Source organism: Stenotrophomonas sp. STEN022 (assembly GCF_056760155.1).
Genome location: NZ_JBRREG010000028.1, coordinates 1 through 49,288, shown reverse-complemented (window position 1 = coordinate 49,288; position 49,288 = coordinate 1). Strand labels below are relative to the sequence as shown.

Genomic DNA, 49,288 nt, shown 5'->3' with positions numbered 1-49,288 from the left:
CCGCCCCCGTGCGTGTTGGTTTTTTTTTTCCCCCCGCCGGCCCCCCCCCCCCCCCCCCCCCCTCCCCCCCCGCCCCCCCCCCCCCCCCCCCCCCCCCCCCCCCACTACATGAGCACATCTGCCGGGCATTGCCCGGCATTGCAGGGTGATCAGCGCACGCCCGTCTCGTTGCGGGCAATGACCAGACGCTGGATCTCCGAAGTGCCTTCGTAGATCTCGGTGATCTTGGCATCACGGAAATAACGCTCCAGCGGCATTTCCTTGGAATAACCCATGCCGCCGTGGATCTGCACCGCCTGGTGCGCGATCCACATCGCCGCTTCCGATGCGGTCAGCTTGGCCACCGCGGCCTCGGTGGAGAAACGCTTGCCCTGGGACTTGGTCCAGGCTGCGCGCAAGGTCAGCAGCATCGCTGCGTCCAGCTTGCACTTCATGTCGGCGATCTTGGCCTGGATCATCTGGAAGCTGCCGATCGGCGCGCCGAACGACTTGCGCTCCTTCACATAGGCAAGCGAGGCTTCATAGGCCGCGCGGGCGATACCCACCGCCTGCGAGGCAATGCCGATGCGGCCTGAATCCAGCAGGCTCATCGCGATCTTGAAGCCCTCGCCTTCCTTGCCGATCACATCTTCCGCTGCAGCGACGTAGTCCTGGAACTCGATCTCACAGGTCGCCGATGCACGCACGCCGAGCTTGGGCTCGGTCTTGCCGCGGCCGAAGCCCGGCTTGCTGGTGTCGATCATGAAAGCGGTGATGCCGCGCGAACGCTGTTCCGGGTCGGTCATCGCGAACAGCACGATATAGCGGGCCACCGGGCCGGAGGTGATCCAGCTTTTCTGGCCGTTGATCACGAACGAACCATCAGCCTGCTTGATCGCGCGGCAACGCATCGCGGTCGCGTCGGAGCCGGACTGCGATTCGGTCAGCGCGAACGCGCCAATCTCTCGGCCTTCGGCAATCGCCCGTACATAGGTCTGCTTCTGCGCCTCGGTGCCGTAACCCAGCAAGGCGTTGCAGAACAGCGAATTGTTGACCGACATGATGGTGGCATGCGCGGCGTCGGCAGCCGACACCTCGACGATGGCCAGCACGCTGGAAATCGGGTCCATGCCGGAGCCGCCGTACTCGACCGGCACTTCAATGCCCATCAAGCCGTTCTCGCCCAGCAGACGGATATTGTCCAGCGGGTACTCACCGGTAGCGTCGAAGTGCTCGGCGCTGGGGGCGATCTTTTCTTTGGCGATGCGACGCGCGACGTCCAGCAGCATCAGCTGCTCGTCGGAATAACTGAAATCCACAACACCCCTCCCAGGGTCTGATCAAGTTGCGATTGTAACCATCGCAACCCCATTCAGCCTATGCATCGCCTTGACCGAAACTGGCAACACAGGGAAAATATCTCTATATCGCGATAGGTAGATATTTATGGATCTGGAAGACTGGTCAACCCGTCTGAAAGTGTTCGCCGATGCGACGCGCGTGCGTCTGCTGACGTTGCTGGAACAGGAAGAATTGACCGTGGCCGAGTTGTCGGCCATCACCACACTGGCGCAGCCGCGCGTGTCCACCCATCTGGCCCGGCTCAAGGAAGCCAGCCTGGTGCGTGATCGCCGCGCAGGCGTCTCGGCGTATTACCGCTTTGACGAGGCTGCACTGGACCCGGCACAACGCGCATTGTGGCATGCCCTGAGCAGTGGCAGCGACGATCCGCTGCTGCGCCAGGACGCCGAACGCGTGCCGGCCGTGCTTGCCATGCGCGCCGCAGACCAGAACTGGGCTGACAGTGTCGCCGGCGACATGGAACGCCATTATTCGCCTGGCCGTACCTGGGAAGCGATGGCGCGCAGCGCCCTGCCCTTGCTGGAAACCGGCGACGTCCTCGACATCGCCTCCGGCGACGGCGTGCTGGCCGAACTGTTGGCTCCGCACGCACAGCGCTATGTCTGCATTGACACCAGCGCCCGCGTCGTCGCTGCTGCCAGCGAGCGCCTGCGCAAGTTGCCCAACGTGGAAGTGCTGGAAGGCGACATGCACAAGCTGCCGTTCGCCGACGGCAGCTTCGATCTGGTAGTGATGATGCACGCCCTCACCTACGCCGCCCAGCCGGCCAAGGCCGTTGCCGAGTGCGCCCGCGTGCTACGCCCGCAAGGCCGGCTGATGCTGTGCAGCCTGGCCCGCCACGAGCACAAGGCCGCCGTCGAGGCCTATGGCCACGTCAACCTCGGCTTCACCGGCAAGGAACTGCGCAAGTTCGTCGAGAAGGCCGGACTTGAGGTTTCCAGCCTGGAGACCGTGACCCGCGAGAAGCGCCCGCCGCATTTCGAAGTGATCTCACTGATCGCGCACCGCCCCTGATACCCCTACCTGGTTGATTGCCCCATGCACGCCCTGCCCTGGCTCCATCCCCAACGCGTCGCCAAGCTGCTCAGTGCGCTTGAACAGCGCATCCTGATCATCGATGGTGCCATGGGCACGATGATCCAGCGCCATCGTCTGGAAGAAGGCGATTATCGCGGTGCGCGTTTCGCTGGCGGCTTCGACAGCCAGCACCTGCATGGCGCAGGCTGCGAGCATGACCTCAAGGGCAATAACGACCTGCTGCTGCTGAGCAAGCCGGAAGTGATCGCCGGCATCCACACCGCCTACCTCGAAGCCGGTGCGGACCTGCTGGAAACCAATACCTTCAACGCCACCTCGGTCAGCCAGGCCGACTACCACCTAGAGCATCTGGTGTACGAGTTGAACAAGGCCGGCGCCCAGGTAGCACGTCAGTGCTGTGATGCGATCGAAGCAATCACACCGGACAAGCCGCGTTTCGTCATTGGCGTGCTTGGCCCGACCAGCCGCACTGCCTCGATCAGCCCTGACGTGAACGACCCAGGCTTCCGCAATACCAGCTTCGACGAGTTGCGCGCCACCTACCGCGAAGCCATCGATGGTCTGATCGACGGTGGCGCCGACACACTGATGGTGGAAACCATCTTCGACACACTCAACGCCAAGGCCGCGCTGTTTGCCATCGAAGAGGTATTCGATGCGCGTGGCGGCCGCCTGCCGATCATGATCTCCGGCACCATCACCGATGCCTCCGGGCGCACCTTGTCCGGGCAGACCGCCGAAGCCTTCTATGCCTCGGTTTCGCACAGCCAACCATTGTCGATCGGCTTCAACTGCGCACTGGGCGCCACCGATATGCGTCCGCATGTTGAAACGCTGTCGCAGGTATCCAGCGGCTATGTCAGTGCCCACCCGAACGCCGGCCTGCCCAACGCCTTTGGCGAGTATGACGAGACGCCCGAGGAAATGGCGACCACGCTGAAAGAGTTCGCCCAGTCTGGACTATTGAATCTGGTCGGCGGCTGTTGCGGCACCTCGCCCGATCACATCCGCGCCATTGCCGAAGCCGTTGCGGGGTTGCCACCGCGTGCGCTGCCGCTTGCTGCAGACAAAGCTGCCTGAGGACCACACAATGAAGAAGATCCTGCTGGTCGGTGCCAGTGGCACCCTGGGTTCGGCGGTTGCGCAGCATCTGCGACAACAGCACCAAGTCATCACCGCCTCGCGCTCGGACCCGCTGCACAGCGTTGATCTGCGCAGCGATGACAGCGTGACTGCGCTGCTGCAGGCGGTCGGTCCGCTCGATGCCATCGTCGCAACCACCGGCAGCGTCCACTTCGGGCCGTTGACGGAAATGAGCCCGGCGCAGTTCGCGCAAGGACTGCAGGACAAGCTGCTGGGTCAGGTACGTTTGGCCTTGCTGGGCCAACATCATCTGCGCGATGGCGGCAGCATCACCTTGACCACCGGCATCCTCACCGAACAACCGATTGCCCAAGGCGCCAGCGCCACCAGCGTCAATGCCGCCATTGAAGGTTTCGTTCGCGCTGCCGCGCTCGAACTTCCGCGCGGCCTGCGCATCAATGCAGTAAGCCCCAGCGTGCTGAGCGAAGCGCTGGACGCCTACGGCGACTTCTTCCCCGGCTTTGAACCGGTCACCGCCGCCCGCGCCGCGCTCGCTTACCAGCGCAGCGTCGACGGCATCGCCAATGGACAGGTTTTCAAGGTCTGGTAATGAGCAACGACACCGCAACCCACTACACTCGCCTGTCTGGCCTGGAACCGCTGGTCATCACTCCTGACCTGCTGTTCATCAACGTCGGCGAGCGTACCAATGTCACCGGCAGCGCGCAGTTCCGCAAGCTGGTCAAGGAAGAGCGCTACGAAGAGGCCGTCGACGTTGCCCGCCAGCAGGTCGCCAGCGGCGCGCAGATCCTCGACGTCAACATGGACGAAGGCCTGATCGATTCCGAAAAAGCGATGGCGCGCTTCCTCAACCTGATCATGTCCGAGCCGGATATCGCCCGCATCCCGGTGATGGTCGATTCGTCCAAGTGGAGCGTGATCGAGGCCGGCCTGAAGTGCCTGCAGGGCAAGAGCGTAGTCAACTCGATCTCGCTGAAGGAAGGCGAAGAACTGTTCATCGAACACGCTCGCCTGGTGCGCCGCTACGGCGCCGCTGCGGTGGTGATGGCGTTCGATGAAGTCGGCCAGGCCGATACCTGCGAGCGCAAGGTGGAGATCTGCACCCGCGCCTATCGCATCCTGACCGAGCAGGTCGGCTTTCCGCCGGAAGACATCATCTTCGACCCGAACATCTTTGCTGTCGCGACCGGCATCGAGGAACACGACAACTACGCGGTCGACTTCATCGAAGCCACTCGCATCATCAAGCGCACGCTGCCGCATTGCCATGTGTCCGGCGGCGTCTCGAACGTCTCGTTCTCGTTCCGCGGCAATGAGACCGTGCGGCAGGCGATCCACTCGGTGTTCCTGTACCACGCCATCAAGGCCGGTATGGACATGGGTATCGTCAACGCCGGCGCGATGCCGATCTACGATCAGCTCGACCCGGAACTGCGCGAGCGCGTGGAGGACGTGATCCTCAACCGCCGCCGCGACGGCACCGAGCGTCTGCTGGAGATCGCCGAACGTTACAAGGGCAAGAAAGGCGAAAAGAAGGTCGAAGACCTGGCCTGGCGTGATCGGCCGGTGCGCGACCGTCTTGCCCATGCACTGGTGCAGGGCCTGGATGCCTGGGTGGAGGAAGATACCGAGGAGGCCCGGCAACAAGCCTCACGCCCTCTGGACGTGATCGAAGGCGCGCTGATGGATGGCATGAACGTGGTCGGGGACCTGTTTGGCGCCGGCAAGATGTTCCTGCCGCAGGTGGTGAAATCAGCACGCGTGATGAAGAAGGCCGTGGCCTACCTGTTGCCCTTCATCGAAGAAGAGAAGGCGCGTACCGGCGATGTCGGCAAGTCCAACGGCAAGATCATCATGGCCACGGTCAAGGGCGACGTGCACGACATCGGCAAGAACATCGTCGGCGTGGTGCTTGCCTGCAACAACTTCGAGGTGGTCGACCTTGGCGTGATGGTGCCGGCACAGAAGATCCTGGACGCCGCCCGCGCGGAGAATGCCGACATCATCGGCCTGTCCGGCCTGATCACTCCCTCGCTGGAGGAAATGAGCCATGTCGCCAAGGAAATGCAGCGGCAGGGCTTCGAGATGCCGCTGATGATCGGCGGTGCCACCACCTCGCGCGCGCACACCGCGCTGAAGATCGACCCGTTCTACAGCGCACCAACGGTGTGGGTGAAGGACGCCTCGCGCGCCGTCGGCGTGGCCCAGTCGCTGATCTCGCGCGAGCTACGTGCCAGCTTCGTCGCCGCCAACGATGCCGACTACGCCGACATCCGCCAGCGCCATCGCAACCGCGGTGACGCCAAGCGCCTGGTCTCGCTGGAGCATGCGCGCGGCCAACGCTTTACCTGCGACTGGAGCCAGTACACCCCGCCGACGCCGAACCAGCCGGGCGTGCATGTGTTCGACAACTATCCGTTGGAAGATCTGCTGCCTGTCATCGACTGGACGCCGTTCTTCCAGGCCTGGGAACTGGCTGGCAAGTACCCGGCGATCCTGACGGATGAGATCGTGGGTCCGCAGGCCAGTGATCTGTTTGCCGATGCACAGGCGATGCTGAAGCGGATTGTTGATGAGAAGTGGCTGACGGCGCGGGCTGTGTTTGGGATCTGGCCGGCGAACGGTAACGGCGACGATGTGCACATCTCCCTTCTCCCTCCGGGAGAAGGTGCCCGAAGGGCGGATGAGGGTGCGACATGCCAGCCATCCCTCACTCCTCGTACCCTCACCCCAACCCCTCTCCCGAAGGGAGAGGGGCTTGAACAGCAAACCCTGCACTTCCTCCGCCAGCAGGTCGACAAGCCGGTCGAACGGCCCGACTTCTGCCTGGCCGACTTCATCGCGCCAGCAGACAGCGGCAAGCAGGATTGGATCGGTGCCTTCGCGGTCACCGCCGGCATCGGTATCGATGAACACGTTGCCCGTTTCGAGGCCGACCACGACGACTACAACGCCATCCTGCTCAAAGCCTTGGCCGATCGTTTGGCCGAAGCCATGGCCGAGCGCCTGCACCAGCGTGTGCGCACCGAGTTCTGGGGCTACGCCAAGGATGAGCAGCTCGACAACGAGGCGTTGATCGCCGAAAAGTACAGCGGCATCCGCCCAGCGCCGGGCTATCCGGCCTGCCCCGAACACAGTGAAAAGCAGACCATCTTCCAGCTGCTGGACGCGCAAGGGATCGGCATGTCGCTGACCGAGAGCTTCGCCATGCTGCCTACCGCGGCGGTGTCCGGTTACTACTTCAGCCATCCGCAAAGCCAGTACTTCGTGGTTGGCCGGGTGTCGCGCGAGCAGGTCACCGACTACGCCAAACGCAAGGGCGTGGATCGCGCGCAGGTGGAGCGCTGGCTGGCCTCCAACCTCGATTACGACCCGGAATAAGCCGCAACTGCTGGCGGCGACAACCGCGCCGCCAGCGCCTATCCTGCCAGCTGCCCTCCAAGCCCATACCCCATGCAAAGCCGCAATGCAGAGCTGATTCGCAAGCACGCCGCACCCGGCCGTATCGGCCTGTGTGGCACGGATGACTGGGTCGGCAAGGCGATCCGCAAGGCGCAAGCGCCGCTGACCCAGGACGGTCACCGCAGCCTGTGGTCGCACGCGTTTCTGTTCAGTGAGCAACGGCTGGACGGTCATTGGTGGGTGTTGGAGTCGGACCTGGACCTGCGCAATCGTCAGCTGCGGCTGGGCGCGCAGGAAAACCGCGCTGATCGTTACTTCGACGACGAAGCCTTCCCGAACCTGGCCATCCTCGATTTCGGCCTGGATGCCGCACAGACCCACAAGGTACAGATTGCCGCGCTGGACCTGCTGTCAGGGCTGTCCAGCTACTCGCTGAGCGAGCTGGTCGGCACCTTGTTTGCGATGCACAGCACCCGCCTGCGTCGGCGCAGCAACCTGCTGTCCAAGGAAGGCGCCCTCTACTGCTCGGCGATGGTGCAGCACTGCTATGCCGCGGCCGGCATCGATCTGCTGCCGGGCGTTCACGGCAAGAACGTCGCACCGCAGGACATCTACGACGCCGCCCTGCCCCACACCACCCACTCGTTGATCCGCGACCTGGGCATTTCCAGCCTGCGCCGCTTCACCCATGGCGCCAAAGAGCTGCTGGATACGCCGGTCGAAGACCTGTTCTGACGTAGTTGGCAGTCGCCAGCTACCCAGCTGGCGCAGATCTCAGCCCATTTCCTGCTCAAGCATCTGGATCAGCAACGCGGCCAAGGCCTTGGCTTCCGGGTCCGCGGACGGGCGGTGCAGGACCGCCAGCTCGACGCTGTCGATACGCGGCAAGCCGGACTCCACCCCCAACACCACGTGCCCGGCCGTCATCGCCCGCGCCGGCAACAGGCTGATGCCCAAACCATCGGCAACCGCTGACTGGATGCCACCAAGGCTGGAGCTGGTGAAGCTGATGCGCCACCGCCGCCCCAGGCTTTCAATCGCGTCGATCATGTCTTCGCGGTACATGCCACGCGGCGGGAACGCCACCAGCTGCACCGGCTCCGTCCCGAACGAGGGACTGCTGGCACTGTCCACCCAACACATCGGTTCCGGCCAGCACGCCACGCCCTCGCGGCTGCCACGCCGTTGCTTGACCAGGATCAGGTCGAGTTCGCCGCGGTCGTAACCCTCGGCCAAGGCGCGACTCAAGCCGCTGCTGACCTCCAGCTTCACCCGCGGATAGGCCCTGGTGAACTCAGCCAACACCGGCGTGGTACGTCCTGCAGCGAAATCTTCCGGCACCCCCAGCCTTATCACCACCGCCGCACCATCGCCCGACAAGGCTTCTGCCAGTTGCTCGTTGAGCGACAACATCCGCCGGGCGTAGCCCAGCACGGTCTCACCGATGTCCGTCGGCCGCACATCGCGCACCCCGCGATCAAGCAGGCGGTGCCCGGCAAGGTCCTCCAGCCGGCGGACTTTCTGGCTGATGGTCGATTGGGTGGAATGCAGACGCGCGGCGGCTGCGGTGAAACTGCCGCAGTCGGCCACCATCACCAGCGCCCGCAGCAGGTCCAGCTCGAAGTACACCCTATTTGTTTTTGAACTGGACTCGACCATGACATTTAATTTCACGATGACTCGCCGCACTTGTAGCATCGCCTGCAGGTTTGGGCAAACGCCCTACCTAGCTGCAAGCGCACAGAAACCCGGAAAGAGGCAGGCAATGACCGTAAAGAACTGGATGGCCGTACCGGTATTGGCCGCCGCGCTGCTGACATCAGGCGGCGTCGGCGCGAGCACGGCCAGCGCAGAGCAGTTGCAACGCGCCGCCGAAGCCGGCGACAGCCAGCGCATCGCGGTATTGCTCAGCCAGGGCAATGCCATCGACAGCCGCGATGCCAGCGGACGCACCCCCTTGTTGCTCGCAATCCGTGCGCGGCAGGCCGAAGCAGCACGCGTACTGATCGCTGCAGGGGCTGATGTCAACGCGAAAGACCAGCTCCAGGACAGCCCCTATCTGTATGCCGGCGCCAGCGGGCAGACCGAAATCCTGCAAATGACACTCGCGCACGGCGCCGACCTGCGCAGCACCAACCGCTATGGCGGCACCGCCTTGATTCCGGCAGCCGAACGCGGCCATGTCAGTACGGTGCAGCTACTGATCGAGGCCGGCGTTGACGTCGACCACATCAACAACCTGGGTTGGACCGCGCTGCTGGAGACCGTCATCCTGGGTGACGGCAGCCAACGCTACGCGCAGATCACCCAATTGCTCATTGCCGCCGGCGCCGACGTCAACCTTGCTGATGAGCAGGGCATGACCCCTCTGGCACATGCACGCCAACGTCGGCAAACCGCTATTGAACAGCTGCTACGCGCAGCAGGTGCTCGTTGAAACACTCCACGCACCCGTACTGACCGGCAACCGCCTACTACTGGAACCACCGATGAAGACCACGCTCGGCCTGCTGCTGACCACACTCGCAGCATCCATCTCGCCCGCAATCGCCGCCCAATCCCAGGCCGACGTAGTGATCCGCCATGCAACCGTGATCGATGTCGAACACGGTCGCGCGATCCCCAACCAGACCGTCGCCATCCGCGACGGCAGCATTGTCGCCGTCGGCAATGATGCACAGCTGGGCACCCAATGGCGTGCGACCACCGCTATCGATGGCCGCGGCCGCTATCTGATTCCCGGGCTGTGGGACATGCACGTCCACTTTGGCGGCGGACCGGCGCTGATCGAAGAGAACAAGGCCCTGCTGCCGCTGTACGTCGCACATGGCATCACCACCGTGCGTGATGCCTCGGGTGATCTGGCCGAGCAGGTCCTGTCGTGGCGCGGGCAGATTGCCAGTGGCCAATTGTTCGGGCCGCAGCTGTTCACCTCCGGCGCCAAGATCGAAGGTCTGGCGCCGGTGTGGAAAGGCACGATCGAGGCCGGCGACAAGGCCGGTGTGGACGCCGCGCTGGACCGCGAGCAGCGCGACCAGGTGGATTTCGTCAAGATCACCGACAGCACGTTGAAGCCGGAGCTGTTTCTGTACGCCGTCAGCCAGGCCAAGGCGCGCGGCATGCGCAGTTCCGGCCATGTACCGATGGCGTTGACCGTGGGCCAGGCCATCGAGGCCGGCATGAGTTCGATCGAGCATCTGGACTACGCCTTCAAGGCCGGGGTCAAGGATGAGGCTGCGATCGCTGCCGACTTCGCCGCCGGCAACATCGACCGGGCCGAAGCCAACCGCAGGCTGCATGCCGGCTTCGACCGCGCCACCGCGATGGCGGCGTACCGCCGTTTTGCCGAACTCGGCGTCGCCGTGACCCCGACCCTGGACGGTGGCCGGATCATCGACTTCCTCGATGTGGAGCCGCGCGACAACGATCCCTATCTGGCTTACATCGGCCCGGGGCTGCGCGACACCTACAAATGGCGCGTCGAGCGCGCCGCTAAAGCCTCGCCCGCTCAGATCGAGGCACGCCACACCCAGTACGCACAGGTGGCTGCGGTGCTGCCGATGCTGCAGGAAGCCGGCGTGCGGATCATGGCCGGCACCGATGCAGGTTTTCTGAACTCCTATAACTTCCCTGGAATCGGTCTGCACAACGAGATGGCACTGTATGTCCGCGAAGGGATGACGCCGTTGCAGGTGCTACAGTCGGCCACCCGTGCCGGCCCAGCCTGGTTCGGCAAGTTGGACCGCTATGGCGCGGTCGCCGAAGGCAAGGCGGCGGATCTGGTGCTGCTGGATCGCAATCCGCTGCAGGACATCGCGGCCACCCGCGCGATCAATACCGTGGTGATGCGCGGCAAGGTCCATGACCGTGCCGCATTGGACGCGATGCTGGCGCGGACCAAGGCGCAGGTCGCCGCATGGGACGAGCAGGCAAAGCCCTGATACCTGCACTTCAAGCCCCAGCCGATGGGACCCCGAGCAGGACCATAGCCCGGGCAAGTGCAGCCCGGGCTACATTGACCACACGCAAACCCGCAATTTGTGGGAGCGGTGTAAGCCGCGAAGCAGTAACACCATCAGGTCGCACAGGCATCTGGAACTGCAGCAAAGCCAGCTTCGCGGCTTACGCCGCTCCCACAGTCAACCGCAAGCTGGCGGACGCTGCTTGGCGAAAGTTGCCAACATTCCACCTACGAACGTTCGGTTCACCTGAAACAACGGGAATCAGCCGGATCGCGACTCTGCGAACTGCCATCCAAAGACGGCAAAGGGCACAATAGCGGCAGCGGTGCATGCCACCGCCCCCCTTTGCCTGCCCAGCGCATCCAGCGCCTCCCCATGACGTCCGTTGCCTTGCCATCACAGGCCGTGCCGACCGCACGCCTGTCGAGCTTCTACTTCTTCTACTACGCCGCGCTTGGCGCGTTCACGCCGTATTGGAGCCTGTACCTGCAGTCGCGCGGCATGACCGTCACCGCCATCAGCGTGATGATGAGCCTGTGGTACGCCACCCGCGTGATCGCGCCCAGCACCTGGACGTCGCTGGCGGCTGCTTCGCCGCATCCGATCCGCTGGCTGCGCGTGGGCTGTGTATTGACCATCGTCTGTTTCGCAGGCTTCCTGGTGCCCGCGCCGCCGTGGACGCTGTACGCGGTGATGATCGCGTTCTGCTTCTTCTACAACGCGGTGATGCCACAGTTCGAATCGATCACCCTCACCCACCTGGGTGCGGACAGCCATCGCTACGGCATGATCCGGGTCTGGGGCTCGCTGGGCTTCATCATCGTCGTCACCCTGTTCGGCTGGCTGATCGAAAAGCACGGTGCCGGCAAGCTGCCCTGGCTGATGCTGCCGCTGTTTGTACTGATGGTCGGTTCGGCCTTCCTCAACCGTTATGCGCGCAATATCAGCGCGCGCAGCCAGCACGAAGCAGGCTTCTGGAGCATCGTGCGGCAGAAACCGGTCCTGGCCTTCTTCACTGCCGCCTTCCTAGAACAGCTGTCGTTCGGCCCCTACTACACCTTCTTCTCGCTCTACATGGACCAGCACGGCTACAGCACCTCGCTGCTTGGGCTGATGTGGACTGTCGGCGTGGTGTTCGAAGTGGCGGTGTTTTTCCTGATCGCGCGCTTCTTCCGTCGCTGGGATGCCAGCTGGTTGCTGATCATCTCCATGGGAAGCGCCGTGTTGCGCTGGTGGGCCACCGCGCTGTGGCCGGAGAACCTGCCGGTGATGCTGGTCGCGCAGACCACCCATTGCCTGGGCTTCGCCGCATTCTTCGCCTCGGCCATGCAGTTGCTGGCGCGCTACTTCCCGGGCAACCTCAATGGCCATGGCCAAGGCCTGTTCTATGGTTTTTCGTCCGGTCTGGGCGGCGTACTTGGCGCCCTGATCGCTGGCCAGCTCTGGCAGTTCGGCGACGGCAAGCTCGCCTTCATCGTCGGCGGCTGTTTCGCCCTGCTCGGCACCCTGATCGCCTGGTACTGGCTACCGCCTTCGCGCCAGGCCCGGCGCATGCGATGAATCCTGCAGGCAGGCCAAACCCCTGCTATAACTGCGCCATCTCACGGCACAGGGGGCTCTGTCATGAAGTACCGTTCCTGCTTGTACGCCCTGCTGGCGGCACTGCCTTTGCTTGCAACTGGCAATGCGCGCGCCAACGAGGCCTCAACCGCACCGATCGGCATATTTGCCGTTGCCTGTGTCGATCTGCTCGACAAGCCCGATACCTTCGCCGAGGTAATGAGCAATCGGGGCGACCGCGTCCAGGACCCTGAGGCGAGAGAGTTTCTTCGCGACAGGCCTGGCAAGGCCTGGCTTGTCAACTTCGAAGGCATCCCCTATGGATTCTCCTGGGCCGACGATGGAACCTGCCGGGTCACGATCATGAGCGGCGAGCCCAAGGAGATTGCAAACGAGTTCGGAAGGCTTGGCCAAATGGCCCCGGATGGCTATACCTCGACCATGGACCTGACCTCCATCGACGAAAGGGGCTGGACGGTCCACACCTATACCTGGCGCGGCAGCGGTGAAGACCGCGCCATCCAGATGCGGCTGTCACTCAACCCGAAGACCGGGACGGGCTTACGCGGGAACGCCAGCGCCCGCTACGTTGCAGCACCACGTTGAGCCAGTCACCTGACGGGGTCTTGGAATCGCCTCGATCACACCACCTTTCATATATGCATAGCACCTGATTTTGCTGCGCTGACAAACACAGCACCGTCAACCCCGATTCCGGGCCGTGGGAGCGATCGCACTCTCCATGCCGAGCACAAGACCCGTACGACTCAATGTACTTCTGTCGCCTGATGACTGCGGAACGAGGGCAGCAACGTTCGATTGCCGTGACCACTCAAATGGTCACCGTCGAAATAGAGTGGCTTGCCCGCTTGCTCAGGCTGGCAGGTCGCCCCTGGACACAATACCGGCAATGGGTCCCAGACACTCGCGCCAGGCAGTGCCTGCGCGACCTGTTTCAAGCTGGTCATCGCGGGTGTCCGTAGTGCCTCCATTCGCTCGCGCGAAACCGCCATGCCGTTCACGCAGATCGGATTGCCGCGATTGAACGCATCCGAACAACGGAACGGGGGCGCAGCCAGAACCGGCTTTGGTGCTTCCAGTACGATCCGGATGCCGCGATCGGCCAAGGGCTTCAGTGCAGCAATTGCGAGGCGCACATCCTCCTCCCGCTTTACCGCAGCCTCCCCACTCTGCACCGCTGAAAGTGCGTGCTGCTGATCCAGCAACTCATACTGCTCAACCAGTCTTGGCACCCGAAGGCCTGGGAGGAACAGCACATCGCCGGCGCGGGCCTGCATGGCTACATCTGCGAGGATGTGGGTAACGTAGGAGGCGCAGCCCGGATCGGCCTGTTGTCGGCCTTGCAGCCCAACCAGCGCACAGCCCGCGCTCGCATACAGACGGACCTGCCCACCGTCGAGCAGAACCGAACGACGCAGCATCTCCCTGTAAGCCAGCGCATGCGAATCACCCGCCACGAACAAACGCCGCTCACCACCTTTTCCCGCTGCGCACTTGCCACGCTCGAACTGCTGCACCTGACCACCCGCAACCGGCAGACGCGACACCACCAACTCGCAATCAGGGAACTCCTTCTTCAAATCCTTTGCATACGGGTACCAGTCCAGCGGGTGGCGACTGACCGTACTCAAGGAGATGTGCTGGGCAGCGCGTTCCAGTTGCTTCTGCAAGCCCATGCCCAGCAGCAACACAATCAAGCCGCCTGCCACCCAGCGCAGATCCGAGGCACGCCAGCGCCTGCCAAAGCGCAGCGGCTGTTCCACCCATCGCCAAGACAGCCAGGCCAGCAGTGCGGTGCAGAACAATGCCAATACATCGGTACCCAGCGAGTCCAGACCAAGCGTCCAGCGGAACAGAACGAATACCGGCCAATGCCATAGATAGAGCGAATAGGACATCCGCCCTATCACCAGCACCGGCTGCGCCGACAGACTGCTACCGATCCAGCCGGCGGCGGAACGGTGCAACAGCCCCAGCAAACCCAGCGTACCAAGCACCGGCCACAAACCATCGATCCATGGCGAGTGGCCGGGACGCGCGCTCCATAGTCCGTACGCCAGCAAACTGGCACTGCCCAATTGCAGCAACATGGACCAAGGCCCTGTCGCTCGCCCTCCACTGGTCACAGGCCCGCGCATATCGAGCACTTGGAACAGCAGTACGCCAGCACCCAACTGCCAGAATCGCGTGGTGGTTTGATAGAAGGACGCGATCTCCTGCCCGCCCTGCAGCGCGCGACTGATCGCAAACAGCGCCGACCCAGCCGTGGCCAAGCCAAACAGCAGCATCGACAAGCCCCGACCCCGGCCGCCCTTGGACCAGGCCATGAACAACAAGGGGAACAGCAGATAGAACTGCTCCTCCACACCGAGCGACCAGGTATGGGTGTAAGGATTGAACTCACTACGTGGCGAGAAGTAGTCGTTGCCCGTCCGGGCCAACACCCAGTTGCTCAGCCCGATAAACGCCATGCGCCCGGTCTTGCCACTGGTTTCGCTGAGCCAGGATTCGGGAATGAACAAGGTGCTCAGCAGACCCGTGGCCAACAGGCACACCACCAACGCCGGCATGATCCGACGCATGCGCCGCGCATAGAAGCCCAGCACTCCCTTCCAGCCACCGAAGCTGGAGGAGCGCGCCACAGAGGCACTGACCACATAGCCGGAAATGACAAAGAACACATCCACGCCGGTAAATCCGCCCGGCAACCAATTCGGATTGAGGTGGTAAAAGATGACCGCGAGCACGGCAATGGCACGCAGGCCGTCAACGTGGGGGAGATAGCCTTCCTGCTTCAACTGTCCCTGCATTGTTTTCCCCATAAAAAAAACGGGCGCCAGCGGCGCCCGTTATCTGCATCATAGCCAATCGCTTACCAGACCAGATCGTCCGGCACCTGGTACTGCGGGTCCGCGTAGGGATCAGCATCTGCCGGGGCGTTCGGATCAACCTTCAGCGCCACGGCCTGGGCAAATATCTCCTCGGCCTGCGCCAACACTTCGGCAGTCACCAACAGGTAGCGACCGTTCTGCTGCAGCACGCCCAGCTCGCCGGCGTTGAGCGCCTTGAGTTGTTCGGCATTGACGTAGACGCGCTTGATCTTGCCGCCGTACGGGAAGTGACGGGCAATATCGGCGTTCGGATCATTCAGACCCTTGTCCTTGATCAACTCATCGAGCTTGGCGCGCGCTTCGCGACGCAGGCGTGCTTCTTCCTGCTTGGCCTGTTCGGCCTGGATGCGTTCGTCCTTTTCCTTCTGCGCACGGATCGCATAGGCCTTGGCCAGATCAATGTCTTCCTGCGAGCGCGGCTTGCGCGGACCCTGCTGCGGCCGCGCTTGCCCGGGCTTGCCCGGATGGGACGGCTTGCCGTGCTGTGCAGGCTTGCCTGCATGCGCGGGCTTGTTGCCCGCTTGCTGCGGCCGGCCTTGGCCAGGCTTGCCCTGCGGACGGCCGTCACGGCGCGGTTCCGGCTTGCGCTCCGGTTTGGGAGCAGGCTTGAAACCCAGCCCTAGCAGCTGGTCACGAATATTGTCACTCATGGGAAATATCAGTAGTGCGGGGGCGGTGGTTCATCGGCGGCATCGGCGTACAAGGCCGTGCGCACCTTGCCCAGGTCATCAAGTAAGTGGCGCAACAGATCAGCATTGCGCGAGCCCTGCATGCGCGCATCAGCCAATGCTTCGCTCATCTCCGCAAGCGCGTGCTCCTGGAAAGAAACACGCATCTCCAGTTCAACCAAACGTGCTTCCAGCGCCTGTTCGCGCTGCTCGGGAGTTGATTCATGCATGTACGGAACGTCCTCGACCTATGCCGTAATACGCCAGGCCTGCGGCTTCGATCTCAGCCGGGTCGTAGAGGTTACGGCCATCAAATACCACCGCATCACCAAGCGCTTCGCGCATGCGCGCAAAGTCAGGGCTGCGGAACTGCTTCCACTCGGTGACTACTACCAGAGCGTCCGCATCATGCAGTGCTGCAAAGGCGGAGTCACAGAACACCAGGTCTTCGCGCTCGCCAAAAACACGACGGGCTTCATCCATCGCTTCCGGATCGAACACCTGCACCTTGGCACCGGCTTCCCACAACTGCGCCAATACACGCCGGCTCGGCGCCTCACGCATATCGTCGGTATTTGGCTTGAATGCCAAGCCCCATACAGCGAAGGTCTTGCCGCGCACGCCCTCGTCTTCACCGCGGTCGTAATGACGCTGGATCAGCTCGAAGAGATGGCCTTTCTGAGCAGCGTTTACCGCCTCCACCGCATTGAGCAGTTGCGGCTGGTGACCATGTTGAGCGGCAGTGCGCGCCAGCGCCTGCACGTCCTTGGGGAAGCAGGAGCCGCCGTAGCCGGCACCCGGATAAATGAAATGCCAGCCGATGCGCGGATCAGAACCTATGCCCTGACGGACCTGCTCGATATCGGCGCCTACGCGCTCGGCGATATTCGCGATTTCATTCATGAAACTAATCTTGGTCGCCAACATCGCATTGGCGGCATACTTGGTCAGCTCGGCCGACCGCACGTCCATTTCCACAACGCGGTCGCGGTTGCGGTTGAACGGCGCATATAGCCTCCGCAATACCGCCACCGCATGGGCGTTGTTGGCGCCAATGACGATGCGGTCCGGGCGCATGCAATCCGCGACCGCATCACCTTCCTTCAGGAATTCGGGGTTGGAGACCACATCGAAGGCGATCTCCTGACCACGCGCGGCCAGCTCTTCAGCGATGGCGGCACGGACCTTGTCAGCGGTACCTACCGGCACCGTCGACTTGTTCACCACCACAGCGGGCCGTGAGAGATGGCGGCCGATGGTGCGGGCCACCGCCAGCACATACTGCAGATCAGCACTGCCGTCTTCGTCCGGCGGCGTACCGACCGCGATGAAGATCACCTCACCGTGGTCGATCGCCTTCGCCGCTTCCGTGGTGAAGGCCAAACGCCCGGAGGCGTGATTGGCCTTCACCATCGGCTCCAGGCCTGGTTCGTAGATCGGGATGATGCCCCGCTCCAGACCATCGACCTTGGCCTGGTCGATATCGACGCAGACCACATCGTGCCCTACTTCCGCCAAGCAGGTCCCGGTAACGAGACCCACATAGCCGGTTCCGAAAATAGCTACACGCATGGTTGCGCCTACTCCGTAACTCAGCCTTACGGCATGATGCCCAGCAACTCGACGTCGAAGCTCAACGTCGCATTCGGACCGATCGGGCCGCCCTGGGTGCCGGCTTCGCCATAAGCAAGTTCGCCCGGAATCCAGAAGCGGTACTTGGAACCGACCGGCATCAGCGCCACGCCTTCGGTCCAGCCCTTGATGACCTGGTCCAGACCAAAATCAACCGGCTGGCCGCGCTGGTAGCTGCTGTCGAACACTTCGCCGTTGAGCAGCTTGCCTTCGTAGTTCACGCGCACGCGGCTGCTGGCCATCGGGCGCTCGCCGCTGCCGGCGCGGATCACCTGATACTGCAGGCCCGAAGCGGTGGTCACCACGCCCGGCTGGGTCTTGTTCTTGGCGAGGAAAGCATTGCCTTCTTCGCGGTTGGTCTGGGCGGCCTTACCGGCCGCAGCCTTCATTTCAGCTTCCTTGGTGGCGCTGAATGCCTGCAGCACGCCCTGCGCCTGCTCGCGGGTCATCAACGGGGTGCCCTTGGCGAACACGGTGCTGATCGCCTGGAACACCGAATCGAGATCAATCTCATCCTTGATGCGTGCCAGCGACGGGCCGACAGCGAAGCTGCCCAACATCAGGCCGACCTTTTCACGGTCAACCGACGGCGGTGCGCTGCCCGGCGCCACGCCCGGAACCTGCTGGCCGGAACGGGCCATCATCACGGTGCGCAGTGCCTGGTCGGTCTTCTGTGCATCTTCCTGCGACAACAGCGGCTGGCCGCCAGCAAAGGCGTTCTCGACAGCGCGGCGCATTGCAGCCACGTCTACTTCCGAGGCAACCGGCTCAAACGAGCTGGCCACGTCGATACCGATGGCGTAGCCAATCTTTTCACGATCCGAGGTCAAAACAGACTTCTCCTTGGTCGCCGCGGCAGCGGCAGGTTGTTGCGAAAAAACGACCCCGGGGGCCGCCATCGCCAAAATCAGAAGCGACGCAACCGCGCCACGCTTTCCCATCTTCATTCGCTGCATTCCTGGAAGTGAACAAACGCCACCGGCGGCGCGAGGGGCGATATTGTCGCACGCGCACCGCAGATGTCGAGGCACGTCAACGCTGCGGCGCTGCGGCGGCCAGCGCACGATCAATCGCCGCGCGCAGTTCCGGATCATCCGGTTTCACCTTGCTCGGGAACTGCGCCAGCACGCGCCCATCGCGTGATATCAGATATTTATGAAAGTTCCAGCCTGGTGCCACGCCGCTGAGGCGGGTCAGATCCTGATACAGCGGTGTCGCTTCCGGCCCGACCACATGCACTTTCTCGAACATGGGGAACTTCACCCCATAGGTAAGCGTGCAGAACTCCTGAATCTGCGCCTCGCTACCGGGCTCCTGGCCTTTGAAATCATTGGACGGAAAGCCCAACACGGCAAAGCCGCGTGGTGACAGTTCCTGCTGCAATGCCTCCAGCCCCTCGTATTGCGGGGTGAATCCGCACTTGGAGGCGGTATTGACCACCAACAGCACCTTGCCACCGTACGCGCGATTCAGGTTCACCTCGTCTTTTCCGGCCAGCGAGCGGTAGTTGCGGTCCAGCAACGGACCCGCAACCACATCCAACGCACCACCAGCGCCCGCCACAAAGGCAATTGAAATCAATAAATTACGAATGTTCACTGGTTTCTCCTGAGCACAACAAGCAAGTTTTGAGCGGCATAGGCCATTAGTTTGGTCAGAACCAGTTGCATGTCGGCGTGTCGGTGTTATAGTTTCATACAACACCAGCCACCCTACACAGGGGCCTTATGAACACCAAGCACGGCAGACACGCTCTCCACGCACTGATGGTCACAGGCACCTTGCTGTTGCTGGGCTGCTCAACCTCCCTCGGCAACGGCCTTGCCGGTGCCAGGGATTATGCAGCCCAGGTGGGCGGTGATGGGCAGGACGCCGACGAAACTCCCAAAGCGAAACGACCGGCCCGCCGTATGCGGACCAGCCTTTCGATGCCTTACTTTTCTTTCGCACAGCTGAATTCGCGGAGCTGACCCATGAGCGATATACAGTGGAGCGATGGCGCTCCCATTTACCGCCAGCTGAAGGATCGCGTGATCGCGATGATGCTGGACGGGATCCTGAAGCCGGGCGACGCCCTGCCCTCGGTACGTCAGGTCGCGGCCGAGTACCAATTGAATCCGATCACCGTCTCGCGCGCCTATCAGGAATTGGCCGACGAGAACCTGGTCGAGAAACGTCGTGGCCTTGGTATGTTCATGACCGAGGAGGCCGCCCAGAAGCTGCGCGGCAACGAGCGTGATCGTTTTCTCAATGACGAATGGCCGGCCGTGCTGGAGCGTATCCAGCGCCTTGGCCTGACCATGAAAGATTTGCTGCCACCGGGGACCACTCTATGAACGCCGCCGTCGAAGCCGTCGTTTCCGCCAAGGGCCTGCGCAAGGCCTACAAGCAGAAGCCAGCGCTGGACAACACCAGCTTCACCATCGAACCGGGCCGCATAGTCGGCCTGATCGGCCCCAACGGCGCCGGCAAGACCACGGCGCTCAAGGCCCTGCTCGGCCTGACCTCGTTTGACGGCGACCTGCAGGTGCTGGGCATGGACCCGCGCAGCCAGCGCGATGACCTGATGAATGATGTCTGCTTCATCGCCGACGTGGCGGTGCTGCCGCGCTGGTTGCGGGTCAAGGAGGCCATCGACTTTGTGGCCGGCGTGCATCCACGCTTTGACCGCGCCCGCTGCGAGCGCTTCCTGGCCAACACCAAGCTCAGCCCCAAGCAACGCGTGCGGGAGATGTCCAAGGGCATGGTGGTACAGCTGCACCTTGCCCTGGTGATGGCCATCGACGCCAAGATCCTGGTGCTGGACGAGCCCACTCTGGGCCTGGACATCATGTACCGCAAGGAGTTCTACCAGCGCTTGCTGGAGGATTACTTCGATGAGCAGAAGACCATCATCATCACCACCCACCAGGTGGAGGAGATCGAGCACATCCTGACCGACGTGCTGTTCATCCGCGATGGCTCGATCGTGCTTTCCTCCGATATGGAGGCGCTGGCCGAGCGCTACACCGAACTGCTGGCCTCGGCCGACACGCTGCAGGCCGCCCGCTCCCTTGGTCCGATTGAAGAACGCGCCCTGCCATTCGGCAAGACCGTACTGCTGTTCGATGGCGCCAACCGCAACCAACTCGCCGCCATGGGCGAAATCCGCACCCCCGGCCTGGCCGACCTGTTCGTGGCCACCATGAAGGGAACCTACGCATGAACGCCGCTCACCACATCACCCCGCTCGGCAAGTTCAAATGGCTGCTCAAGCGTGAGTACTGGGAAAACCGGGGCGGCTTCGTCTGGGCCCAGGTCATCACCGGCGGCATCGCCATCCTGTTCGCCAGCATCGGCGCACTGATTGGCGTGTTTGCCGCCCGCAACTCCGATGGCATCAACCACATGGGCGATGTCAGCGAGTACCTCAAGGTCATGGGCGCATTCGGCGATGGCCTGCTGCTGGCAGGCATCTTCCTGGCCTCGTTGATCCTTGCCTTCGTGGTGTTCTTCTACGCACTGGGCAGTCTCTATGACGATCGCCGCGACCGCAGCGTGCTGTTCTGGAAGTCGTTGCCGGTCTCCGACACACAGACCGTGCTGTCCAAGGCACTGTGGGCGCTGGTGCTCGCACCGCTGATCGCGATGATCATCGGTCTGGCTGTTGGCCTGGTGCTGTGGGTGGTTGCCATGTTGGGCGCGGCCGGTGCCGGCGCCACCAGTCCCTGGGCGATTGCCACCCACTCGCACCCGTTCCGCATCCTCGGTCTGGTCCTGAGCACTCTTCCAGTAAGCCTGCTCTGGGCGCTGCCAACCGTGGGCTGGCTGATGTTCTGCTCGGCGCTGGTGCGTACCAAACCGTTCCTGTGGGCGGTGCTGATACCGCTACTGGCCTGCACCATGATCAGCATCCTCGGCGCGATGCCGGGCGTGAAGCTGCCGCTGGGCTGGATCTGGTACACCGTTGCCTACCGCGGCCTGCTCAGCGTGTTCCCCTCATCCTGGCTGCCACGCGGTTTGACCGACACCAACATCAGTGACAATGATCTGCAGACGCCTGCCGATCTGGTGCAGTGGTTGCTGCAGCATCACAGCCTCAGCAAAGTACTGTCCAATCCCGATATCTGGATTGGCGCGGCTATCGGCATCGCCCTCATCGTTGCAGCTGTTTACCTGCGCCGCCGTCGCGACGACATCTGAAGTTCGATCAGGAGAATGTTCATGCACAAGACGTTTGTACTGGCCGCATTGCTGGCTGTACCTGGCGCAGCCTTCGCCAGCCAGCCCTGCGCTTTCACCGCACCGCAGTCGCTGAACCTGGACCTGGGCGGCAGCAAGACCGTGATGTTCGAAGTGAACAGCCACGACCTGCGCCTGCAGGCCAGCCCAGGCGCAAGGGCCGCGCTCAGCGGGCGTAGCTGCGCTTCCAGCCAGGAACTGCTGGACCAGCTTTCGCTGAGCCAGCGCAAGGTTGGCGACAAGCTGGTGGTGACGCTGGAACGCCGCAGCCAAGGGCTGAACATCAACATGGGCCACACCTACGCCTATCTGGACCTGACCGGCAGCCTGCCGGACGACGTTCTGGTGCAGCTCAAGGTCGGCTCCGGTGATGCCTCCCTGGCCGGCGCGCAGAGCATGAGCGCCGATGTGGGTTCGGGCGATGTCAGTGCACGTGACATCAAGGGCCTGGCCACGGCAGCAGTGGGGTCAGGCGATGTCGAGTTCCACAACATCGGCTCGCTTCACGTGCTCTCGGTAGGTTCGGGTGATGCCAAGGCCAATGGCGTGCGCGGCGACGTGCGGGTGGGCAGCGTTGGCTCCGGTGATATCGAACTGCAGGGCGTACAAGGCGCGGTGACGATTGAAAGCATCGGCTCGGGTGACGTCGACATTCGCGACAGCCGCGGCGCGGTGCGCCTGGGCTCGCTGGGCTCGGGTGATCTGGATGTCCGCGGCGCGGCCAGCCTCAAGGTTGACCGGCTCGGCAGCGGCTCGGTGAATCATTCCGGCATCAGCGGCAGCGTCGATCTGCCCAAAAAGCGCTAATTCCTTCCAATCGCAACGGAACGCACACCATGAAGATCCTCAACGCATCCCTGCTCGCCTTGGCCTTGGCAATCCCGCTGGCCGCCTGCGGTGAAAAGCCGGCGGCCAATGCACCGGTTACCGACACCACCGTTGGTGCCAAGGTCCGCGAAGCCACCGACAAAGCCCGCAAGGAGATGGCCGAAGGCAATATCAGCATCGGCTCCGATGGCGCCAAGGTGGAGCTCACCCCAAGCGGCGACCTGCTGATCAACGGCGCATCCATCCCGCTCAACGACAGCCAACGCGCGATCACCCTGCGTTATCGCACGCAGATGATCGGCATCGCCGAAGCCGGCATCGACATCGGCGTGCAGGGTGCCAACCTGGGTGCGAAGGCCGCTGGCGAGGCGATCAAAGGCATCTTCTCTGGCAACTCCGAACAGATCGAAGCACGCATCAATGCCGAGGCAGACAAGATCAAGGCCAGCGCCGCCAAGATCTGCGACCAGTTGCCTGCGCTGATGGCCACCCAGCAGCAACTGGCTGCGGCGGTGCCCGAGTTCAAGCCGTACGCAAAGATGGACCAGAGCGACATCGACGATTGCCGCAACGGCAACGGCAACGTCCAGATCCCCTGATAGGGGAGCCTGACCTGCACTCTGGCGGGGGCGGTAGAATGCCCGCCCCCGTCGTTGCTGCCCTGCTGCCATGAAAAGACTGTTGTTGTTGATCCTCGTTGCCTTCGCCACCCTGGCCACCGGCTGTGACCGCGAGAAGTACGCCGAGCACCGCAGCGAGCGCAGCAAGCCCAAGGCCGAGGTCACCCTGGAGCGCATCGCCATCCGCCGCGCACCCTACCCCAACCTGGATATCCTGCCGGATGGCCGCCTGCGCGTTGATGACATCGTCATCCCCTTGAACGCCGAGCAGCAGGCAATGCTGCAGACCAGCTTCGTCAAGCTGCAGATCCTGCGCCAGAACACCTTGGTGGACGCCGATCCGGCAACAGCACAGGAGCGCACACTGCCGCTGCAGATCCCCGAAGGCCAATCGCCGTTCCCGCCGGACCTGGCCAAGCACATTCCCGAGTTCGAAAAGTACGACGAAGCCTTGGCCAATCTGCGCGCCGTGCGCTGAGCCCGTCGTAGCCAATAACGCCAATGTAGGGCCGAGCCATGCTCGGCAGAGGCCGGCCCAGCAACCTCTCCCGCAGGGGAGGCGTAGACCGCGACGCGAACAGCCCCCGAAGGCCGAAAGCCACCCCCTCCCCAGCCCTCCCCTTCGCTACGCGAAAGGGAGGGGGCAAACCCATCAATGGTCGTGGATACCGCCCAGGGTCAGCGCTGCCGGATCCAGCAGGCGCTTCAACTCGGCCTCGGACAAGCCACTGTCCTCCAGCGCCACTTCCAGCACCGGACGCTGCTCCTTGTAGGCGCGCTTGGCAATCGACGCGGCCTTCTCGTAGCCGATGATCGGGTTCAACGCAGTCACCAGGATGGGATTGCGGGCCAAAGCCACGCGCACCCGCTCCTGCTTGACCACCAGACCCACGAAGACCTTGTCGGCCAGCAGGTTCATCACATTCGACAGCAGCTGGATCGAATCCAGCAGGTTGGCCGCGATCAACGGCAGCGCCACGTTCAACTGGAAGCTGCCGGTCTGCCCGGCCACGGTGATCGCCGCATGGTGACCAATCACCTGCGCTGCCACCATCACGGTTGCCTCCGGGATCACCGGATTGACCTTGCCCGGCATGATCGAGCTGCCCGGCTGCAAGGCTGGCAGCTCCACTTCGCCCAGGCCGGCCAGCGGACCGGAGTTCATCCAGCGCAGGTCATTGGCGATCTTGATCAAGGCCACCGCCAGCGCATTGAGCTGGCCTGACAGTTCCACCGCGTCATCCTGCGCAGCCAGCCCTTCAAACTTGTTGGCGGCACTCTCGAACTTGACCCCGGTGCTGAGCGACAGCGCCCGCGCCACCTTGCCACCAAAACGCGGATCGGCGTTGATGCCGGTGCCGATCGCGGTACCGCCCAGCGGCAAACGACGCAGGCGCTTCAAGGCATCCTCGATGCGCCCTTCGGCCGAGGCCAACTGTGCCGACCAGGCACCGAATTCCTGGGCAAAGGTCAGCGGCATCGCGTCCATCAGGTGGGTGCGGCCGGTCTTGACGATCTTGCCCAGCGTGCGGGCGCGCTTGTCGATGGTCTTGCGCAGGTGCTTGAGCGCCGGCAGCAGCGATTCCATCACCTCGAGCTGGGCCGAGACGCGGATGGCGGTCGGGATGACGTCATTGGAGCTCTGCCCCAGATTGACGTGATCGTTGGGATGCACCGCGGTCTTGCCGGCCTTGCCACCGTGGTTGGCCAGTGTGGCGATGACCTCGTTGGCATTCATGTTCGACGAAGTGCCCGAGCCGGTCTGGTAGACATCGATCGGGAATTGGGCGTCATGCGCGCCGATGGCCACTTCGGTGGCCGCCGACTGGATCGCCTTGCCAACACCCTTGGGCAACAGCCCCAGGCCGGTGTTGACCTCGGCCGCGGCACCCTTGATCAGGCCCAGCGCTCGGATGAAGGCGCGCGGCATGCGCTGCCCGGAAATCGGGAAATTCTCCACCGCGCGCTGGGTCTGCGCGCCCCACAGGGCCTCGGCGGGCACCTGCAGTTCGCCCATGCTGTCGTGTTCGGTCCGGAAACCACTCTTGGAAACCTTGCTCATCATCAACTCCGCACATCTTCGTTGGGGTAAAAGGAAGCTGCTGCGGCTGGCAATGGGCAGGCTTCCCTGGCTGGCGGCTGCGCACACCATACCCGTCATGTGCGGCAATGGCACCTGCGGCCGACGGGATTCAATGGCCCGCCAGCGGTCGTTGCCCTGGCAGCGTAGAATATGCGCCCCCGCTACTGCCCAACGCCTGCCGCCATGACGGATACGTCCCGCCAAGAAGCCGCCCTGCTAGCCCTGTCCCCGCTTGATGGCCGTTATGCCGGCAAGGTCGACGCCCTGCGCCCGATCTTCTCCGAGTACGGCCTGATCAAGGCCCGCGTCAAGGTCGAGATCGAATGGCTGCTGGCGCTGGGCGCCGAACCGGGGATCACCGAGCTGGCCGACTTCTCGGCGGCCGGCAAGGCCAAGCTGCGTGCACTGGCCGATGGGTTCTCGGTCGAGAACGCTGCCCGCGTCAAGGAAATCGAGCGCACCACCAACCACGACGTCAAGGCCGTTGAGTACTTCATCAAGGAGCAGCTCAAGGACGACGCCGAGCTGGCACCGGCGCTGGAGTTCGTGCATTTCGCCTGCACCAGCGAGGACATCAACAACCTGTCCTATGGCCTGATGCTGGCTGAAGCCCGCAACAAGGTGATTCTGCCCGGTTACAGCGGCATCGCCGCCTCGCTGCGCCAGCTGGCCCACGCCCAGGCAGAACAGCCCATGCTGTCGCGCACCCACGGCCAGACCGCCTCGCCGACCACCCTAGGCAAGGAACTGGCCAACGTCGTCGCCCGCCTGGAACGGCAGATCCGCCAGATCGGCGCGGTCGAGCTGACCGGCAAGATCAACGGCGCCGTCGGCAACTACAACGCCCATGTCGTGTCCTACCCGAACATCGACTGGCCCGCCTTCGCCGAGCGTTTCGTGACCTCGCTGGGCCTGGTGTTCAACCCCTACACCACCCAGATCGAGCCGCATGACAACGTCGCCGAGATCGGCGATGCCGCACGCCGCGCCAACACCATCCTGATCGACCTGTCGCGCGACATCTGGGGCTACATCTCGCTGGGCTACTTCAAGCAGAAGCTCAAGGAAGGCGAAGTCGGCTCCTCGACCATGCCGCACAAGGTCAACCCGATCGACTTCGAGAATGCCGAAGGCAACTTCGGTATCGCCAACGCCCTGTTCGAGCACTTCAGTGCCAAGCTGCCGATCAGTCGCTGGCAGCGCGACCTGACCGATTCCACTGTACTGCGCGCCGTCGGCACCGCCTTCGGCCACAGCCAGGTGGGCCTGGAGTCGCTGGCCAAGGGTCTGGGCAAGCTGACCGTGAACCCGGAGCGCCTGGACGCCGATCTGGACGCTGCCTGGGAAGTGCTGGCCGAAGCCGTGCAGACGGTGATGCGCCGCCACGGCCTGCCGAACCCCTACGAGCAGCTCAAGGCCCTGACCCGCGGCCACGGCATCACCGCCGATTCGATGCGCGAATTCATCGAGACCCTGGAGCTGCCGGCTGACGCCAAGCAGCGCCTGCGCGAGTTGACTCCGGGTGGGTATGCCGGTTTGGCGGCGCAGTTGGCCAAGGCGATCTGAGCCCAACGCCCTCAGCAGCGCAGGTTCCTCTCTCCCAGCATCGGGTGAGAGGAACTGAAACACTCTTCACTACCTATCCGCCGCCAGACGGAAACGTTCGAATCCACCGCCAGCCAAAACCCGGTAACCGCGAAGCGCGGGCCGATCGTGGATGACAACGCTATTGCTGACCGACAAGTCGCGAGTGCCCGTGCTTGCCTCAGGGCTCTGGAAGATTGGAAACCAATAGTGTAGAAAAGGCGATTAGCGGTGCCGCAATTGGCGGCGACCGGCTTTGCCGGGCAGGACACACAGGGCCTGCAAGACGAAGCGCCACCACATCCACTCGTAATGGAGAGGATGTGGTGGCGCTTTTTTTTTGCCCGAATTTTCAACAGGGGGGAAATTCATGGCTACTGTCCAGACATTGGCTCCATCTGCCCCGGTCATTCACGCTGACCGGTTACTCAGGTTGTCGCTTGGCGCTATCTGCCTCGCCTCGTTGCTGCTGGCTTTACGATCCGGCGCATGGCTACCGTTTCTGGGCGCAACCGTGCCAGCTACGCTGATAGGCGCCTGGTTCAGCCGCGCGCAAGCCAGCGGCGGCATACGCAGTCGTGTGATCCTGGCCCTGTCGTTGAGCGTTGTAGTCGTTGCCGTTTCCATACAGATGCCGACGCTGCACGATGAAGCGTGGGCAGCCGAACTCGTCCTGCTCTGCCTGCTTGCCCACTACCGTGAACGCGCACCCGTCATCAGCGCGGCGATCGTCATGGTCGTCCACCATCTGGCCGCGCATTGGCCAAGTGCCAATGACACCTGGCTGGAAGCCAACGCTGCAACGCCACTACACATAAGCAGCCTATTGCTGGTTGCAGGCATTTCCTGCGTGCTCTCCACGCCGCATCCCGCCACTGCAGACAGCCAGACCGACAACTCCAACGGTACTCAGGATGCAAATTCCAGCACCCTGGAACCGCCACCCTCATCCACCCAACTGGCCAGCCAAGATCACATGGCACGTGCGCTGAGCTTCTCCTGTGCCGGCATGATGATTGCGAATACCAGCCATGAGATCGTCTACGCCAATCCCGCGGTGATTGCCATTCTGCGCAATCAACAGCAGGAACTGCGCAAGGCATTTTCCGACTTTGATCCCGACAGACTGGTCGGCACCAACATCCATATATTCCACCGCAACCCGGTGCACGTGCGTGCACTACTGGACACACTTGCTGCCCCGCATTCCAGCCGCATCCAGATCGGTGACGCACACTTCCACCTCAACGTCACTCCGATGCACTGCACTGACGGAAAGCCAATGGGCTTCGTAGTTGAGTGGCACGACCGTACCACCGAGTTCCGCATGGAACAGGACATCGCCGCAATCATCGATGCCGCCGCTCAAGGCCACTTGGATCAACGCCTGCATAGCCACACCGACGACGGCCTGATGGGGCGCCTCTCCGACGGAATCAACCGTCTTCTGGAAGCCACCTCGGAGAGCACCAATGAAATGCGCCAGATTCTCTCCGCCCTATCCCGTGGCGACCTGAGCCATCGCATCAAACGCGATTTCCAAGGGGTGTTCGGCGAGATGAAAGGGGATGCCAATGCCACCGCCGCACACTTGGCTGCCATCGTCGCCCGCATCCAGCAGACCGCCAATGACATCGACACCTCGGTCCAGATGATAGGCAGCGGCAATGAGGAGCTCTCCACGCGCACCGAGCAACAAGCAACAACGCTGGAAGAAGCCGCATCATCGCTGGATCAGCTGACCCAGGTCATCACCCACAATGCTGATGCCGCGCAACAAGCAAGCTTGCTTACCCGGCAGGCAGCCTGCGTCGCGCAACAAGGCGACCAAGTGGTTGGTGAAGTGGCAACCACAATGCTGGCGATCGAAGCCTCGTCTAAAAAAATCGCCGAGATCATCAGCGTCATCGACGGCATCAGCTTCCAGACCAACATCCTGGCCCTGAATGCCGCCGTGGAAGCCGCCCGTGCCGGTGACAGCGGCCGAAGCTTCGCAGTGGTCGCCACGGAAGTACGTGCATTGGCGCAACGCTCCGCGGCAGCGGCACTGGAGATACGCCAGCTCATCTCTGAATCCGTGGACAAGGTAGCCAGCGGTTCCGCGCTGGCGGAGCGGGCCCGTATCACCATGGAAGACATTGTCGCCTCGGTACGTCAAGCCACCGCGATAACAGCCGATATTTCCAGCGCCTCCCGCGAACAAAGCAGCGACATATCGCGGATCAACCGGACCATCGCTCAGATGGATATCACCACCCGCCAGAATGCCAAACTCGTACAGGACACCAACAGCGCCACTCACGCCATGCAGCAACAGGCTGATGCACTGACCCTGGCCATCTCGCGATTCCAACTTGATGCAACGCCTGCACCCGGCCATCGCCACGACAGCACCACGACGGCAGACCGGCACCCCTTACACAGCTCCAGGAAAGTTGATGCTTCCAGCCGTTGAGAGAAACGAAGATGTTGACGCGATTGCCAGCGATGTCCCACCGCCCTTGCATGAAGCCCCGCTCACCCTGCACACCGCCGCCGCTGCAGAAACACCGGCCATGCGCCGCGCCAGACTTCCGGCCCGCGATGGAAGGCCTGTGATGAACCGCATTGTCTGCACGGACCCGCAACTGGCAAGCCGGCTACGGTTGTTCTTTGAAGATCTCGAGGACGGCCAGGTCATCAGCCAAAGCAGTGACTGCAGCCAAGCTCCGCTATGCCGCTGGCTCGACCCCAGCGAACTCGGCCCCGCCGGCCATGTCCAGGCAGCGTTATGTGACGCGATCGAAACGCTGGAACGTAGCCGCAATGCGTTCCGCTCGCGCGAGATGGGACAACTGCGGCAGCGCCTGCTGCGCCTGCTGGAAGATCTGTCCACACCCAGCTGACAGCGCGCCACCCAAGGATCTAGAGCGACAGAGCCGGGCAGGACCCCAGGGTCCTGCAGCACAGGCTGCCGTGACTGCCGTAGCGCCCCAGTGGCAATCGCGGCGTCTTTTCACTACCGCCGTTGTGTACAGGGGGACCTAATGGGTGCTGCCGAACTACTCCAGGAATTGATCCAGCGCATCGGCCTGGATCAGGCTGAGCTTGCCGAACGCCACCAGCTGCTTGAATGGCAGGATGGTGACAGGCTGGCGCTCAATCACGCCGCGGGAAGCGTCGCAGGCGCCCAGCGCGACTTCATAGACAAGCTCTACCAACATCTGGAACAGTTCCCGGCGCCGTCAGCACAACTGGACGATGCAGCCATGCTGCAGCGCCTCAAACAAAAGCAACTGCAGTACTACCAGCAGTTGTGGCAAGGCCCTTACGATGACCACTACCTGCACAACCGGCTGCGCATCGGTCTGATCCACCATCTGAACCAGGTCGACCTGAAGTGGTACCTGGGCGCCTATCGGCTGTATCTGCATGAAATGAGCAAGCGCCTGTGCGCTGACAGCGATCGCGTGGAACTGCTGTGCAGTCTGCTCAAAGCAGTATTTTTCGACATGACCATCGCCATCGACACCTACAGCGCTGCGCAACGCAAGGCGCTGGAAGACAGTGAAGCGCGCTTGGCGCGGGCACTGCGCGGCGCCAATGATGGCATCTGGGACTGGCACGTCGGCAAAGACAGCCTGTACGTGTCCGGGCGCTGGGCGGAAATGATCGGGATGCCCGCGGACAACCTCGGTCGCACCAGCCATTGCTGGTACGCGCGCGTACACCCTGATGATCTGCCAGGCCTGCGCAACGCCATCCACCTGCATCTCACCGGCATCACCGAGTCCATCCACCACGAATACCGCATCCGTCGCCACGATGGTGAATGGCTGTGGGTGCTGAGCCGCGGCATTGCCGAGGCCGACAGCAAGGGCGAGATCCGCGTGACCGGATCGCAGACGGATATCAGCCGCAGAAAGAAAATCGAACAGGAACTGCACCACGCTGCCCGCCACGACCCCCTGACCGGACTGGCCAACCGTCTGCGCCTGGATGAGCTGCTTGCCAGCATCCAACAATCGCCCGCTGCCACTGCTGCCGCGGCCAGCCTGTTGTTCATCGACCTCGACCGTTTCAAACTGATCAACGACAGCTTTGGGCATCTGTTCGGTGATCGCGTGCTGATCCTGGTCGGCGAGCGCCTGAGCCAGTGCCTGGGCCAGGACGACCACCTGTTCCGCTTTGGTGGTGACGAGTTCGTGGTGCTGCTCACCCATCCGGCCAGCGCCACCAACCCCGAACAGGTTGCCCAGCGCATCCTCTCGCACCTGCACCAGCCGATGCAGCTGGACGAACGAACCCTGGTGGTCAATGCCAGCATCGGCATCGCAAGGCTGCAACACACCCCCGATCAGGAAGACGCCCTGCAATCGGCCGACCTCGCCTTGCACCTTGCGAAAAAAGGCGGAAAAGCCCAGTTCGCGTACTACAGCAACGAGCTACAAGCCGCCGCCATGCGTCAGCTCGAGCTGGAAAGCGCCCTTGGGCAGGCCTTGCACCGGCAGGAATTCGAGCTGCACTACCAGCCCATCCACGACCTGGCACAGCCGCAGGCACGGCTGGTCGGGGTTGAAGCCCTGCTGCGCTGGAAACACAACGGGCACCTGATTGCGCCGCTGGAGTTCATTCCATCACTGGAAGAATCCGGCGAAATCATCGCCGTTGGTGAATGGGTGCTGCGACAAGCCTGTCAGCAGACCCGGCGCTGGCAACTAGCCGGTCATGTGCACCTGTACTGCTCGGTAAACCTGTCGCACCGCCAACTGCAACAGGACAGCTTCGTCAGCACGGTAATCTGCGCACTGCGCAGCAGCGGCCTGCCTGCAACCAGCCTGGTTCTGGAGCTTACCGAAACCCAGCTGATGCAGGACAGCGCGTCGGTACTGGCCACCCTGCGGCAACTGGCCGAAATGGGTGTCCGCCTTGCGCTGGATGATTTCGGCACCGGCTACTCTTCGCTGAGCTATCTGAAACGGTTTCCATTGCACATTTTAAAAATCGACAAGAGCTTCATCGGCGGTGTTCCACAAGATACCGAGCTGAGCCTGATCAGCCGCGCCATCATCGGGCTGGGCCATAGCCTTGGACTGGAAGTCATTGCCGAGGGTGTCGAGCACGCACAGCATCTGGATTTCCTGCGCGAAGAACGTTGCACCCTCGCCCAAGGGTATCTATTCAGCCCCCCCTGCCCGGCCGAGGCCCTGAGCGAGTTGTTGCAGGACGATACATGGGCACACCCCTCGATTTCGGCGGTCTTCACGCCCGTCGAGCCGAATCCGTTAGGCGCTTTGGCAGCGCCTGGGTGAAAATGGTGTCCCGCCGCCCGATATCGGCCGGTTTTGATTTTGGCTTCCCCCAAGGTGTTGCGCACGATGAAAAAAACCTATCCGATTGAAGTCCAGGCCAAGCCCGGCCTGCCGCTGGGCATGAGCCCGGCTACCTTCCTGCGCGATTACTGGCAGAAGCGCCCGCTGTTGATCCGCGCCGCCTTCCCGGACTTCGAAACCCCGGTAATGCCGGAAGACCTCGCCGGCCTGGCCTGCGAAGAAGGTGCGCTGGCCCGCATTGTCAGCCATGACCGCGCCACCGACGGCTGGACCCTGCGTACCGGCCCGTTCCAGGAAGAAGACTTCCCCGGCATGCCCGACCACGACTGGACCCTGCTGGTGCAGGACGTGGACAAGTGGGACCCGGAAGTGCGCGCGCTGACCTCCTATTTCAACTTCCTGCCGCGCTGGCGCATGGACGACGTGATGATCAGCTTTGCCGCCACCGGCGGTTCGGTTGGCGCCCATGTCGACCAGTACGACGTGTTCCTGCTGCAGGCCCACGGCCAGCGCCGCTGGCAGATCGATGCCAGTGAGTCAACCAAGGGCAAGCGCCCGTCGCTGGAGTTCCGCCCCGACGTGGAACTGAAGCTGCTGAAGAAGTTCAAGGCCACCCACGATTGGGTGCTGGGCCCGGGCGACATGCTGTACCTGCCGCCGAACGTGCCGCACAACGGCGTTGCGGTGAACCCCTGCTTGACCTTCTCGTTCGGTATGCGCGCACCGTCTTCGGCCGAGCTGATCAGCGATTATCTGGACGATCTGGTCGCCGATGCCGACGAATCGATCCGCTTCCAGGACCCGGACCTGAAGCTGCCGGAAGACCCGAACGAGATCGACGAGGCCGCAATGAAGCGCGTGGTCGCCGCACTCAACGCGTTGCGCATGAACGACCCGGATCGCCTCGGCAACTGGTTTGGCCGCTTCATCACCACCTACCGCGCCGCCGGCGACATCCTGCCCTCGCAGGCACCGCCGTCGCCGGAAGACGTGGTCGCCGAGCTGGAGAACGGCGGCGTGCTTGAGCGTCACCCCTGGGCCCGCCTGGCCTGGCGCCGTGCCACCCGTGGTGCCTCGCTGTACTGCTCCGGCCTGGCGTTCCAGCTGTCGATCAAGGACGCACAGACCCTGGCCGGCGCCGAGCAGATCGATATCACCCTGTTCAACAAGCTCGGCAACAAGGGCCGAGATGCGCTGATGGAACTGATCGTCGGCGGCCATTACCAGCTGCTGGACGTGGAAACCATTGCCGCCATGCTCGCCGAGCAGGATGCGCTGGAAGCCATGGAAGACGTGGCCGAGGAAGATTTCGAGGACGAGGACTTCGAAGACGAAGCCGATGCCCCGGAAGTCGAGATCGAAGTGATCGAGTACAGCGAAGCCGGTGAAGGCGAGCCGTCCAGCGCCAGCATCGAGACCGTGCTGGTCAATGAGGAAGGCGTCGAGGTCGTGGTGATCTGCGACGACGGCGAGGAAGAAGACGAAGACGACGCGGAAACCCCGTCGGCATGAGTCAAACCGCGATCTTCCATGTAGAGATCGCCGACTATGCCGTGCAGCAGACCCTGCTGCACGGCGTGCGTCATACCGTATTTGTCGGTGAGCAGCACGTCCCGGTCGAGCTGGAAATAGACGAGCTGGACCCACTCAGCGACCACGCCCTGGCCTTGGATGAACACGGCCAAGCCATCGGGGCCGCCCGCTTGACCCCCGACCAGCGCATCGGCCGGATGGCCGTACTTGCCGCCTGGCGCGGCAAAGGCGTCGGCCAAGCCTTGCTGAATGCGCTATTGAGCGCCGCCCGCAAACGCGGCTGGGGCGAAGTCAACCTGCATGCCCAGCTGCATGCCCGCGACTTCTATGCCTGCAATGGCTTTCTGCCGGAAGGCGTTGAATTTGAAGAAGCCGGCATCGGCCACCAGACCATGCGCCGGCGTCTGGACGGTGCGATGCGAGTGCAGGACCCGGATCAGGCCCGCGCCGCCATGGCCGCGGTCATCCACGGCGCACGTCGCCACCTGCACCTTCAGCTGCGCGGCAACGACGCCCTTCTCGGTCAGCCACTGGTATTGGATGCGCTGCGCCGGTTTGCCACCGCCCGCCACGACAAGCAGGTACTGGTGCTGCTGCACGAAGCCGACCTGCCAGCCCTGCCCGCGGCCTTCATCGCCCTGGCGCAGCGCCTGCCCAGTGTGTTCAAACTACGTGAGCCGGTAGACCCGATGGACTGCGAGGTCAGTTCGGCCGCTATCAGCAACGATCGGGGCGACTGCTACTTTCGTCCAATGGGCGCCCGCGTCGAAGGCGAGCTGTCGCTGGACAGCCCCGCCCGCGCGCAGCAGCAGGAAGCGCTGTTCAAGCGTATCTGGGAGCGTTCACCTGATTGCAGCGGGCTTCGCGTACTGGGTGTCTGAGCATTGGCCGGGGCAGGACAAGCCGCAGTCAGGTATTAATGCGCGGGACAGTGTAGGTGCCCCTTCCTGTCCAGTGAGGGGTATAATTTCGTGGTTAGAACACGCCCGCGCGGGACGCTGTAGCAGGTCCGCCGGTTCCCAGAACTACCCCACAAGTGAATCCGACTCTCCATCGTGGACAATCTACTGAAGCAGTTTGCGCAATCATCGCAGCTCGCCGGCGGCAACGCCTCCTATGTCGAGGACCTGTACGAACAGTACCTCGTCTCCCCGGACAGTGTGGACCCCAAGTGGAAGTCCTACTTTGACGGCTTCAAAGGCCGCGAAGCTGGCGATGTGCCGCACTCTGCCGCCATCGCACACATCACCGAAGCCGCAAAGAATGCTGGCAAGGTCGGCGCCAACGCCGGTTCCGGCGACGAGCGCGAGCGCAATGTCGGCCGCCTGATCACCGCCTACCGTTCGCGCGGCCACCTCGGCGCCAAGCTTGATCCGCTGGGCCTGACCCCGCCGGTCAACCCGCCGGACCTGGGCCTGCCCTTCCACCACCTCAGCGATGCCGACCTCAACGACGAGTTCAGCACCGGCGGTGTCGGCGGCCAGCCGCGGATGAAGCTGCGTGACCTGGTTGCCCGCCTGAAGGCGACGTATACCGGCTCGATCGGCGCAGAGTTCATGTATATCGCCGAAGTCGAGCAGCGTCAGTGGCTCTACCAGCGCCTTGAGGCTGCCGGTGGCAACTACAACCTGGATGCCGACACCAAGCGTCGCACCCTGGAACGCCTGACCGCGGCCGAAGGCCTTGAGCGTTACCTGCACACCAAGTACGTCGGCCAGAAGCGCTTCTCGCTGGAGGGCGGCGACTCGCTGATCCCGATGATGGACACCATCATCCGTGATGCCGGCAAGGACGGCGTCAAGGACGTGATCATCGGCATGGCCCACCGCGGCCGCCTGAACGTACTGGTCAACACCCTCGGCAAGAACCCGCGCAAGCTGTTCGACGAGTTCGAAGGCAAGTTCGAGCACGACGATCGCGCCGTTGCCGGTGACGTGAAGTACCACATGGGCTTCTCGGCCGACGTCGCCAGCGATGGCGGCCCGGTGCACCTGGCTCTGGCCTTCAACCCGTCGCACCTTGAAATCGCCGATCCGGTGGTTGTCGGCTCGGTGCGCTCGCGCCAGGAACGCCGCAACGACACCGCGCGCAAGCAGGTGATGCCGGTCCTGATCCACGGCGATGCCGCATTCGCCGGCCAGGGCGTGGTGATGGAGCTGTTCCAGATGTCGCAGGCCCGCGGTTTCGCGGTCGGCGGCACCGTGCACATCGTCATCAACAACCAGGTGGGCTTCACCACCTCCAACCGCGACGACTCGCGCTCGACCCTGTACTGCACCGACATCGCCAAGATGGTCGCCGCACCGGTCCTGCATGTGAACGGCGACGATCCCGAAGCCGTGGTGTTCGCGGCCAAGCTGGCCTATGACTTCCGCCAGCAGTTCAACAAGGACGTCGTGATCGACCTGGTCTGCTACCGCCGTTGGGGCCATAACGAAGCCGACGAACCGGCGATCACCCAGCCGCTGATGTACCAGGTGATCCGCAAGCACAAGACCACCCGCGAGCTCTACGCAGAGCAGCTGGAAGCCGCAGGCGTGATCGCCGCCGGCGCCGGCAAGGAAATGGTTGACACCTACCGCAACAAGCTCGATTCCGGTGAAGTCACCACCGAGCTGGCCACCGTCGAAAAGACCCCGGCCACCAGCAAGATGTTCGTCAACTGGCCGAAGTACCTGTCGGGCAAGCTGTCCGACCCGGTCAGCACCAAGGTCGACATGGGCAAGCTGACCCAGCTGGCCACCATGATCAACACCATTCCGGAAGGCGTGGAAGTGCACTCGCGCGTTGCCAAGGTGTACGACGACCGTCGCAAGATGGCCGCCGGTGAAATCCTCGGCGACTGGGGCTTTGCCGAGAACCTGGCCTACGCAACGCTGCTGGACGAAGGCAATGGCCTGCGCCTGGTCGGCCAGGACGTCGGCCGCGGCACCTTCACCCACCGCCACGCCATCCTGCACGACCAGAAGACCGACGCCTACTACCTGCCGCTGCGTCAGCTGGTCGAGTCGCCGGAACAGGCCACCATCATCGATTCGCTGCTCAGCGAAGAAGCGGTGATGGCATTTGAATACGGCTTCTCCACCACCGACCCGAACACCCTGTGCATCTGGGAAGGCCAGTTCGGCGACTTCGCCAACGGCGCCCAGGTCGTGATCGACCAGTTCATCGCCTCCGGCGAAGCAAAGTGGGGCCGTATCTCCGGCCTGACCCTGCTGCTGCCGCACGGCTATGAAGGCCAGGGCCCGGAGCACAGCTCGGCGCGCCTTGAGCGCTTCCTGCAGCTGTGCGCACTGGAGAACATGCTGGTCTGCGTGCCGTCGACCCCGGCGCAGGCATTCCACATGCTGCGTCGCCAGATGCGCATGGACACCCGCAAGCCGCTGGTTGTCATGTCGCCCAAGTCGCTGCTGCGTCACAAGCTGGCCGTGTCCAGCCTGGATGAAATGGCCAATGGCGAGTTCCAGCACCTGATCGGCGACGCCACCGCGGACGCCAAGAAGGTCAAGCGCGTGGTCGTCTGCTCGGGCAAGGTCTACTACGACCTGCTGGAAGACGTGACCAAGCGCGGCCAGGATGACGTTGCACTGGTACGCGTGGAACAGCTCTACCCGTTCCCGCGCCCGGCGCTGGCTGCCGAACTGAAGAAGTACGGCAAGGCAACCGACGTCGTGTGGTGCCAGGAAGAGCCGATGAACCAGGGTGCGTGGTACCAGATCAAGCACCACCTGCAGGCATGCGTGGCCGATGGCCAGGCCCTGCACTATGCCGGTCGCCCGCGTTCTCCGTCGCCTGCTGTTGGCCACATGTCCGATCACCTGCGCGAACTCGCACAGCTGCTCGCCGACGCGCTGGTCAACAAGATCGACGACAACTACGCCGAATAAGCCCCCTTTTCCACAAGAAAACGAAACCAGGAAATCAGCCAAATGGCCACCGAAGTCAAAGTACCGGTACTGCCCGAATCCGTCTCCGACGCCACCATCGCCACCTGGCACAAGAAGGCTGGCGAGGCCGTCAAGCGTGATGAGAACCTGCTCGACCTGGAAACCGACAAGGTCGTGTTGGAAGTACCGGCGCCGGTTGATGGCGTGCTGAAGGAAATCAAGTTCCAGGAAGGCGACACCGTCACCTCGAGCCAGATCCTGGCCATCATCGAGGAAGGCGCGGTTGCCGCTGCCGCCCCGGCCGCAGCTGCCGAGGCACCGAAGGCTGCTGCCCCGGCCGCCGCTCCGGCTGCTGCCGCTGCACCGGCCCCGGCTGCCAAGTCGGCCGCCGATGCCCTGCCCCCGGGCGCCCGCTTCTCGGCCATCACCGAAGGCGTGAACCCGGCTGACGTGTCCGGTACCGGCCGTCATGGCGCCGTGACCAAGGAAGACATCGTCAACTTCGCCCGCAACGGCGGCGTCGGCAAGGCCGGCGGTGCACGTCCGGAAGAACGCGTGCCGATGACCCGCATGCGCAAGCGCATTGCCGAGCGCCTGATGCAGTCGAAGAACTCGACCGCCATGCTGACCACCTTCAACGAAGTCAACCTGTCCAAGGTCTCGGCTGCGCGCAAGGAACTGCAGGAAGAATTCGTCAAGGCCCACGGCATCAAGCTGGGCTTCATGAGCTTCTTCGTGAAGGCTGCCGCCAACGCGCTGCAGCGCTTCCCGCTGGTCAATGCCTCGATCGATGGTGACGACATCATCTATCACGGCTACTCGGACATCTCGATCGCCGTGTCCACCGAGAAGGGTCTGGTGACCCCTGTGCTGCGCAACGTCGAGCGCATGTCGTTTGCCGACATCGAGAAGGCCATTGCCGACTACGCCAAGAAGGCCCGTGACGGCAAGCTGTCGCTGGAAGAACTGCAGGGCGGTACCTTCACCGTGACCAACGGTGGCACCTTCGGCTCGCTGATGTCGACCCCGATCGTCAACCCGCCGCAGAGCGCCATCCTCGGCATGCACGCCATCAAGGACCGTCCGATCGCCGAGAACGGCCAGATCGTGATCGCCCCGATGATGTACCTGGCCATGTCCTATGACCACCGCATCATCGACGGCAAGGATTCGGTGCAGTTCCTGGTGGACATCAAGAACCAGTTGGAAAACCCGGGCCGCATGCTGTTCGGTCTGTAATTCCGCTCGAAGCCCCTCTCCCTCCGGGAGAGGGGTTGGGGTGAGGGCCTCGGCCCTCCCGCACCCTCATCCGGCGCTTCGCGCCACCTTCTCCCGCAGGGGAAGGGATTGGTACCAAGGAATCTCAAATGGCTGAACAATTCGACGTCGTCGTCATCGGTGCTGGTCCGGCCGGCTACCACGCTGCCATCCGCGCCGCACAGCTGGGCCTGAAGACCGCCTGCATCGATGCAGCGCTGGGCAAGGACGGCAAGCCGGCACTGGGCGGCACCTGCCTGCGCGTGGGCTGCATCCCGTCCAAGGCGCTACTGGACTCCTCGCGCCAATACTGGAACATGGGCCACATCTTCGATCAGCACGGCATCAGCTTCAACGACGCCAAGATCGACGTGAACAAGATGGTCGGCCGCAAGGACGCCATCGTGAAACAGTTCACCGGCGGCATCGCCCAGTTGTTCAAGGCCAACAAGGTTGCCACCTACTATGGCTTCGGCCAGCTGCAGGCCGGCAACGTGGTCAAGGTCAAGCAGCACGACGGTTCGGAAGTCGAGCTCAAGGGCACCAACGTCATCATCGCCGCCGGTTCGGATTCGATCGAACTGCCGTTCGCCAAGTTTGACGGCAAGCACATCGTCGACAACGTCGGCGCACTGGACTTCACCGAAGTGCCGAAGCGCCTGGCCGTGATCGGTGCCGGTGTGATCGGCCTGGAACTGGGCAGCGTGTGGAAGCGCCTGGGTTCGGACGTCACCATCCTGGAAGCACTGCCGGACTTCCTGGCTGCTGCCGATGCTGAAGTCGCCAAGGTTGCCGCCAAGGAATTCAAGAAGCAGGGCCTGAACATCCTGCTCAACGCCAAGGTCTCCAAGACCGAGATCAAGGGCGAAGAAGTCATCGTCAGCTACACCGATGCCGAAGGCGAGAAGAGCCTGACCGTCGACAAGCTGCTGGTGGCCGTTGGCCGTCGCGCTGCCAGCAAGGGCCTGTTGGCCGATGGCACCGGCGTGCAGATCAACGAGCGCGGCCAGATCGTGGTTGACGACCATTGCCACACCGGCGTCGATGGCGTGTGGGCAGTGGGTGACTGCGTGCGCGGCCCGATGCTGGCCCACAAGGGCTTTGAGGAAGGCGTCGCCGTGGCTGAGCTGATCGCTGGCCTGCCGGGCCACGTCAACTTCGACACCATTCCGTGGGTCATCTACACCGAGCCGGAACTGGCATGGGTCGGCAAGACCGAAGCCCAGCTCAAGGCAGAGGGCATCCCGTACAAGGCCGGCAGCTTCCCGTTCGCCGCCAACGGCCGCGCCGTCGCCATGGTGGAGCCGGCTGGCTTCGTCAAGGTGCTGGCACATGCCGAAACCGACCGCGTGCTCGGCATGCACCTGGTCGGCGCCAATGTCTCCGAGCTGGTGCACGAAGGTGTGCTGACCATGGAGTTCAGCGGCTCGTCCGATGACCTGGCCCGCATCTGCCACGCCCACCCGTCGCTGTCCGAGGCAGTGCACGACGCGGCAATGGCAGTGACCAAGCGCGCCATCCACAAGGCCAACTAAGCTCCACGACCTGTGACCTGAAGGCTCCGCTCCGGCGGAGCCTTCTTGCTTTTGTAGTCCCCGGTCTGCGTGCGTATTCATCGGCAGCAGAGCGACCACCTCTTCCCATCCATCAGGAACAACACATGAAGTCCATCTGCGTCTATTGCGGCTCCAATCCCGGCGCCAAGCCCATCTACGTCGAACGCGCCACCGAGTTGGGCACGCGCATCGCCAACGAAGGCCTGCGCCTGGTCTATGGTGGCGGCCGTACCGGCCTGATGGGCGCGGTAGCCGATGGCGTGCTGGCGGCAGGTGGCGAAGTCACCGGCGTGATCCCGCAGCACCTGGTGGACATGGAAGTGGCACACAAGGGCGTGACCTCGCTGGAGATCGTCGGCTCCATGCATGAGCGCAAGTCGCGCATGTTCGATCTGTCCGATGCCTTCGTCGCCCTGCCCGGCGGCTTCGGTACCGCCGAGGAGATCTTCGAGATGCTGACCTGGCGTCAGCTCGGCATTGGCCACAAGCCCTGCGCCTTCCTCGACATCGACGGCTTCTACCAGCCACTGATCGGCATGATCGACACCATGGTCAGCGAGCGTTTCCTGCACCCGGAACAGCGCGAAGACCTGTGGTACGGCGACGACGCCACGCAGATGCTGGAGTGGATGCGCAATTACTCGCCGGCGCAGGCCGACAAGTGGTTCGACGAGAAGAAGCGCAACGCGCTGCGTTGAGCCACTCGTGGCGTCTCGCCTTTGCCCGCCCCCACAAACCCCCACCCCCCGGGTGGGGGGCGGGGCTAACCCCCCGAAGCTCTTACACCACACAGATCATCGGCATTCAAAGTCCGCAACAGCAACATCCAAGGCGCATCGTGCAATTGCAGCCGATGCGCGACAGATATATTGGCGGCTTCGCGGCTCACGCCGCTCCCACAAGGCCGGCGCTTATGCGCGCTGCAGGGTCTCTTCGCGCGCGGCCGGGTAGCCCAGCAGGTAGCCCTGGCCGAAGTTGCAGCCCAGCTCCGTCAGGGTTTGCAGCTGCCGTTCATTCTCGATGCCCTCGCCTATCGTCTCGATGCCCAGCGTGCGTGCAAGTGACAGCACGCCTTCCACCAGCGCAAGCGTGCTGTTGCTGCCTTCATCATGCAGGCCGGCAACAAAGCTGCGGTCCACCTTCAGCGCACTGATCGGGAAGCGATGCAGATAGGACAGCGCCGAATAGCCGGTACCGAAGTCATCCAGCTGCACCACCACGCCGCGTTCACGCAGCTGGTGCAGGGCGCGCAAGGTGCGCGGCTCGTCATCGAGCAAGGCCATCTCGGTGATCTCAACACGCAAGCGCCCGGGGTCAGCACCCGCCGCATCCAGCATCCCCAGCAGCCGCGGCGCAAATTCAGCCGAACGGAAGTGCCGTGGCGATACGTTGACCGAGATGTAACCAGCAGCCGAAGCCGCCATGTCCTGCATCACCTGCTCGTAGATCTGCCAGTCCACCTGCTCGATCAGGCCGCTCTCTTCGCCCAGCGATAGAAACTCCCCCGGCACCAGCACGCCGCGCCGCTCGTGCTGCCAGCGCAGCAGCGCCTCGTGGCCGACCACCTTGCCGTCAAGCAGTGACACGATGGGCTGGTAATAGGGCAGGAAGTCGCGCTTCTTGATCGCCCGTCGCAGGTCCGCTTCCAACTCCAGACTGCGCATCGCCTCGTCGTGCATCGCGCCGTCGAACATCACGCAACGGTCCTGGCCCTTGAGCTTGGCCCGGTACATGGCCGCATCCGCATCACGCAGCAGGTCCGCGCCAGAGGTATAGCGCGCATCCCATACCGCGATGCCGATGCTGCCGGACGGGAACAACTCGCGCCCGTCCACCCACATCGGCGCTTCCAGCGCCCTGAGCAGGCGCCGCCCCAGGTCCATCGCCGCATTCGAACCACGATCAGAGTGCACAAGCAGCGCGAATTCGTCGCCACCCAACCGCGCAACCACGTCATCACCACGGACCAGCCCCACCAGTCGGCGCGCGACCTCAACCAGCATCTGGTCGCCGGCTGCATGCCCAATACTGTCGTTGACCCACTTGAAGCGATCCAGGTCCAGGAACAGCAAGGCGAAATTCGGGGCGATACCCAGCTCCGCGTTCTCGATCGCACGTTCCAGTCGATCCTGCAGGTGCAGGCGGTTCGGCAGCCCGGTCAGCACGTCATGCATCGCAAGGTGGGTCAAACGCTGCTCGGCACGCATGCGTTCGCCAATCTGCCCCAGCAGCTTCTGGTTCACCTCGCCGAGCTCACGGGTGCGCTCGGTGACCCGCAGCTCCAGGTCGGCATGGGCCTGCACCAGGCGCTGTTGATCGCGTTGGCGGGCAAGACTGTTACCGATCGCGCGCGCAACAAATACCAACAGCCGTTGATCATCGGCGGTGAACGCCACCTCCGGGTTGTAGCTCTGCACCGCGATGACGCCTACTACTTCGTCATCGCTGAACAAGGGAACGCCCAGCCAGCACTGCGACTTGGCGCCGAATTCCTTCAAGTCCCCGGCCGCGATCAACCTGTCGATATCCGCACGCGTCAGCAGCACCGGCTCACGGCGCTGCAGCGCGTACTCAGTCAGGCCATCGCTGAAAATCCGGGTTGCGCGTTCGCGGTTGAAGCGATCGACTGAATAGACGAACTCGATGCCGGTCGCATCTGCAGTCACCATCGCCACGTAGAAATTGCTGGCATCCAGCAACCGGCCGATGATCTCGTGCACCTGCGCATAGAAATCGCCCGTGGCTTTGCCGCTCATCGCCAGCTCGGAGATGTTGAACAGCGCCGCCTGCAGCAATTCCGCGCGCCGACGCTCGATGATCTCGCCCTGCAGGTGGTCGTTGATGTTTTCCAGGTCCTGGGTGCGCTGCCAGACCCGCTGTTCCAGCTGCGCATGCGCCTGATGCCGATCCATCGCAGTAAGGATGTGTTTGGCAACGAAGTTCAGCAGCGCCAGCTCTTCCTCGCCATAGCAGGCATCGGCAACATAGCTCTGCACCACGATCGCACCACACACCCGGTTGTCCCGCCACATCGGCACACCCAGCCAGTCGGTGCTCTCCTCGCCCTCCGACACCTCGCACGGCTGTTCCAGATACTTTGCCAGCTCACGCGACGGCCCGCTCAGTGCACGGCCTTTACGCAGTACCGCAAAGGTCAAGCTGGCCGGCATTTCCTCGTAACGATAGCGACGCCCGGGCTCAGGCAGATAGCTGTCATGGGTATCAACGAAGTACAGGAATTCCAGGCTCTGCTGGTTTTCATCGCATTCGACGATGTAGCAGTTCTCCGCGTACATCAACGAACCAAGAATGCGGTGGAAATGCGCCATCATCTCGGTCATCGCCAGGTCGGCGCCGGCCAGATCGGCAATTTCGAACAGGGCCTTCTGCAGCTGCTTGGAGCGCTGCAGTTCTTCGATCTGGATGCGCTGGCGCATCAGCTCCATGGCCGAGCAGATCAGCGCCCGCGCAGTGCCCTCCCATGCTTGGCGGCGCGCAACCGGCAATGCCTGTTCGGGATCGATCAGCAGCACGTAGTCCGCGTCGCTGTCGTGACTCCATTCCAGCAGTTGGACGGAGCCGGGAAGATCTCTGGCCTTGCCTGCAAGGCAGTCACGCGCCAACTGGCATAGACCATCGGCGGATTCCGGGAAACTGTAGCTACCCTCGCCCAGCAGACCATCGCGCCACGCCAGCGCAACCGTGCTGACGGGAGGCAACAAGCTCTGCAATGTCGCTACCACTCTGGTGACCGGCGAAGATGTATCGGCGCGCTGGGTTTCGGCCTTCGCGTCAAGCTCGCTATACGACATGTATCCGTTCTCTCTGGGTCCCAGCATCCCGGAACTCCCCCCTGAACCCGCAGCATACCTTTCGCAGCGGTCAAGAGCAGTGCGTCGCAGAAAAAGATTCTTATTCACAATTATGAATGAAACCGCCACGAGCTCCCATTGAGCTAGGCAGAATCCAAGCCAACCACTACGCTTGCCGGGTGGATACCGCTGTCCAAACCCCTACCGATGAAGTGCTGATGTTGGCCTATGCCGACGGTGACAGCGATGCGTTCTCCGAGCTCTACGCCCGGCATCGCGCGCGGCTGTTCCACTATCTGCTCGGTCAACTGCGCGACCGGCCCTTGGCCGAGGAGCTCTTTCAGGACGTCTGGCAGAAGATGATCAATGCCCGCGCTGGCTGGAAGCCCGACGCGGCCTTCGCCACCTGGCTGTTCCGCATCGCCCACAACCGCCTCAACGACCATTGGCGGGCGGCCCGCCATCGCCCGGCAGCACCGGAAGATGCCGACGAGCGCACCGCGCGCCTGACCGACAACTGCACGCCGGAACTGTTGGCAGACGAACAGGCCCAGCGCCTGCAACTGCGTCAAGCCTTGGCTGAGCTGCCGCCGGAACAACAGGAAGTCGTGATCCTGCGACTGGAACAGGAACTCAGCCTGGAGGAGATCGGGCAGATCACCGGCGTTGGCCGGGAAACCGTCAAGTCGCGGCTGCGCTATGCGATGGACAAGCTGCGCGCGAGGTTGAGCGAATGAACATCCCAGACATGCTGACCCCCGAAGAGCGTGAGCTGGCCCGGCTGCTCGGGCGTCCTGGCGCTGGTGTCGCAGGGCCCAGCGCGCAGTTGGATACCCGGATTCTGGCCATGGCCCACGGCAACCCGCAGCCGCTGGCCCAGCCCCAATCAGAGACACAGGCTGCGCATCGCGAAGCACCCACGGCCAGCCTGCCCCCAGCATCGCGCAACCGTGGCTGGGGACGCCGCCGCGGACTGGTGTCTTCATTGGCTGTGGCAGCGTCACTGGTGCTGGTGGTTGGCCTGGCCTGGCAGCTGCGCCCGCTACCGCCGCAGCCAGCGATGCAGCACGCCGAAGTGGCCGCGCCTGCTGCCGATATGGCAGCCGCGGAGGCAGCTGCCGTTCCGGCCGCTGCGCCGTTGCCAAGCCAGGCAGCCGTAGATGCCGCCGCCCCGGCGCTTGCAGCGCCGCAAGCACGATCCATGGCAAGCGCGAAAGAGCGCAGCGCCGATACGGCACAAGCTGCGCAGGCAAATGTTGCGCGCAACGACGAAACGAACATCATCGAGCAACCCAGCACCAGCAATGCAGGGCAATCAGCACGTGCGTTCTCAACTGCACCGATCGCGCCCCCGCCACCGCCCGCGCCTCCCGCGGCACCAATGCCGATGATGGCCCCGGCACCTATGGCCGCCCCGGTTCAAGCCGAACAGACCATCAGCACCGCCGGGGCGCAAGCTGACCTCTATCGCAGCGAGGCCGCGCCAGCACGCGCTGCACCGCCACGTTCGACGCCTGCTGGCTCCACGCCGATTCCGCATGCTGGCACCAAGGCCGTAAGCAAAGCCGCCGATGCGCGTCGCCAGCGTGCCGAAGCCATCGCCGCCGACAGCACTCCTGACATCGAGGCCGACGCCACGCTGTCACGCCACCAATGGATAAAGCGCATCCGCGAGCGCCACGAAGCCGGTGATCTGGAAGGTGCAAAGGCCAGCCTGCGCCGCTTCGCCCACGACTACCCGGAAGCGCGCATTCCGCGCGATCTGCGGCCGCTGCTCAAGGATTGAGCAGCATCGGCTACCGCTTTGCAGCGCTGCCACTAGAATGACGGCAATGCTCGACACTCTCGCCGCACCCACCAGCCACGAGCTGGAGATCAAACACAGCCGCTTCCTCGCGCAGGCAGCGCCGATCAGCGATGCCAGCGCGGCGATGGCGTTCATCCAGTCAGTTTCGGATGCCGATGCCACCCACAATTGCTGGGCCTACCGGCATGGCAATGATTACCGCTCCAGCGACGATGGCGAGCCGGCAGGCACCGCCGGACGTCCAATTCTCGCCGCGATAGATGGTCAGGGTTACGACCGCATCGCTGTAGTGGTGACGCGCTGGTACGGCGGCATCAAGCTCGGTGCAGGTGGCCTGGTCCGGGCCTATGGCGGTACTGCTGCCGAATGCCTGCGGCTGGCCCAGCGCAGCCCTTTGGTGCCGATGACCGAGCGCATCCTGCAATGCGGCTTTGAGGACATGGGCATCGTGCACACCCTGCTCGGCGTCGCCGGCGCCGAGAAGCTTGAAGAACACTTCCTGCCCGAAGGCCTGCGCCTGCATGTGCGCCTGCCGGCAGACCAGATCGATGCGCTGGCACTGCGCCTGCGCGACGCCACCCGCGACCGCCTACGCCTGAGCGAACCCGTCGACCATGACTGAAGCCCCTTCCACACCGCCGCAACGCAAGCTGCAGAAGCTCGGCAGCCTGAAAACCCTGTGGCCATTCGTGCGCCGCCACGCCGGCCTGTTCACCGCGTGGCTGGTCGCACTGGCAGTGTCCTCGACGGCGACCTTGAGCCTGCCGATGGCGGTCAAGCAGATGATCGACCACGGCTTCTCCGGTGGCGGCGATATCAACCGCGCTTTCATGCTGCTCTTCATCGTTGCCGTAGTGCTGGCATTGGCGACTGCCGCGCGCTTCTTCTTCGTGTCTTTGCTGGGTGAGAAAGTCGTCGCCGACCTGCGCGGCAAACTCTATGCACACCTGATCGGCCTGGACGCCGGTTTCCACGACCGCACCCGCAGCGGCGAGCTGGTCTCGCGGCTGACCGCCGACAGCGAATTGCTGCGCAGCGTGATCGGCTCGACCATGTCGGTGGCACTGCGCAGCAGCGTTACCGTGATCGGCGCGATGGTGATGCTGTTCGTCACCAGCCCACACCTGGCGGTGTACTCGCTGATCGGTATTCCGCTGGCGGTACTGCCCATCGTGCTCGGTGCACGCCAGTTGCAGAAGATCTCCCGCGCCAGCCAGGACCGCGTCGCCGACGCCAATGCCCTGGCCTCGGAAACGCTCGGCGCGGTGCGTACCGTGCAGGCGCATGCCCGCGAACCCTACGAGCGTGGCCGCTTCGAGGCCGCGCTGGAAATCTCCGTGGCCACTGCAAAGCGCCGCATCCGCACCCAGTCCTTCGTCACCGCCATCGCCATCGTGCTGGTATTCGGCGCCATCGTGGCGGTACTGTGGTCGGGCGCGCACGACGTCGTCGACGGCCGCATGACGGCAGGCACGCTGGGCCAGTTCGTGCTGTACGCCTTGATCGGCGGTGGCTCGGTCGGCGCTTTGGCGGAAGTCTGGAATGAGCTGCAGCGCGCCTCCGGCGGCATGGGCCGCATTGGTGAACTGCTGGCCGAGAGCCCACAGATCACCGCACCCGCACAGCCGCATCCACTGCCATCACCGGTTCGCGGCGAAATACGCTTCGAGCATGTGTCGTTCCATTACCCGCAACGCCCGGATCATCCGGCGCTGGATGATTTCAGCCTGACCGTGGCGCCGGGCGAAACCGTGGCCCTGGTCGGCCCCTCCGGCGCCGGCAAAAGCACTGTGTTGTCGCTGCTGCTGCGTTTCCATGATCCGGACAGCGGCAATCTGCGCCTGGACGGCGTCGACCTGCGTGAGCTTGATCCGGCACAGCTGCGCCAGAGTATTGCGCTGGTGCCACAACAGCCGGCCCTGTTTGCTGCCAGCGCTGCCGACAACATCCGCTATGGCCGGCTCGAAGCCAGCGAAGACGAAGTTCGCGCCGCCGCGCGCTCGGCCGAGGCCGACGATTTCCTGATGCAGTTGCCGGAAGGCTATGCCAGCGACCTGGGCGAACGCGGCGCGCGCCTGTCCGGCGGCCAGCAGCAGCGCGTGGCCATTGCCCGCGCCCTGCTCAAGGACGCACCGGTGCTTCTATTGGACGAAGCAACCAGCGCACTGGATGCGCAAAGCGAACGCGCCGTGCAACAGGCGCTTGAGCGCCTGATGGCCGGCCGCACCACGCTGGTCATCGCCCATCGGCTGGCAACGGTATTGAAGGCGGACCGCATCGTAGTGATGGACCACGGTCGCATCGTCGCGCAGGGCACGCATGCTGAACTGTTGGCCCAGGATGGCTTGTACGCCGAACTGGCGCGACTGCAATTCATAGATTGAGAACGCTGCGGTAACGCATCGCTAACAAGGCCGGCGGCAAGCTCACACGGTGGTCGCACTGATACAGCGCGATCACCTTCTCTGCATTGGAGGCGAGCTATGGCGTTCCGACAATTCCCCGCAACCACCCGTGATGGCGAGAGCTGCATCGTCATCGAATTTTTAGACGAGCCAAGCAGCACCCAAGCCAGTAGTACAACCCGACCGCCGCGGTATGAGCTTGCCGATGGCCGGCCGCTACTGCGTCGGGGCAGCGACCTGTTCAGTGCCGATGGCGAAGTCAGCCTGTCGATGAACCAGCCCTACCGGGCCTGATTCCCAGCTTCTGCAGCGCGCCGTGATCATTGCCGGCGCGCATCAGGATGGCCCCGTGCCGGCAGGCCGGGTAATTCTGAATACGCTTTGCCGATGCAGCTCGCGACTGATCAAATTTTCACCAATCATCTTGACAGCCTTGTGCTGCAAGGGATGCCAGCGATTATCCACATGCTTGCACACACACCACTGTGGATTAAGTCGCAGCTGGTGAGACGCAAATAAGCTTGAGCCCCCTCCCTTTTGCGCAGCAAAGGGGAGGGTTGGGGAGGGGTGCTTTAGCCGCCATGGCTTTTGTGGGAGCGGCGTAAGCCACGAAGCTCCCGCCACCAGCCGAAGCCGATAGCGCATTGCAGTTGCCAAGGTGTCGTAATCGTTCGGGATCGCCAGCTTCGCGGGGTAACCCCCGCCCAACGCAACGAAAAATAAAGCACGCATAACGCACCCGCCCCCGGCCAAAAACCCAGCGA

The 49,288-nt window shown here is 63.3% G+C and carries 41 protein-coding genes; 30 read left to right on the top strand and 11 right to left on the bottom strand.

Annotation, left to right across the window (positions count from 1 at the left end; all coding sequences use genetic code 11):
* Positions 1-149: 149 nt before the first annotated feature.
* On the bottom strand, positions 150-1,298 hold the full coding sequence (locus ACVOMF_RS08135; protein WP_481508822.1) for an acyl-CoA dehydrogenase family protein: 1,149 nt from the start codon (positions 1,296-1,298) through the stop codon (positions 150-152).
* 127 nt (positions 1,299-1,425) lie between these two features.
* On the opposite strand from ACVOMF_RS08135, the gene ACVOMF_RS08130 reads away from it, so the two are divergent.
* The 5 genes from ACVOMF_RS08130 to ACVOMF_RS08110 all read left to right on the top strand — a co-directional run bounded on the left by ACVOMF_RS08130 (position 1,426) and on the right by ACVOMF_RS08110 (position 7,620).
* The gene (locus tag ACVOMF_RS08130) at positions 1,426-2,355 is read left to right on the top strand and encodes an ArsR/SmtB family transcription factor (RefSeq protein WP_481508821.1); all 930 of its coding nucleotides are present in this window, start codon (positions 1,426-1,428) and stop codon (positions 2,353-2,355) included.
* 24 nt (positions 2,356-2,379) lie between these two features.
* A complete protein-coding gene (locus ACVOMF_RS08125; protein ID WP_481508820.1) occupies positions 2,380-3,459 on the top strand; it encodes a homocysteine S-methyltransferase family protein in 1,080 nt (359 codons plus the stop codon).
* Between the two features lie 10 nt (positions 3,460-3,469).
* Entirely contained in the window at positions 3,470-4,072 is a 603-nt protein-coding gene (locus ACVOMF_RS08120) for a short chain dehydrogenase (RefSeq protein ID WP_481508819.1), read from the top strand.
* Positions 4,072-6,864, top strand: a complete 2,793-nt coding sequence (gene metH / locus ACVOMF_RS08115; RefSeq protein WP_481508818.1) for a methionine synthase — start codon at positions 4,072-4,074, stop codon at positions 6,862-6,864. Before ACVOMF_RS08120 ends, metH begins: the two co-directional genes overlap by 1 nt.
* A gap of 72 nt (positions 6,865-6,936) precedes the next feature.
* On the top strand, positions 6,937-7,620 hold the full coding sequence (locus ACVOMF_RS08110; protein WP_296246169.1) for a hypothetical protein: 684 nt from the start codon (positions 6,937-6,939) through the stop codon (positions 7,618-7,620).
* Between the two features lie 39 nt (positions 7,621-7,659).
* On the opposite strand, the gene ACVOMF_RS08105 is transcribed toward ACVOMF_RS08110, so the two are convergent.
* Entirely contained in the window at positions 7,660-8,559 is a 900-nt protein-coding gene (locus tag ACVOMF_RS08105; protein WP_481508817.1) for a LysR substrate-binding domain-containing protein, read from the bottom strand.
* A 91-nt stretch (positions 8,560-8,650) separates the two neighbouring features.
* Here ACVOMF_RS08105 and ACVOMF_RS08100 point away from each other — a divergent pair, with 91 nt between their 5' ends.
* From ACVOMF_RS08100 to ACVOMF_RS08085, 4 genes are all read left to right on the top strand, one after another.
* Positions 8,651-9,322, top strand: a complete 672-nt coding sequence (locus tag ACVOMF_RS08100; RefSeq protein ID WP_481508816.1) for an ankyrin repeat domain-containing protein — start codon at positions 8,651-8,653, stop codon at positions 9,320-9,322.
* A gap of 52 nt (positions 9,323-9,374) precedes the next feature.
* On the top strand, positions 9,375-10,826 hold the full coding sequence (locus ACVOMF_RS08095; RefSeq protein ID WP_481508826.1) for an amidohydrolase family protein: 1,452 nt from the start codon (positions 9,375-9,377) through the stop codon (positions 10,824-10,826).
* 396 nt (positions 10,827-11,222) lie between these two features.
* The gene (locus tag ACVOMF_RS08090; RefSeq protein ID WP_481508815.1) at positions 11,223-12,407 is read left to right on the top strand and encodes an MFS transporter; all 1,185 of its coding nucleotides are present in this window, start codon (positions 11,223-11,225) and stop codon (positions 12,405-12,407) included.
* A gap of 63 nt (positions 12,408-12,470) precedes the next feature.
* Entirely contained in the window at positions 12,471-13,013 is a 543-nt protein-coding gene (locus tag ACVOMF_RS08085) for an NMCC_0638 family (lipo)protein (RefSeq protein ID WP_481508814.1), read from the top strand.
* 161 nt (positions 13,014-13,174) lie between these two features.
* Here the strand turns inward: ACVOMF_RS08085 and ACVOMF_RS08080 are convergent, their stop codons facing one another.
* From ACVOMF_RS08080 to ACVOMF_RS08055, 6 genes are all read right to left on the bottom strand, one after another.
* On the bottom strand, positions 13,175-15,238 hold the full coding sequence (locus tag ACVOMF_RS08080) for an acyltransferase family protein (protein WP_481508813.1): 2,064 nt from the start codon (positions 15,236-15,238) through the stop codon (positions 13,175-13,177).
* Positions 15,239-15,300: 62 nt separating this feature from the next.
* Positions 15,301-15,969, bottom strand: a complete 669-nt coding sequence (locus ACVOMF_RS08075; protein WP_481508812.1) for a DUF2058 domain-containing protein — start codon at positions 15,967-15,969, stop codon at positions 15,301-15,303.
* Between the two features lie 8 nt (positions 15,970-15,977).
* Positions 15,978-16,217 carry a SlyX family protein gene (locus ACVOMF_RS08070; RefSeq protein WP_303746633.1) on the bottom strand — a complete coding sequence of 80 codons (240 nt, stop codon included), beginning with the start codon at positions 16,215-16,217 and terminating at the stop codon, positions 15,978-15,980.
* Entirely contained in the window at positions 16,210-17,559 is a 1,350-nt protein-coding gene (locus tag ACVOMF_RS08065; protein ID WP_481508811.1) for a UDP-glucose dehydrogenase family protein, read from the bottom strand. The genes ACVOMF_RS08070 and ACVOMF_RS08065 overlap by 8 nt, the downstream gene beginning before the upstream one ends.
* A 26-nt stretch (positions 17,560-17,585) precedes the next feature.
* Positions 17,586-18,566 (bottom strand): FKBP-type peptidyl-prolyl cis-trans isomerase N-terminal domain-containing protein, encoded by a 981-nt coding sequence (locus ACVOMF_RS08060; protein WP_481508810.1) that lies wholly within the window; start codon positions 18,564-18,566, stop codon positions 17,586-17,588.
* A gap of 85 nt (positions 18,567-18,651) precedes the next feature.
* A complete protein-coding gene (locus tag ACVOMF_RS08055) occupies positions 18,652-19,200 on the bottom strand; it encodes a glutathione peroxidase (RefSeq protein ID WP_481508825.1) in 549 nt (182 codons plus the stop codon).
* Positions 19,201-19,592: 392 nt separating this feature from the next.
* Here ACVOMF_RS08055 and ACVOMF_RS08050 point away from each other — a divergent pair, with 392 nt between their 5' ends.
* The 6 genes from ACVOMF_RS08050 (at position 19,593) to ACVOMF_RS08025 (ending at position 23,766) form a co-directional block, all read left to right on the top strand.
* The gene (locus ACVOMF_RS08050) at positions 19,593-19,955 is read left to right on the top strand and encodes a GntR family transcriptional regulator (protein WP_062166162.1); all 363 of its coding nucleotides are present in this window, start codon (positions 19,593-19,595) and stop codon (positions 19,953-19,955) included.
* Entirely contained in the window at positions 19,952-20,824 is an 873-nt protein-coding gene (locus tag ACVOMF_RS08045) for an ABC transporter ATP-binding protein (RefSeq protein WP_481508809.1), read from the top strand. Before ACVOMF_RS08050 ends, ACVOMF_RS08045 begins: the two co-directional genes overlap by 4 nt.
* Positions 20,821-21,801, top strand: coding sequence for an ABC transporter permease (locus ACVOMF_RS08040; protein WP_481508808.1), 981 nt, complete (start codon positions 20,821-20,823; stop codon positions 21,799-21,801). Before ACVOMF_RS08045 ends, ACVOMF_RS08040 begins: the two co-directional genes overlap by 4 nt.
* Positions 21,802-21,822: 21 nt before the next feature.
* Positions 21,823-22,647, top strand: a complete 825-nt coding sequence (locus ACVOMF_RS08035) for a DUF4097 family beta strand repeat-containing protein (protein WP_481508807.1) — start codon at positions 21,823-21,825, stop codon at positions 22,645-22,647.
* A gap of 29 nt (positions 22,648-22,676) precedes the next feature.
* Positions 22,677-23,267 (top strand): DUF2884 family protein, encoded by a 591-nt coding sequence (locus ACVOMF_RS08030; RefSeq protein ID WP_481508806.1) that lies wholly within the window; start codon positions 22,677-22,679, stop codon positions 23,265-23,267.
* A gap of 70 nt (positions 23,268-23,337) precedes the next feature.
* Positions 23,338-23,766, top strand: a complete 429-nt coding sequence (locus tag ACVOMF_RS08025; protein WP_481508805.1) for a hypothetical protein — start codon at positions 23,338-23,340, stop codon at positions 23,764-23,766.
* 174 nt (positions 23,767-23,940) lie between these two features.
* Here the strand turns inward: ACVOMF_RS08025 and ACVOMF_RS08020 are convergent, their stop codons facing one another.
* Positions 23,941-25,350: a class II fumarate hydratase gene (locus tag ACVOMF_RS08020; protein ID WP_481508804.1), complete on the bottom strand. Its 1,410-nt coding sequence runs from the start codon at positions 25,348-25,350 to the stop codon at positions 23,941-23,943.
* A 204-nt stretch (positions 25,351-25,554) separates the two neighbouring features.
* Between ACVOMF_RS08020 and purB the strand changes: the two genes are divergently transcribed.
* The 3 genes from purB to ACVOMF_RS08005 all read left to right on the top strand — a co-directional run bounded on the left by purB (position 25,555) and on the right by ACVOMF_RS08005 (position 29,840).
* The gene (gene purB / locus ACVOMF_RS08015) at positions 25,555-26,937 is read left to right on the top strand and encodes an adenylosuccinate lyase (RefSeq protein WP_481508803.1); all 1,383 of its coding nucleotides are present in this window, start codon (positions 25,555-25,557) and stop codon (positions 26,935-26,937) included.
* A 532-nt stretch (positions 26,938-27,469) separates the two neighbouring features.
* Positions 27,470-29,410 (top strand): methyl-accepting chemotaxis protein, encoded by a 1,941-nt coding sequence (locus ACVOMF_RS08010; RefSeq protein WP_481508802.1) that lies wholly within the window; start codon positions 27,470-27,472, stop codon positions 29,408-29,410.
* A complete protein-coding gene (locus ACVOMF_RS08005; RefSeq protein ID WP_481508801.1) occupies positions 29,394-29,840 on the top strand; it encodes a hypothetical protein in 447 nt (148 codons plus the stop codon). Before ACVOMF_RS08010 ends, ACVOMF_RS08005 begins: the two co-directional genes overlap by 17 nt.
* A gap of 156 nt (positions 29,841-29,996) precedes the next feature.
* Here ACVOMF_RS08005 and ACVOMF_RS08000 read toward each other — a convergent pair whose 3' ends face one another.
* Positions 29,997-30,158, bottom strand: coding sequence for a hypothetical protein (locus ACVOMF_RS08000; RefSeq protein WP_481508827.1), 162 nt, complete (start codon positions 30,156-30,158; stop codon positions 29,997-29,999).
* Here ACVOMF_RS08000 and ACVOMF_RS07995 point away from each other — a divergent pair.
* The 7 genes from ACVOMF_RS07995 to ACVOMF_RS07965 all read left to right on the top strand — a co-directional run bounded on the left by ACVOMF_RS07995 (position 30,087) and on the right by ACVOMF_RS07965 (position 41,198).
* Complete coding sequence (locus ACVOMF_RS07995; RefSeq protein WP_481508824.1) at positions 30,087-32,246, top strand: putative bifunctional diguanylate cyclase/phosphodiesterase; 2,160 nt, start codon at positions 30,087-30,089, stop codon at positions 32,244-32,246. The genes ACVOMF_RS08000 and ACVOMF_RS07995 overlap by 72 nt on opposite strands.
* Positions 32,247-32,303: 57 nt before the next feature.
* On the top strand, positions 32,304-33,779 hold the full coding sequence (locus ACVOMF_RS07990; RefSeq protein ID WP_481508823.1) for a ribosomal protein uL16 3-hydroxylase: 1,476 nt from the start codon (positions 32,304-32,306) through the stop codon (positions 33,777-33,779).
* Positions 33,776-34,681 (top strand): GNAT family N-acetyltransferase, encoded by a 906-nt coding sequence (locus tag ACVOMF_RS07985; protein WP_481508800.1) that lies wholly within the window; start codon positions 33,776-33,778, stop codon positions 34,679-34,681. The genes ACVOMF_RS07990 and ACVOMF_RS07985 overlap by 4 nt, the downstream gene beginning before the upstream one ends.
* A 174-nt stretch (positions 34,682-34,855) precedes the next feature.
* Positions 34,856-37,687, top strand: a complete 2,832-nt coding sequence (locus ACVOMF_RS07980; RefSeq protein WP_481508799.1) for a 2-oxoglutarate dehydrogenase E1 component — start codon at positions 34,856-34,858, stop codon at positions 37,685-37,687.
* A gap of 42 nt (positions 37,688-37,729) precedes the next feature.
* Positions 37,730-38,926, top strand: a complete 1,197-nt coding sequence (gene sucB, locus ACVOMF_RS07975) for a dihydrolipoyllysine-residue succinyltransferase (protein WP_481508798.1) — start codon at positions 37,730-37,732, stop codon at positions 38,924-38,926.
* Between the two features lie 128 nt (positions 38,927-39,054).
* Positions 39,055-40,479 carry a dihydrolipoyl dehydrogenase gene (gene lpdA, locus ACVOMF_RS07970; protein ID WP_296246216.1) on the top strand — a complete coding sequence of 475 codons (1,425 nt, stop codon included), beginning with the start codon at positions 39,055-39,057 and terminating at the stop codon, positions 40,477-40,479.
* A gap of 125 nt (positions 40,480-40,604) precedes the next feature.
* Positions 40,605-41,198 carry an LOG family protein gene (locus ACVOMF_RS07965; protein ID WP_282272078.1) on the top strand — a complete coding sequence of 198 codons (594 nt, stop codon included), beginning with the start codon at positions 40,605-40,607 and terminating at the stop codon, positions 41,196-41,198.
* Between the two features lie 213 nt (positions 41,199-41,411).
* Here the strand turns inward: ACVOMF_RS07965 and ACVOMF_RS07960 are convergent, their stop codons facing one another.
* Positions 41,412-44,339: a bifunctional diguanylate cyclase/phosphodiesterase gene (locus ACVOMF_RS07960; protein WP_481508797.1), complete on the bottom strand. Its 2,928-nt coding sequence runs from the start codon at positions 44,337-44,339 to the stop codon at positions 41,412-41,414.
* A gap of 152 nt (positions 44,340-44,491) precedes the next feature.
* Between ACVOMF_RS07960 and ACVOMF_RS07955 the strand changes: the two genes are divergently transcribed.
* The 5 genes from ACVOMF_RS07955 (at position 44,492) to ACVOMF_RS07935 (ending at position 48,818) form a co-directional block, all read left to right on the top strand.
* On the top strand, positions 44,492-45,049 hold the full coding sequence (locus ACVOMF_RS07955) for an RNA polymerase sigma factor (protein WP_282271923.1): 558 nt from the start codon (positions 44,492-44,494) through the stop codon (positions 45,047-45,049).
* Positions 45,046-46,098, top strand: a complete 1,053-nt coding sequence (locus ACVOMF_RS07950) for a hypothetical protein (protein ID WP_481508796.1) — start codon at positions 45,046-45,048, stop codon at positions 46,096-46,098. Before ACVOMF_RS07955 ends, ACVOMF_RS07950 begins: the two co-directional genes overlap by 4 nt.
* A gap of 46 nt (positions 46,099-46,144) precedes the next feature.
* The gene (locus ACVOMF_RS07945) at positions 46,145-46,741 is read left to right on the top strand and encodes an IMPACT family protein (RefSeq protein WP_481508795.1); all 597 of its coding nucleotides are present in this window, start codon (positions 46,145-46,147) and stop codon (positions 46,739-46,741) included.
* On the top strand, positions 46,734-48,503 hold the full coding sequence (locus ACVOMF_RS07940; RefSeq protein ID WP_481508794.1) for an ABC transporter transmembrane domain-containing protein: 1,770 nt from the start codon (positions 46,734-46,736) through the stop codon (positions 48,501-48,503). The genes ACVOMF_RS07945 and ACVOMF_RS07940 overlap by 8 nt, the downstream gene beginning before the upstream one ends.
* Positions 48,504-48,602: 99 nt before the next feature.
* A complete protein-coding gene (locus tag ACVOMF_RS07935; protein ID WP_481508793.1) occupies positions 48,603-48,818 on the top strand; it encodes a hypothetical protein in 216 nt (71 codons plus the stop codon).
* The last annotated feature ends 470 nt before the right edge of the window (positions 48,819-49,288 follow it).

Bases quoted from the DNA above. Each gene is read 5' to 3' on its own strand.
- ACVOMF_RS08130 (WP_481508821.1), top strand. From the start codon at position 1,426: ATGGATCTGGAAGACTGGTCAACCCGTCTGAAAGTGTTCGCCGATGCG.
- ACVOMF_RS08125 (WP_481508820.1), top strand. From the start codon at position 2,380: ATGCACGCCCTGCCCTGGCTCCATCCCCAACGCGTCGCCAAGCTGCTC.
- ACVOMF_RS08120 (WP_481508819.1), top strand. From the start codon at position 3,470: ATGAAGAAGATCCTGCTGGTCGGTGCCAGTGGCACCCTGGGTTCGGCG.
- metH (WP_481508818.1), top strand. From the start codon at position 4,072: ATGAGCAACGACACCGCAACCCACTACACTCGCCTGTCTGGCCTGGAA.
- ACVOMF_RS08110 (WP_296246169.1), top strand. From the start codon at position 6,937: ATGCAAAGCCGCAATGCAGAGCTGATTCGCAAGCACGCCGCACCCGGC.
- ACVOMF_RS08100 (WP_481508816.1), top strand. From the start codon at position 8,651: ATGACCGTAAAGAACTGGATGGCCGTACCGGTATTGGCCGCCGCGCTG.
- ACVOMF_RS08095 (WP_481508826.1), top strand. From the start codon at position 9,375: ATGAAGACCACGCTCGGCCTGCTGCTGACCACACTCGCAGCATCCATC.
- ACVOMF_RS08090 (WP_481508815.1), top strand. From the start codon at position 11,223: ATGACGTCCGTTGCCTTGCCATCACAGGCCGTGCCGACCGCACGCCTG.
- ACVOMF_RS08085 (WP_481508814.1), top strand. From the start codon at position 12,471: ATGAAGTACCGTTCCTGCTTGTACGCCCTGCTGGCGGCACTGCCTTTG.
- ACVOMF_RS08080 (WP_481508813.1), bottom strand. From the start codon at position 15,238: ATGCAGGGACAGTTGAAGCAGGAAGGCTATCTCCCCCACGTTGACGGC.
- ACVOMF_RS08075 (WP_481508812.1), bottom strand. From the start codon at position 15,969: ATGAGTGACAATATTCGTGACCAGCTGCTAGGGCTGGGTTTCAAGCCT.
- ACVOMF_RS08070 (WP_303746633.1), bottom strand. From the start codon at position 16,217: ATGCATGAATCAACTCCCGAGCAGCGCGAACAGGCGCTGGAAGCACGT.
- ACVOMF_RS08065 (WP_481508811.1), bottom strand. From the start codon at position 17,559: ATGCGTGTAGCTATTTTCGGAACCGGCTATGTGGGTCTCGTTACCGGG.
- ACVOMF_RS08060 (WP_481508810.1), bottom strand. From the start codon at position 18,566: ATGAAGATGGGAAAGCGTGGCGCGGTTGCGTCGCTTCTGATTTTGGCG.
- ACVOMF_RS08050 (WP_062166162.1), top strand. From the start codon at position 19,593: ATGAGCGATATACAGTGGAGCGATGGCGCTCCCATTTACCGCCAGCTG.
- ACVOMF_RS08045 (WP_481508809.1), top strand. From the start codon at position 19,952: ATGAACGCCGCCGTCGAAGCCGTCGTTTCCGCCAAGGGCCTGCGCAAG.
- ACVOMF_RS08040 (WP_481508808.1), top strand. From the start codon at position 20,821: ATGAACGCCGCTCACCACATCACCCCGCTCGGCAAGTTCAAATGGCTG.
- ACVOMF_RS08035 (WP_481508807.1), top strand. From the start codon at position 21,823: ATGCACAAGACGTTTGTACTGGCCGCATTGCTGGCTGTACCTGGCGCA.
- ACVOMF_RS08030 (WP_481508806.1), top strand. From the start codon at position 22,677: ATGAAGATCCTCAACGCATCCCTGCTCGCCTTGGCCTTGGCAATCCCG.
- ACVOMF_RS08025 (WP_481508805.1), top strand. From the start codon at position 23,338: ATGAAAAGACTGTTGTTGTTGATCCTCGTTGCCTTCGCCACCCTGGCC.
- ACVOMF_RS08020 (WP_481508804.1), bottom strand. From the start codon at position 25,350: ATGAGCAAGGTTTCCAAGAGTGGTTTCCGGACCGAACACGACAGCATG.
- purB (WP_481508803.1), top strand. From the start codon at position 25,555: ATGACGGATACGTCCCGCCAAGAAGCCGCCCTGCTAGCCCTGTCCCCG.
- ACVOMF_RS08005 (WP_481508801.1), top strand. From the start codon at position 29,394: ATGCTTCCAGCCGTTGAGAGAAACGAAGATGTTGACGCGATTGCCAGC.
- ACVOMF_RS08000 (WP_481508827.1), bottom strand. From the start codon at position 30,158: ATGTTGGTAGAGCTTGTCTATGAAGTCGCGCTGGGCGCCTGCGACGCT.
- ACVOMF_RS07985 (WP_481508800.1), top strand. From the start codon at position 33,776: ATGAGTCAAACCGCGATCTTCCATGTAGAGATCGCCGACTATGCCGTG.
- sucB (WP_481508798.1), top strand. From the start codon at position 37,730: ATGGCCACCGAAGTCAAAGTACCGGTACTGCCCGAATCCGTCTCCGAC.
- lpdA (WP_296246216.1), top strand. From the start codon at position 39,055: ATGGCTGAACAATTCGACGTCGTCGTCATCGGTGCTGGTCCGGCCGGC.
- ACVOMF_RS07965 (WP_282272078.1), top strand. From the start codon at position 40,605: ATGAAGTCCATCTGCGTCTATTGCGGCTCCAATCCCGGCGCCAAGCCC.
- ACVOMF_RS07960 (WP_481508797.1), bottom strand. From the start codon at position 44,339: ATGCTGGGACCCAGAGAGAACGGATACATGTCGTATAGCGAGCTTGAC.
- ACVOMF_RS07950 (WP_481508796.1), top strand. From the start codon at position 45,046: ATGAACATCCCAGACATGCTGACCCCCGAAGAGCGTGAGCTGGCCCGG.
- ACVOMF_RS07945 (WP_481508795.1), top strand. From the start codon at position 46,145: ATGCTCGACACTCTCGCCGCACCCACCAGCCACGAGCTGGAGATCAAA.
- ACVOMF_RS07940 (WP_481508794.1), top strand. From the start codon at position 46,734: ATGACTGAAGCCCCTTCCACACCGCCGCAACGCAAGCTGCAGAAGCTC.
- ACVOMF_RS07935 (WP_481508793.1), top strand. From the start codon at position 48,603: ATGGCGTTCCGACAATTCCCCGCAACCACCCGTGATGGCGAGAGCTGC.